The sequence below is a fragment of the Lysinibacillus sp. NPDC093692 genome (genome assembly GCF_050280125.1).
Classification (GTDB): Bacteria; Bacillota; Bacilli; order Bacillales_A; family Planococcaceae; genus Lysinibacillus.
This window is the reverse complement of the sequence record NZ_JBNNUW010000011.1, coordinates 57,672-113,787: the sequence shown is the minus strand read 5'-3', so window position 1 is coordinate 113,787 and position 56,116 is coordinate 57,672. Positions and strand designations below refer to the sequence as shown.

Annotated in this window: 72 protein-coding genes and 1 pseudogene (2 of these 73 only partly in view); 20 read left to right on the top strand and 53 right to left on the bottom strand. The window is 34.2% G+C overall.

Going from position 1 to position 56,116, the window contains the following annotated elements:
* A protein-coding gene (locus ACQKN4_RS13910) for an undecaprenyl-diphosphatase (protein WP_427483960.1) crosses the window boundary here: on the bottom strand, positions 1-531 show its 5' portion. 60 nt of this gene lie to the left of the window's left edge; 531 of the gene's 591 nt are visible here — the first part of the coding sequence; the start codon lies at positions 529-531; the stop codon falls past the left edge of the window.
* A 310-nt stretch (positions 532-841) separates the two neighbouring features.
* Here ACQKN4_RS13910 and ACQKN4_RS13905 point away from each other — a divergent pair, with 310 nt between their 5' ends.
* Complete coding sequence (locus ACQKN4_RS13905; protein WP_079560333.1) at positions 842-1,240, top strand: glucosamine 6-phosphate synthetase; 399 nt, start codon at positions 842-844, stop codon at positions 1,238-1,240.
* Between the two features lie 119 nt (positions 1,241-1,359).
* Here ACQKN4_RS13905 and ACQKN4_RS13900 read toward each other — a convergent pair whose 3' ends face one another.
* On the bottom strand, positions 1,360-2,136 hold the full coding sequence (locus tag ACQKN4_RS13900) for a class I SAM-dependent methyltransferase (protein ID WP_427483959.1): 777 nt from the start codon (positions 2,134-2,136) through the stop codon (positions 1,360-1,362).
* Positions 2,137-2,706: 570 nt separating this feature from the next.
* Between ACQKN4_RS13900 and ACQKN4_RS13895 the strand changes: the two genes are divergently transcribed.
* On the top strand, positions 2,707-3,054 hold the full coding sequence (locus ACQKN4_RS13895) for a hypothetical protein (protein ID WP_079560331.1): 348 nt from the start codon (positions 2,707-2,709) through the stop codon (positions 3,052-3,054).
* A gap of 79 nt (positions 3,055-3,133) precedes the next feature.
* On the opposite strand, the gene ACQKN4_RS13890 is transcribed toward ACQKN4_RS13895, so the two are convergent.
* The 3 genes from ACQKN4_RS13890 to ACQKN4_RS13880 all read right to left on the bottom strand — a co-directional run bounded on the left by ACQKN4_RS13890 (position 3,134) and on the right by ACQKN4_RS13880 (position 5,145).
* Positions 3,134-3,343, bottom strand: a complete 210-nt coding sequence (locus ACQKN4_RS13890) for a hypothetical protein (protein WP_427483958.1) — start codon at positions 3,341-3,343, stop codon at positions 3,134-3,136.
* A gap of 258 nt (positions 3,344-3,601) precedes the next feature.
* Positions 3,602-4,168, bottom strand: coding sequence for a GNAT family N-acetyltransferase (locus tag ACQKN4_RS13885; protein ID WP_427483957.1), 567 nt, complete (start codon positions 4,166-4,168; stop codon positions 3,602-3,604).
* 113 nt (positions 4,169-4,281) lie between these two features.
* Positions 4,282-5,145: a GNAT family N-acetyltransferase gene (locus ACQKN4_RS13880; RefSeq protein WP_427483956.1), complete on the bottom strand. Its 864-nt coding sequence runs from the start codon at positions 5,143-5,145 to the stop codon at positions 4,282-4,284.
* 427 nt (positions 5,146-5,572) lie between these two features.
* On the opposite strand from ACQKN4_RS13880, the gene ACQKN4_RS13875 reads away from it, so the two are divergent.
* A complete protein-coding gene (locus ACQKN4_RS13875) occupies positions 5,573-6,745 on the top strand; it encodes a multidrug effflux MFS transporter (RefSeq protein ID WP_170938898.1) in 1,173 nt (390 codons plus the stop codon).
* 79 nt (positions 6,746-6,824) lie between these two features.
* Here ACQKN4_RS13875 and ACQKN4_RS13870 read toward each other — a convergent pair whose 3' ends face one another.
* The 8 genes from ACQKN4_RS13870 to ACQKN4_RS13835 form a co-directional block, all read right to left on the bottom strand.
* A complete protein-coding gene (locus ACQKN4_RS13870) occupies positions 6,825-7,331 on the bottom strand; it encodes a hypothetical protein (RefSeq protein ID WP_079560327.1) in 507 nt (168 codons plus the stop codon).
* Positions 7,332-7,530: 199 nt separating this feature from the next.
* Positions 7,531-7,980: a WapI family immunity protein gene (locus tag ACQKN4_RS13865; RefSeq protein WP_427483955.1), complete on the bottom strand. Its 450-nt coding sequence runs from the start codon at positions 7,978-7,980 to the stop codon at positions 7,531-7,533.
* A 254-nt stretch (positions 7,981-8,234) separates the two neighbouring features.
* Positions 8,235-8,471: a hypothetical protein gene (locus ACQKN4_RS13860; protein ID WP_427483954.1), complete on the bottom strand. Its 237-nt coding sequence runs from the start codon at positions 8,469-8,471 to the stop codon at positions 8,235-8,237.
* 234 nt (positions 8,472-8,705) lie between these two features.
* Positions 8,706-9,056, bottom strand: coding sequence for a hypothetical protein (locus ACQKN4_RS13855; RefSeq protein WP_427483953.1), 351 nt, complete (start codon positions 9,054-9,056; stop codon positions 8,706-8,708).
* A 274-nt stretch (positions 9,057-9,330) separates the two neighbouring features.
* Positions 9,331-9,510: a hypothetical protein gene (locus ACQKN4_RS13850; RefSeq protein ID WP_427483952.1), complete on the bottom strand. Its 180-nt coding sequence runs from the start codon at positions 9,508-9,510 to the stop codon at positions 9,331-9,333.
* A 491-nt stretch (positions 9,511-10,001) separates the two neighbouring features.
* Positions 10,002-10,895, bottom strand: coding sequence for an aminoglycoside phosphotransferase family protein (locus tag ACQKN4_RS13845; RefSeq protein WP_427483951.1), 894 nt, complete (start codon positions 10,893-10,895; stop codon positions 10,002-10,004).
* A gap of 482 nt (positions 10,896-11,377) precedes the next feature.
* A complete protein-coding gene (locus ACQKN4_RS13840; RefSeq protein ID WP_427483950.1) occupies positions 11,378-11,821 on the bottom strand; it encodes a GNAT family N-acetyltransferase in 444 nt (147 codons plus the stop codon).
* Between the two features lie 25 nt (positions 11,822-11,846).
* Positions 11,847-12,164: a MazG nucleotide pyrophosphohydrolase domain-containing protein gene (locus tag ACQKN4_RS13835; RefSeq protein ID WP_079560382.1), complete on the bottom strand. Its 318-nt coding sequence runs from the start codon at positions 12,162-12,164 to the stop codon at positions 11,847-11,849.
* Positions 12,165-12,306: 142 nt separating this feature from the next.
* Here ACQKN4_RS13835 and ACQKN4_RS13830 point away from each other — a divergent pair, with 142 nt between their 5' ends.
* On the top strand, positions 12,307-12,882 hold the full coding sequence (locus ACQKN4_RS13830; RefSeq protein ID WP_427483949.1) for a TIGR00730 family Rossman fold protein: 576 nt from the start codon (positions 12,307-12,309) through the stop codon (positions 12,880-12,882).
* A gap of 172 nt (positions 12,883-13,054) precedes the next feature.
* Here ACQKN4_RS13830 and ACQKN4_RS13825 read toward each other — a convergent pair whose 3' ends face one another.
* Positions 13,055-13,339, bottom strand: a complete 285-nt coding sequence (locus ACQKN4_RS13825; RefSeq protein WP_427483948.1) for a hypothetical protein — start codon at positions 13,337-13,339, stop codon at positions 13,055-13,057.
* Between the two features lie 43 nt (positions 13,340-13,382).
* On the bottom strand, positions 13,383-13,577 hold the full coding sequence (locus ACQKN4_RS13820; RefSeq protein ID WP_427483947.1) for a transmembrane Fragile-X-F protein: 195 nt from the start codon (positions 13,575-13,577) through the stop codon (positions 13,383-13,385).
* Between the two features lie 193 nt (positions 13,578-13,770).
* On the opposite strand from ACQKN4_RS13820, the gene ACQKN4_RS13815 reads away from it, so the two are divergent.
* The 4 genes from ACQKN4_RS13815 to ACQKN4_RS13800 all read left to right on the top strand — a co-directional run bounded on the left by ACQKN4_RS13815 (position 13,771) and on the right by ACQKN4_RS13800 (position 18,662).
* Positions 13,771-14,937, top strand: coding sequence for a hypothetical protein (locus ACQKN4_RS13815; protein ID WP_427483946.1), 1,167 nt, complete (start codon positions 13,771-13,773; stop codon positions 14,935-14,937).
* A 286-nt stretch (positions 14,938-15,223) separates the two neighbouring features.
* Complete coding sequence (locus ACQKN4_RS13810; RefSeq protein ID WP_079560316.1) at positions 15,224-16,372, top strand: hypothetical protein; 1,149 nt, start codon at positions 15,224-15,226, stop codon at positions 16,370-16,372.
* 351 nt (positions 16,373-16,723) lie between these two features.
* A complete protein-coding gene (locus ACQKN4_RS13805; protein ID WP_079560315.1) occupies positions 16,724-17,881 on the top strand; it encodes a hypothetical protein in 1,158 nt (385 codons plus the stop codon).
* A 469-nt stretch (positions 17,882-18,350) separates the two neighbouring features.
* Positions 18,351-18,662, top strand: a complete 312-nt coding sequence (locus ACQKN4_RS13800; RefSeq protein WP_427483945.1) for an RNHCP domain-containing protein — start codon at positions 18,351-18,353, stop codon at positions 18,660-18,662.
* Between the two features lie 79 nt (positions 18,663-18,741).
* Here the strand turns inward: ACQKN4_RS13800 and ACQKN4_RS13795 are convergent, their stop codons facing one another.
* The gene (locus tag ACQKN4_RS13795) at positions 18,742-19,182 is read right to left on the bottom strand and encodes a hypothetical protein (RefSeq protein WP_427483944.1); all 441 of its coding nucleotides are present in this window, start codon (positions 19,180-19,182) and stop codon (positions 18,742-18,744) included.
* A gap of 150 nt (positions 19,183-19,332) precedes the next feature.
* Between ACQKN4_RS13795 and ACQKN4_RS13790 the strand changes: the two genes are divergently transcribed.
* Positions 19,333-19,578, top strand: coding sequence for a YkuS family protein (locus ACQKN4_RS13790; RefSeq protein ID WP_079560313.1), 246 nt, complete (start codon positions 19,333-19,335; stop codon positions 19,576-19,578).
* Between the two features lie 82 nt (positions 19,579-19,660).
* Here the strand turns inward: ACQKN4_RS13790 and ACQKN4_RS13785 are convergent, their stop codons facing one another.
* Entirely contained in the window at positions 19,661-19,792 is a 132-nt protein-coding gene (locus ACQKN4_RS13785) for a CPCC family cysteine-rich protein (protein WP_079560312.1), read from the bottom strand.
* 32 nt (positions 19,793-19,824) lie between these two features.
* Positions 19,825-20,127, bottom strand: a complete 303-nt coding sequence (locus ACQKN4_RS13780) for a YfzA family protein (protein WP_079560311.1) — start codon at positions 20,125-20,127, stop codon at positions 19,825-19,827.
* A gap of 504 nt (positions 20,128-20,631) precedes the next feature.
* On the opposite strand from ACQKN4_RS13780, the gene ACQKN4_RS13775 reads away from it, so the two are divergent.
* Positions 20,632-21,555, top strand: a complete 924-nt coding sequence (locus ACQKN4_RS13775) for a VanZ family protein (RefSeq protein WP_079560310.1) — start codon at positions 20,632-20,634, stop codon at positions 21,553-21,555.
* Positions 21,556-21,916: 361 nt separating this feature from the next.
* On the opposite strand, the gene ACQKN4_RS13770 is transcribed toward ACQKN4_RS13775, so the two are convergent.
* Positions 21,917-22,306 carry a RidA family protein gene (locus ACQKN4_RS13770; protein WP_079560309.1) on the bottom strand — a complete coding sequence of 130 codons (390 nt, stop codon included), beginning with the start codon at positions 22,304-22,306 and terminating at the stop codon, positions 21,917-21,919.
* A gap of 162 nt (positions 22,307-22,468) precedes the next feature.
* Here ACQKN4_RS13770 and ACQKN4_RS13765 point away from each other — a divergent pair, with 162 nt between their 5' ends.
* A complete protein-coding gene (locus ACQKN4_RS13765; RefSeq protein WP_427483943.1) occupies positions 22,469-22,978 on the top strand; it encodes a tubby C-terminal domain-like protein in 510 nt (169 codons plus the stop codon).
* A gap of 164 nt (positions 22,979-23,142) precedes the next feature.
* Here the strand turns inward: ACQKN4_RS13765 and ACQKN4_RS13760 are convergent, their stop codons facing one another.
* Entirely contained in the window at positions 23,143-23,370 is a 228-nt protein-coding gene (locus tag ACQKN4_RS13760; protein WP_079560307.1) for a hypothetical protein, read from the bottom strand.
* Between the two features lie 1,151 nt (positions 23,371-24,521).
* Here ACQKN4_RS13760 and ACQKN4_RS13755 point away from each other — a divergent pair.
* Together ACQKN4_RS13755 and ACQKN4_RS13750 are read left to right on the top strand one after the other, a co-directional pair.
* Entirely contained in the window at positions 24,522-25,514 is a 993-nt protein-coding gene (locus tag ACQKN4_RS13755) for an Ig-like domain-containing protein (protein ID WP_427483942.1), read from the top strand.
* Positions 25,515-25,734: 220 nt separating this feature from the next.
* The gene (locus tag ACQKN4_RS13750; RefSeq protein WP_079560304.1) at positions 25,735-25,977 is read left to right on the top strand and encodes a hypothetical protein; all 243 of its coding nucleotides are present in this window, start codon (positions 25,735-25,737) and stop codon (positions 25,975-25,977) included.
* Between the two features lie 58 nt (positions 25,978-26,035).
* On the opposite strand, the pseudogene ACQKN4_RS13745 reads toward ACQKN4_RS13750, so the two are convergent.
* From ACQKN4_RS13745 to ACQKN4_RS13725, 5 genes and pseudogenes are all read right to left on the bottom strand, one after another.
* Positions 26,036-26,725 (bottom strand): annotated as a pseudogene (locus ACQKN4_RS13745) (peptidoglycan recognition protein family protein).
* Positions 26,726-27,076, bottom strand: coding sequence for a phage holin family protein (locus tag ACQKN4_RS13740; protein ID WP_427483941.1), 351 nt, complete (start codon positions 27,074-27,076; stop codon positions 26,726-26,728).
* A gap of 50 nt (positions 27,077-27,126) precedes the next feature.
* Positions 27,127-27,387 (bottom strand): hypothetical protein, encoded by a 261-nt coding sequence (locus tag ACQKN4_RS13735; protein WP_427483940.1) that lies wholly within the window; start codon positions 27,385-27,387, stop codon positions 27,127-27,129.
* A 303-nt stretch (positions 27,388-27,690) separates the two neighbouring features.
* Positions 27,691-28,626 carry a PD-(D/E)XK nuclease family protein gene (locus tag ACQKN4_RS13730; RefSeq protein ID WP_427483939.1) on the bottom strand — a complete coding sequence of 312 codons (936 nt, stop codon included), beginning with the start codon at positions 28,624-28,626 and terminating at the stop codon, positions 27,691-27,693.
* Between the two features lie 12 nt (positions 28,627-28,638).
* Positions 28,639-29,379: a sulfite exporter TauE/SafE family protein gene (locus tag ACQKN4_RS13725; RefSeq protein ID WP_427483938.1), complete on the bottom strand. Its 741-nt coding sequence runs from the start codon at positions 29,377-29,379 to the stop codon at positions 28,639-28,641.
* Positions 29,380-29,469: 90 nt separating this feature from the next.
* On the opposite strand from ACQKN4_RS13725, the gene ACQKN4_RS13720 reads away from it, so the two are divergent.
* Positions 29,470-29,967 carry a hypothetical protein gene (locus ACQKN4_RS13720; protein ID WP_079560298.1) on the top strand — a complete coding sequence of 166 codons (498 nt, stop codon included), beginning with the start codon at positions 29,470-29,472 and terminating at the stop codon, positions 29,965-29,967.
* A gap of 99 nt (positions 29,968-30,066) precedes the next feature.
* Here the strand turns inward: ACQKN4_RS13720 and ACQKN4_RS13715 are convergent, their stop codons facing one another.
* The 8 genes from ACQKN4_RS13715 to ACQKN4_RS13680 form a co-directional block, all read right to left on the bottom strand.
* Positions 30,067-30,927: a hypothetical protein gene (locus ACQKN4_RS13715; RefSeq protein ID WP_079560297.1), complete on the bottom strand. Its 861-nt coding sequence runs from the start codon at positions 30,925-30,927 to the stop codon at positions 30,067-30,069.
* Positions 30,893-31,411, bottom strand: coding sequence for an RNA polymerase sigma factor (locus ACQKN4_RS13710; protein ID WP_079560296.1), 519 nt, complete (start codon positions 31,409-31,411; stop codon positions 30,893-30,895). Before ACQKN4_RS13710 ends, ACQKN4_RS13715 begins: the two co-directional genes overlap by 35 nt.
* A 121-nt stretch (positions 31,412-31,532) precedes the next feature.
* A complete protein-coding gene (locus ACQKN4_RS13705) occupies positions 31,533-32,114 on the bottom strand; it encodes a hypothetical protein (RefSeq protein ID WP_427483937.1) in 582 nt (193 codons plus the stop codon).
* Positions 32,115-32,324: 210 nt separating this feature from the next.
* Positions 32,325-32,510: a hypothetical protein gene (locus tag ACQKN4_RS13700; protein WP_079560295.1), complete on the bottom strand. Its 186-nt coding sequence runs from the start codon at positions 32,508-32,510 to the stop codon at positions 32,325-32,327.
* 272 nt (positions 32,511-32,782) lie between these two features.
* Positions 32,783-33,391: a CPBP family intramembrane glutamic endopeptidase gene (locus ACQKN4_RS13695; RefSeq protein ID WP_427483936.1), complete on the bottom strand. Its 609-nt coding sequence runs from the start codon at positions 33,389-33,391 to the stop codon at positions 32,783-32,785.
* A 247-nt stretch (positions 33,392-33,638) separates the two neighbouring features.
* Positions 33,639-34,040, bottom strand: coding sequence for a hypothetical protein (locus ACQKN4_RS13690; RefSeq protein WP_079560292.1), 402 nt, complete (start codon positions 34,038-34,040; stop codon positions 33,639-33,641).
* Between the two features lie 60 nt (positions 34,041-34,100).
* Positions 34,101-34,529, bottom strand: a complete 429-nt coding sequence (locus ACQKN4_RS13685) for a GNAT family N-acetyltransferase (protein WP_427483935.1) — start codon at positions 34,527-34,529, stop codon at positions 34,101-34,103.
* A gap of 15 nt (positions 34,530-34,544) precedes the next feature.
* Positions 34,545-34,985: a GNAT family N-acetyltransferase gene (locus ACQKN4_RS13680; RefSeq protein WP_427483934.1), complete on the bottom strand. Its 441-nt coding sequence runs from the start codon at positions 34,983-34,985 to the stop codon at positions 34,545-34,547.
* A 113-nt stretch (positions 34,986-35,098) separates the two neighbouring features.
* Between ACQKN4_RS13680 and ACQKN4_RS13675 the strand changes: the two genes are divergently transcribed.
* Positions 35,099-36,484, top strand: a complete 1,386-nt coding sequence (locus ACQKN4_RS13675) for a PLP-dependent aminotransferase family protein (protein WP_427483933.1) — start codon at positions 35,099-35,101, stop codon at positions 36,482-36,484.
* A gap of 25 nt (positions 36,485-36,509) precedes the next feature.
* On the opposite strand, the gene ACQKN4_RS13670 is transcribed toward ACQKN4_RS13675, so the two are convergent.
* The 6 genes from ACQKN4_RS13670 to ACQKN4_RS13645 all read right to left on the bottom strand — a co-directional run bounded on the left by ACQKN4_RS13670 (position 36,510) and on the right by ACQKN4_RS13645 (position 41,316).
* Positions 36,510-36,662, bottom strand: a complete 153-nt coding sequence (locus tag ACQKN4_RS13670; protein WP_170938896.1) for a DUF5412 family protein — start codon at positions 36,660-36,662, stop codon at positions 36,510-36,512.
* Between the two features lie 151 nt (positions 36,663-36,813).
* Entirely contained in the window at positions 36,814-36,954 is a 141-nt protein-coding gene (locus ACQKN4_RS13665; protein ID WP_205756629.1) for a DUF5412 family protein, read from the bottom strand.
* A 317-nt stretch (positions 36,955-37,271) separates the two neighbouring features.
* Positions 37,272-38,495 (bottom strand): GNAT family N-acetyltransferase, encoded by a 1,224-nt coding sequence (locus ACQKN4_RS13660; RefSeq protein ID WP_079560288.1) that lies wholly within the window; start codon positions 38,493-38,495, stop codon positions 37,272-37,274.
* The gene (locus ACQKN4_RS13655) at positions 38,492-39,220 is read right to left on the bottom strand and encodes an AAA family ATPase (protein WP_427483932.1); all 729 of its coding nucleotides are present in this window, start codon (positions 39,218-39,220) and stop codon (positions 38,492-38,494) included. Before ACQKN4_RS13655 ends, ACQKN4_RS13660 begins: the two co-directional genes overlap by 4 nt.
* A gap of 686 nt (positions 39,221-39,906) precedes the next feature.
* Positions 39,907-40,929, bottom strand: a complete 1,023-nt coding sequence (locus ACQKN4_RS13650; protein WP_079560286.1) for a trypsin-like serine peptidase — start codon at positions 40,927-40,929, stop codon at positions 39,907-39,909.
* A gap of 249 nt (positions 40,930-41,178) precedes the next feature.
* Complete coding sequence (locus tag ACQKN4_RS13645) at positions 41,179-41,316, bottom strand: hypothetical protein (RefSeq protein ID WP_427483931.1); 138 nt, start codon at positions 41,314-41,316, stop codon at positions 41,179-41,181.
* 186 nt (positions 41,317-41,502) lie between these two features.
* Here ACQKN4_RS13645 and ACQKN4_RS13640 point away from each other — a divergent pair, with 186 nt between their 5' ends.
* The 3 genes from ACQKN4_RS13640 to ACQKN4_RS13630 all read left to right on the top strand — a co-directional run bounded on the left by ACQKN4_RS13640 (position 41,503) and on the right by ACQKN4_RS13630 (position 44,437).
* Entirely contained in the window at positions 41,503-41,718 is a 216-nt protein-coding gene (locus ACQKN4_RS13640) for a hypothetical protein (RefSeq protein WP_079560285.1), read from the top strand.
* A 380-nt stretch (positions 41,719-42,098) separates the two neighbouring features.
* On the top strand, positions 42,099-43,490 hold the full coding sequence (gene fumC, locus ACQKN4_RS13635; protein WP_427483930.1) for a class II fumarate hydratase: 1,392 nt from the start codon (positions 42,099-42,101) through the stop codon (positions 43,488-43,490).
* Between the two features lie 353 nt (positions 43,491-43,843).
* Complete coding sequence (locus ACQKN4_RS13630; RefSeq protein ID WP_427483929.1) at positions 43,844-44,437, top strand: YdeI/OmpD-associated family protein; 594 nt, start codon at positions 43,844-43,846, stop codon at positions 44,435-44,437.
* A 127-nt stretch (positions 44,438-44,564) separates the two neighbouring features.
* Here ACQKN4_RS13630 and ACQKN4_RS13625 read toward each other — a convergent pair whose 3' ends face one another.
* The 4 genes from ACQKN4_RS13625 to ACQKN4_RS13610 all read right to left on the bottom strand — a co-directional run bounded on the left by ACQKN4_RS13625 (position 44,565) and on the right by ACQKN4_RS13610 (position 46,851).
* Positions 44,565-45,182, bottom strand: coding sequence for an NUDIX hydrolase (locus ACQKN4_RS13625; RefSeq protein WP_427483928.1), 618 nt, complete (start codon positions 45,180-45,182; stop codon positions 44,565-44,567).
* A 79-nt stretch (positions 45,183-45,261) separates the two neighbouring features.
* Positions 45,262-45,918, bottom strand: coding sequence for a GAP family protein (locus ACQKN4_RS13620; RefSeq protein ID WP_427483927.1), 657 nt, complete (start codon positions 45,916-45,918; stop codon positions 45,262-45,264).
* A 24-nt stretch (positions 45,919-45,942) separates the two neighbouring features.
* The gene (locus tag ACQKN4_RS13615; protein WP_427483926.1) at positions 45,943-46,683 is read right to left on the bottom strand and encodes a MerR family transcriptional regulator; all 741 of its coding nucleotides are present in this window, start codon (positions 46,681-46,683) and stop codon (positions 45,943-45,945) included.
* Positions 46,684-46,701: 18 nt separating this feature from the next.
* The gene (locus tag ACQKN4_RS13610; protein WP_170938893.1) at positions 46,702-46,851 is read right to left on the bottom strand and encodes a hypothetical protein; all 150 of its coding nucleotides are present in this window, start codon (positions 46,849-46,851) and stop codon (positions 46,702-46,704) included.
* Between the two features lie 154 nt (positions 46,852-47,005).
* On the opposite strand from ACQKN4_RS13610, the gene ACQKN4_RS13605 reads away from it, so the two are divergent.
* On the top strand, positions 47,006-47,668 hold the full coding sequence (locus ACQKN4_RS13605; protein ID WP_427483975.1) for a DUF4097 family beta strand repeat-containing protein: 663 nt from the start codon (positions 47,006-47,008) through the stop codon (positions 47,666-47,668).
* A 188-nt stretch (positions 47,669-47,856) separates the two neighbouring features.
* Here the strand turns inward: ACQKN4_RS13605 and lepB are convergent, their stop codons facing one another.
* The 4 genes from lepB to ACQKN4_RS13585 all read right to left on the bottom strand — a co-directional run bounded on the left by lepB (position 47,857) and on the right by ACQKN4_RS13585 (position 49,819).
* Positions 47,857-48,450, bottom strand: coding sequence for a signal peptidase I (lepB, locus tag ACQKN4_RS13600; RefSeq protein WP_079560267.1), 594 nt, complete (start codon positions 48,448-48,450; stop codon positions 47,857-47,859).
* Positions 48,451-48,714: 264 nt separating this feature from the next.
* Complete coding sequence (locus ACQKN4_RS13595; RefSeq protein ID WP_079560266.1) at positions 48,715-48,948, bottom strand: hypothetical protein; 234 nt, start codon at positions 48,946-48,948, stop codon at positions 48,715-48,717.
* Positions 48,949-48,969: 21 nt separating this feature from the next.
* Complete coding sequence (locus tag ACQKN4_RS13590; protein WP_170938892.1) at positions 48,970-49,131, bottom strand: hypothetical protein; 162 nt, start codon at positions 49,129-49,131, stop codon at positions 48,970-48,972.
* A gap of 31 nt (positions 49,132-49,162) precedes the next feature.
* On the bottom strand, positions 49,163-49,819 hold the full coding sequence (locus ACQKN4_RS13585; RefSeq protein WP_427483925.1) for a TetR/AcrR family transcriptional regulator: 657 nt from the start codon (positions 49,817-49,819) through the stop codon (positions 49,163-49,165).
* A gap of 109 nt (positions 49,820-49,928) precedes the next feature.
* Here ACQKN4_RS13585 and ACQKN4_RS13580 point away from each other — a divergent pair, with 109 nt between their 5' ends.
* Positions 49,929-50,078, top strand: a complete 150-nt coding sequence (locus tag ACQKN4_RS13580; RefSeq protein WP_427483924.1) for a hypothetical protein — start codon at positions 49,929-49,931, stop codon at positions 50,076-50,078.
* A 10-nt stretch (positions 50,079-50,088) separates the two neighbouring features.
* Here the strand turns inward: ACQKN4_RS13580 and ACQKN4_RS13575 are convergent, their stop codons facing one another.
* The 6 genes from ACQKN4_RS13575 to ACQKN4_RS13550 all read right to left on the bottom strand — a co-directional run.
* Positions 50,089-50,514, bottom strand: a complete 426-nt coding sequence (locus ACQKN4_RS13575; RefSeq protein ID WP_427483923.1) for a hypothetical protein — start codon at positions 50,512-50,514, stop codon at positions 50,089-50,091.
* A 258-nt stretch (positions 50,515-50,772) separates the two neighbouring features.
* Positions 50,773-51,585 (bottom strand): DUF6597 domain-containing transcriptional factor, encoded by an 813-nt coding sequence (locus ACQKN4_RS13570; protein WP_427483922.1) that lies wholly within the window; start codon positions 51,583-51,585, stop codon positions 50,773-50,775.
* 34 nt (positions 51,586-51,619) lie between these two features.
* Positions 51,620-53,140, bottom strand: coding sequence for an aldehyde dehydrogenase family protein (locus tag ACQKN4_RS13565; RefSeq protein ID WP_427483921.1), 1,521 nt, complete (start codon positions 53,138-53,140; stop codon positions 51,620-51,622).
* Positions 53,141-53,154: 14 nt separating this feature from the next.
* Positions 53,155-53,700, bottom strand: coding sequence for a hypothetical protein (locus tag ACQKN4_RS13560; RefSeq protein WP_427483920.1), 546 nt, complete (start codon positions 53,698-53,700; stop codon positions 53,155-53,157).
* Between the two features lie 21 nt (positions 53,701-53,721).
* Positions 53,722-55,668, bottom strand: coding sequence for a primary-amine oxidase (locus ACQKN4_RS13555; RefSeq protein ID WP_427483919.1), 1,947 nt, complete (start codon positions 55,666-55,668; stop codon positions 53,722-53,724).
* 270 nt (positions 55,669-55,938) lie between these two features.
* A protein-coding gene (locus ACQKN4_RS13550; RefSeq protein WP_427483974.1) for an N-acetyltransferase family protein crosses the window boundary here: on the bottom strand, positions 55,939-56,116 show its final stretch. 368 nt of this gene lie beyond the right edge of the window; only the last 178 of its 546 coding nucleotides appear in the window; its start codon lies beyond the right edge, outside the window; it ends in the stop codon at positions 55,939-55,941.

Below are 56,116 nucleotides of genomic sequence, written 5' to 3'. Positions count from 1 at the left end.
TAGGATTTGTACGACCGGCTCCATTTTTTTAGAAGACTTAATAATGACTAAACTTGCCCCAAATGACAGAAGGGCTCCGCCAATCACGTCCGCTGGATAATGAACGCCGACATAGATACGGGAAATACCTACTAGGATAGCCCATACCAAAACAGGAAGCTTCCACGAGTCTTTTCGTAAAAGCAACGTACATGCTACAGCGAATACTAATACGGAATGATCACTTACAAACGAAGAATCATTAGCATGCGGTACTAATTGATGAACACTATATGTGATGAATGGTCGTGGATGGTAGTAGACCAAGTGCATGAGTGCGTTTAAACCCAATCCTAGTAAACATGTAAAGACAATGTATATAGCAGTATATTGTTTTTCTACCCTTTTTTCTTTGTTTGCAGTAAACCATAAAAATAACATAAATACGATTACGACATAAGGAACACTATCGGTGATGAAGATCATCCCTTTATCCAGAAAAGGATAGCGCCCCGCTATATCATTAATCCATTGAAACAATCCATAATTCATTTTGTAAATCTCCTTGCATTTAATTTCTAGGTGTTCATTTTGTAATGTAACAAGTACTGGCTTTTCAGGTGCTTAAAGCCCACATTGTGACATAGCCCAAGTTGAATACCTACATACGCTCATAAATGACGTCATTATAAGCCTCATAGTTTCCCATAAATATTTTGAAATAAAAAAACCATTAATCAACAAACAACAGACAAAATGACGTAATCTACAATAATAATTCTTAGGCTAGAAAATATTATTGTAAGCTAGCAAAAATCAGTGTAAAGATGATAAAATATTCTCATAAAGGGGGCTTTCAATTATGGGGAAATTAAGCAAAAGGAACATTCTGTGGATTGTGCCAATCGGGATTTTAGGGGTATTCTGGTATTTTTACGGTCCACAAAAGGACATTACAGATAATGAATATATTACATATGTTAAAAGCTATTCATTAGAAAATAGTAATAAGACGTTAGAATCTGGCTTTGCCAACACTTGTAAAAATCCATATTGGGTATATTTTAAAACTCAAAAAGGACAGGACGTTGTAGAATTTAAAGGAGATTGCCCTATCAATAAAAAAGCTGCAAAAGTGAATGTTCAATTTCTAGTTGATCGGGATATGACAAATGTGAGATACGGTGCAATGCTCGTCGAGAATAAAATGCAGGAGGAAGCAGATCGAGACAAATTCATGCTCGCATTAGTTGGCGAATAAAAGATACAAGCTCTCGTTTGAAAAACGAACGAGAGCTTGTATCTTTTTATCGAATCGATGAATAATTGATTGAGCTACTTTACCGTCGGATAGTTCATCAGAAAGAATCCTTTTTATAATCATTTCACGGCTTTCCAAATGGTCCATCTATCCTTTTCCACTATAGAACTCTCAGTTGTAATAGCCTGATCAATATAATTCACTAAATCATTTAATTCTTCATCGTCTATTTCGTGTAAAATACTTCTACCTGTTCTTGCCCGTAAATCGTTTAACAATTGCTCTTGCAGTTCATACACATTTCTTGTTTCCCATAAATTTACTTCTGTAATCTCGTTAAAACCTATTTCCTTAAGGGTCTCAACGACTAGCTCACTACTATGTCTCCGTTTAATTTCTTGTTCCTTTAATTTTGGAAAACATTCAAAGAAATAGCCTCTAATATGGCAGTCATCTCCCTTAAGAAGACAGTCTTCAGGTGTCCGATCTTGGATAATGTAGACCCCTTCATCCTCCAAAATTCTATATGCCTCTTGAAAACAAGCCTTTACATCTTGGATATGATGTATTAAAGCTCGTTCTAGTACTAACTGACAGCTGTCATCATCTAAGCCTGTTGCCAAAGCATTTCCTTGCTTGAAAGTTATTTGATGATATTGTTTACAATTTTCTGTTGCCCCAACGAGCATAGCCTCTGAAAAATCCACACCGATCACAGAAGTTACGCCCATATCGGCTAATGCTTTAGCGTAAATCCCTCCGCCACAGCCAATATCTGCAGCCTTATTAATACTCGTGATAGGGACTAATTCTTTCATTGTTTCAATCCATGAATGGTCAGCATGCCGAGTTGTATAAGTAGTTTGATTGTCCTTATTGTGAAAATCAATGCCCATCTTCATCACTCTTTTCTGTTTTTAATACCAATCTTTCTGGATATTCTTGCTAACACAATTTTACATCTCTTAGATCCATAAGTAAAATCAATGTTAATTATAAATTTCTATAAGTTACCGTTATCAACATAAACATTGACTAAAATTTTTATGATGTGATTTCTTACTTTCTTCAATTACACCCCTCAGTGCAAAGCCCCCTCTAGATATAAACAAATATTATAACGTGTTAATATTTACCACAATCATTTTATTTACAAACGGTTACTAATAGTGTAATATTACACTATTAGTGAATGTTATTCGTAAAATGAAGTCGTTTAAATTAAGAAGTTGTAATTGATTTCTATAGAAAATCCATTGAACGGACCAACGTAGCACTAGCTCAAAGGTATGAATACTTCAAAAAACATTAGGGGGAAAACTAGTTTGGATTAAGTTTGCGAGAAATATGAGTATATCAAAATATGATGAGCCAGCATTGTGTATAAACGATGATGATGATCATTGGTATTAATATGTAAGAGGAAAATTCATGAATAATTTTTTATTTTTAAAGGAGTAATCAAAATGAAGAAAAACAAGAAAATCATTATAATAAACAGCCTATTAATAGGAACTATCATTCTAAATCTTTTTATTTTCACTTCACGTATGCGCATCTTCCCTTGGTTTATTGAAGATGCATGGGGATATTTAGGCGTATTGCTTACAGCACCAATCTTAATAGGTATTTATTTCATATTTAGACATTATCACAAGCTACAACTAGTCTCAAAGATCACTAAAATAATCCCATTATTTGTTGCTGTATCATCATTGATTATTGTAATCATGCCAACAACTGATTTTTTAAATATTGTTGCCCTTGTAATAAACGTTGCTATGGTATTTTTAGCAGCATTTACACTAGATTGAGAAAAAAGTTTAAGATTAAAACAATCATCTAAAATGAAGCCCAACAAAAAACTCATGCAAGTCTTTTTGCATGAGTTTTTTATTTTACGGACTGGATAATGTTTAGCTCAAGTATTCGAATTTCCTTATTTAGCTTAGCAAAGGCTGCTTCTATTTGGTCAAAGCGTTCCAAATGACTTTTACTGACAATGTGTGTGGGTAGCGCTTCTTTTAGCAGTGCCTGCCCTGCATATAGAATTTCAAGTAAATCCAACTTTTCAAAATAAGCTGCGCTATATTGTATCTCCATTCTATCAAAGCCCCTTACTGTTACTTTTTCACTACTAATAACACGATGCCTTTATTAGCACTATAACCGAAAAAAGCAAGCACAAAACCACATCTTAGTCATCATTTATTAGCCAATAAAATGCATATCAATAAAGAGAATATATTTCCATAGGTTAAAAGTTTTTTTATTAATAAAGCGGCACTTTAATCAGTAGGGTTCTCCTCATTCCAACTTATTATTAATTGAACGAATCAGGCTTTACGGGACGTTTATCCCCTAACTAACTTCTTCACTTTTGCCGAATTTCAAGGTAGAAGAATTGTTTAAAATGGAATAGACAAATGTATCGTGTGCCAGCCCATTTTGGTACATATAATCTCTAAGAATTCCTTCTTTATGAAAGCCTATTTTAGTTAGCAGCTTATTCGAGGCTTCGTTTTCAATAAATACAACAGCACCTATACGAGTTAGCCCCATATTTTGAAAGCCATACGACATAATTTCGGTAACCGCTTCTTGCGTATACCCTTTTCGCCAATAATCAGGATGAATTTCATAACCGATTTCTGCTCGTCTATGTATAGGCGACCAGGCATGAAAACCAATTGTCCCGATTATACCCTTTTCTCCTTTCCTTTCAATGCCCCATCGTATTCCTCTTTTTGCAGCAAAGTTTTTTGAAAATAAGTCCACTAAATCTTCTGCTTGTTGTAACTCTATAAATGGTTCTTGTCCGTAATAGCGAGTAACTTCTTCATTAGAAAAGCAATTGAAGAGGCTTTGCACATCATCTTGCGTCAGCTCTCTTAAAATAAGTCTTTCGGTCTCTAAATTTGGAAACACAAACTTCTCCCCCTTTAAATACATTTATTCTCTATTCTCCACACTTCCTTTAAAATCCTTTAATACAAAAAAAGCACACCCAATAAAACGTGTGCTCCCTTTGTATAAATGTTTTATCCAAAAATTTGTGCAGCTATAGCATATAGTGTATCATTTCTAGTCGGCATTTTTTCACCATGCAGAATCATCACTGGAGGTTTATTTGCTTCTATAAAACCACTTTGCTCTAACCATTTAATAAATTCAGTATGACCGGATGGTACATCAATTCTTAATTTTCCATTATGATCCTTCGCTAAAGTATGAATGATGAGACTAGCTGTTAGAGAATCAGGCGCAATAATAGGGCCTAAAATTAGATTGAGTGGTCCTAAAATGGATAAGCCAAAGCCTATCATTTTCCCATGAGAATCTTTCATAACGATACATTGCTTCGATTGTTTTATTCTATTCTGTAGAAAATTACTTCTTTTAACTCCAAAGGCTACTGCATCTAAGTTGATAATATCGGCAAAATTTTGCTCATAAAAATCTTCAATTGTATACTCGTTACAAGCTAGGTTTTTGTCACTGAAATAGTTGTTATTCAAATATTTATGTACATAATCAACAGTGGCAAAGCCCATTTTCTTATATAACGGTTCACCCTCTTCCGTTGCGACGAGCATAATTGCCGTTTGTTCTGAAACACTTTCAATACATTTTTGAGTAGCTAATTTCCCAAGGCCAAGCCCTCTGTAATTTTCATGCACAATAACCATGCCTATAGAAGCTACCTTTGAATCATATGTGATAATGGCCGCACTTGAAACAATTGCCCCCTCGGCATTTTTATGCCCAAATATTTCACCAGACTTCATCACTGTTCTAATTTCAAATTCATCGTAATCCCACCCGACAGAGTCAGAAAGTGCAATTAATGCTGGAATATCATTTTCTTCGAATACTACTAACTGTAATTGATTAAATGTAGTCATTTTCCCACCCCCACCAAGAACGTTTGTTCCTATTTTATATGTGTACCCTTTTATGCACAAGTTAAAATTTTTCAAAAATTTAGATTTATCATTGAAGGTTAGTAATGACATTTTTAAACGTTGTAATTTGAAAAGTCGATTTTCGTTCCGGTTGGCGACTCCTTGGGGATCAGCAATAGAGAAACGGAAATCAACCCACGTTTCGTTATGGTGACGAACCTAAATATTGAAAATATTTCTATAAATGCCTTTTAAAAATAACAAAAATCTATATAATAGAGGCTAGACTATGCACTCCTACTTTTAGCATATATAGGTGATTGAAAATGACATCTTATGAACGAATACTTATAATGGTCCCGCCGTTTCCCTAGCTACGTCTACTCTTTTCTAAAGAAGTAGATTTTGCTTGTAGGAGGGCAATAAGTTGAAAAAACATGTAGCACCATCTTTATTATTAATGATTGTTCTTGTAGCTTTTCCACAGATTAGCGAGACAATCTATACACCATCTCTACCTGATATTTCAGATGCATTAAATGCCTCAAATCGATCTGTACAGTTAACTTTAAGTATTTATTTTATAGGGTTTGCTATAGGTGTCTTTTGTTGGGGATGGCTTTCTGATTTTATTGGACGAAGACCGGCCATGCTAGGCGGTTTAATTTTTTATGGTATTGGAAGTTTTATGTGTTTTTACGCAGAAACGATCACTTTTCTATTAGTAAGTAGATTTATTCAAGCTTTTGGGGCAGCGACAGGCTCCATTATTACGCAAACTATTTTGCGTGAAAGTGTTTCCGGAAGTAAAAGACATGCGATGTTTGCGCAAATTTCTGCAGTCATTGCATTTACTCCTGCTGTAGGGCCGCTGATTGGCGGTTGGGTCGATCAAGCACTTGGTTTTAGAGCTGTTTTCTTTGTGCTCGTTGCGATGAGTATTTTGTTGTTTATCTATGCTTATTTCAGACTTCCTGAAACTACAGATAAATCAACGAGAAAAAGGACGGCTATTTTTCCAGTTGTAAAAAGAATGATTTCATCTCCAAGGGTTCTTGTCTTTGGGTTGCTAATTGGTGGGATAAATGGCGTGTTATTTAGTTACTACGCTGAAGCTCCTTTTATCTTTATTGACCATTTCAATTTATCCCCTGGACTTTATGGATTTCTTGGAATAATCGTGGCTCTTGCCTCTATTATCGGTGCCATGATTTCTAAACGACTAGTCAATAAATATCAGCCAGAAAAAGTTATTCATCTCGGTTGTTTAGTTATGACTGTCGGGGCTTTATTACTACTAATCGTTAGTACATTACCATTGCCTACTATTGTCTTACTAATTGGCATGTTAGTGACCATTTTTATTACGTTATTAGGATCAGGAATTGCTCTACCTAATTGCTTAAGCCTTGCGCTTGTCAACTTTCAGGACGTTATCGGGACAGCTGGCGCGATTTTCAGCTTAGGCTATTACTTACTCGTAAGCTTTATAACGTCAGGTATGAGTTTCCTGCATACTGGTTCTTTGATAATTATGCCACTATATTTCTTCATCTTAACGATGATCCTGTTCATATTCGGAAGAAAATTTATTGATTAAACTATTGTAGCGGGAATATATAAATCAATAGCGCTTCCTTTACTGGCCACCCTATATATCTATTAGGGTGGCCTTTTATTTACTGAAAATAATAATTGATGACTTCTTCAGCCGAATGAAAAATAATATTGCTTTGCGTTTTATAAATCAACTTTGGTGAAGTACAAGCTTTTTCAAGACTTTTTGCGTACTTTAATGTATCGGTCATTTGCTCGATAATCTCAGAATAGCCATCAAGGTTATTAGAGATCTTTGGCATCATTGTATCGGAAATGTCTAAAACAATGGAAACTTGATCCTCCGCATAACTATTCAGATTAATAAAAAAGCATTCTTCCAAATCTTTCGAATGCTTGTCAACATTAATTACTGCTTCGTTATAATTTGCAATTAGTCCAGTAGATGTCACCGTAATTGTAAAGCCTTGTTCAGTTAATTTTTTATTAACGGCATCTAAAAATGTATTAATTTCCGCATCCATTTTAGGTGTTACAGTTGTCTGTATTAAATTATCACAGTTTTGATGTATAGTATCAATTTCTGCCTGCTTATCAACAAGTAATTTAAAGTTTGATATCGAATACACACTAAATCTCCCCTTTATTATAAGGTTGACATTAGCGCGTTTTTTTAGTCATCTTTCAACCATATATTTTTAGAACCATGAACTGATTCAGGAGAGATTACAAATACCCTTAAACTTTTTAATAATGGCTGTTTTCTCAAATTATTGCTTCTGATTGTCTATCATATTCAAATAATGCTCCCAGTTAGTTGAATATGATTTATATAATTAATCCTTCATTTCCACCATAGTAATCAACAATTTCTTTTAATTCGGCTAACGTAGAAATCAAATAACTTTGTTCACTTTCAAATTCAAATTCTAAAAAATTCTCTACAGATAAATACTCTTGGAAACTACCTTGGATTTTAAATTTACCTAACCCAGTAAATTCAAGCACTAATTTAAGTTCTGATGAATCAGGATTTGGAAATTTAATAATGCCTTCTAACCCTTTGTAGCATTTAAGTAGTTGTTTATAGAATTCATATATTTGACCTGTTGAAAACCAAAGTTCGGCATCTTTTACGTAATAGTTCCCACTATTAATTTGAATTTTCCCTTTAACATCATAGCCACCCAAATAACTTGTTTCTTTTGGAAAACCTAAGACTTCATTTAACTCAATTCTTATAAATCCTTGTTTGCCTTTAAGTTCAAATGCATACACCCAAATCAGCTCTCTTCATTTAATTGCTTTGTTTCAACCATATCAAAATATATGTTATTTTAACAGATTCATATTCCACTAAACTGCCAGTTAGCTTAATAAGAAAAGCTACCTTTGACTTCGGTAGCTTGATCTTAAACTCTTGCATAAGTAACAATAAGTACATTCCTTAATCTAGAATATATAATTGCATAACCTGAGTAGAGATAATAAAACCGTTTAATTTCTAAAGATGAATAGTTATAATTTACCCTTTAAATTACCTTAGAATAAGCAATCATTATCAAAGGGATTGTGGTAATCATAATACAAAATAAAACAGTCAAAACCTGTGTAGCTGTTAATACAAATTGTCCAAGTGAACCTGTCAACAAAAATAAAATCGTTATTGTACCGAATAGCACGATATAATTTGCACTCATACTTCTACCAATAATTTCTTTTGAACGCTCATCTTTCGGAAATAAATGTGGAGACAGATAAGCCATCATTAAAGAACTTGTTCCTAAAAAAAGGTCATAATCCCTTCAGGAAATTCATCTCTCAATATATAAGGATAGTTGATATATACTTAATGGAACCATTACTATACCTAAAAAGAAGTAAGTAATTTGGTTTTTACGTGCTTTTTTCAATCTGAATCCCCCTCATATACAAACAGTAAAAAGAGCTGTCTAAAACAGCTCAATGATCTTCAAGTAAAGCACCCCGTTAGCATAATAACATTAGTTACTTTCATTAAAATATCTTAAGCCCATTTCATATTCAAAGTCCTGACAAATAATAAAGTAATATGTTTCTAATACATCAACGTCAAACACAATCATAATATCCTCTTTATCGAGTTGACACTGTATACTATTCTTTTGTTTTTCTTCTTCTGTTGCAAGTCTAATTCTGTCTATATCAAAGAAGGAAGGGCAGTTAATATAATCAACTTTTTTAAAGGTTAACTTTATTTCATAATAATAAGTCAAATCAAAGCTACCCAATAAAACCAATGTATCTCCATCAAAATTATCTATTTGATAATCAAAAATATTTGTTTCATATAGTGCTTTTTGTAATTCTTCCATACGCTTTTGATACATATTTTCACCACCTATTTTCAAAGTCCTTGTTGAATTATCCTGCCCGTTCGTTGAATAAGAAAAAGATGAGATCTCTTTGGGATCCCATCTTGAAAAAAACACCTGTTAGTCAAAAACACTTCTCAATGGTGTGACCTTACATAAAAGGTAACGAATAAATCAAAGTTACTAATAAATTCTTCGTATAGATTATGAAATTGAATTTCCAGCTCTCGTCTGGACAAGTAATTTTCATTTTTTAATTGAGTAATACTATCTTCTAATGTTTTATATTATTAACTAAATATCCTCTTTCTTCACTTGTATAATCCGCTTGAACAACAAGTTCTAGCAAAACCTCTCTAACTTGTTTTACATCTAGAAGCATCCTGTCTAATTTCAATTCATCAAATGGGATAGATTCTTTACTAATTAACCAATCTTGTTCAAAAATAGGCAATACATATTGTGTTCGGTTTAGCGTAAGATTTGGATATTCGTTATTTAAATCTGCATTTAAATCTTTTTTATAGGATTCTTTAAACTCACTCAGGATTGCTTCATAGCTTTTACCACTATATAAAACCTTATCTGGATGATAGACATAACTCTTTTTTACACTGAAAGGAGAGAATGGATAAAACCAAGTGATTATAGAAATAAAACCAATAGTTAATACAACGAATCCCCCTAATATCCAACTGATTCTTTTACCTTTTATACTAATATAAATCCGCTCCTATTCCCTATAATTCCCATGCTTCGTTAGCTTATAACAAAACTTGCAATCTTTATATGTATTCAAGGGGCACTTTTTTATTTGACACCCCCATATTTTCCCCCATTCCTATTCGCAATGAACAATAATAAATCCTACTTTTACTAACTTGCACCGTTAGTTGAAAAAGAAATAGTTGAGATCTCTGTGAAATCTCATCTTGCAATAAATTTCTATTTTAACGCCTTTTCAGTTTCGTAATCATTAATGATTATGTTGATAATATTACATTGTTCATCTGCAACTGCTTTGTTAGAATGTTTATTATAGTCGTAGGTTATTAAAGCCTTCCATAAAGCCCAACCTCTTGCTCTATTCCAAGTTTCTTCATCAAAATTCAATGCATTCTTAAATGTCTTTCTGCTTGTATCATCAAAAAATGTCCAAGCCATTGCAGCATCGCAAGAAGGGTCTCCTACTCCCAATATCCCAAAATCAATAACCGCACGTAATTTACCATTTTTAATTAATATATTTCCCGGGGCTATGTCACCGTGAACCCAAACTGGTTCACTAGCCCACTTTGAAGATAATGCCAATCCCAAAATTTCTTCCAATAGGTGTTTATTAAATGTAGTTTCATTATTATTAATGGCATCTCTACACTCATCATCGTATACAACAATATCACCGCCTCTATAAAAATTATGTTCCCCAGCTAAGGGACCTCCATTGGCGTCAATAGATTGTAATTCAACTAAAAATCCCCCCAATTCATTCGCAAAATGATTTGGATCATCAATATTTTCTATAGTTAATATCTCACCATCTAGCCATTTGTTGACTGACCAAGGATGTGGGTAATCCCCACTTGGTTCTCCTTTAGCTAATGGTTCAGATATTGGTGTAGAAATATGCCTAGCTAAAATGGGTAACCATTTCTGTTCCTTTTCAACTTGGGGTACATAAGCTTCATCACTTGGTAATCTAACACTCATACTGTTGCCTAAGTGAAAAGTTCTATTATCATTTCCACCTTTTTTAACAGGTTTAATCACCAAATTAGACCACTCTGGAAATTGGCTATTTATTAACTTCGAAACTAAATCTACGTCGATTTTTATCATTTAATTTCTCCCTTTAATGTGATTACATTTAATATACCATAATTTTACTAATATAGAGATTTCTTATTCCGCCTTCCTGCCCCGATAGTTGAATAAAGAAAAAAAGAGCTGCATACGCAACACAATGTTCTTTAATTAACGCTCCCCTTTAATTGAGCAAGAAGAAAGAGTTGCCTAAGCAACTCAACAATCTTGATTTTATCTTGACCACTTCAGCAAATAATGCCCTTTATCTGCATATCTCTCGGCTTCTGGGTTGATGTATAGAGCTGAGACTTTATTGTCTAAATAGTCTTGACATGCTTTTAGTGTTACAAATGATAAACCTTTTTCAAAAACAGCCTTAATAATTGAGAATGGCAAGCCTGAAGTAGTTGCAGGAACTCGAAGAAGTTATTGAATTTATTGTATGAGGGTTCGGGGATATCCAAGGATATAACAGAAGGCTGTCGTAAAGAGCTAATCAGACAGCCTCTCTATTCTTAAACCAATGTTTTTACCATTGTAAAATAGCTACGGCCAGGGGGATAATCTTTTACTTCTCCTACTACTTGATAACCCCTCGCTTCATAAAACGTACGTGCTTGAAAAGCATAGGTAGTTAACAAAGCCTTCGTAGCCCCCATTTGCTTGGCTGTTTCTTCAGCTTTCGCTAGTAGCTGTCCCCCGATACCTTTTCCACGGAATTCTTGACTGAACCAAAACTTATTGATTTCTACCCACCCCCAATAAACCTCAGCAGTGATACCGCCAATCCATTGCTGTTGAAGATCCGTTACGATTATGTTTAACGGACGAACAGAACCTTTTTTTCTACTTTCTTTATGATACGGTGAATGTTCATCGTTGTACTCTCTAATCTTTGTATTTAAAAACGTAGTAAAGTCATCGTGTTTTTCCAATAAAATCTCTACTTGATAATCCATTTGTTTCCCCTTCCCATATGTATCTCTATGCTTTATAACGCTCCATTAGTTTTTCCTGATGAGCTGTGAAAATTTCTTCGAGTGAAATATCATATTTATTAGCTATAACAATAATATTCCCTAAAACATCTCCAAGCTCCTCTACTAGTTCTTGCTTATTTTCTTCATAGGATTGAATCTTTTCATCTGGTCGATCCCTACCAATTTCCAACGCTCGTATAGCTCTTGCTACTTCCCCAGTTTCTTCAGCTAGAAAGCCAATACGCGTAAAAATACTTAAATCAGACCAACCACGTGCATCATAATAATCTTTCACGAATTTTTGAAACTCATTTAATTCCATTTCTATTTCCTCCATTTCTTTCCTCTTAAAATTAAATTATACTATAAAAGTGAAAAGTGAATCGGTGGGGCTTTTTAATCCCCCACTTAGTGTTCACTAACCGTTATTGCGGAAAAAACTTATCAGTTATGGAGGAACCATTATGAATAGTATTGCAGTATTTTGCGGATCAAGCATCGGTGCTTCTAAGGCATATAAAGAAGGAGCAATTCTTCTAGGAAAAGAATTAGCAAGACGTAATATTACGTTAATATATGGTGGAGCAAGTGTCGGTGTGATGGGAACAGTAGCAGACACGGTTCTGCGTGAAGGTGGCAAGGTCATCGGGGTTATTCCGACGTTATTAGAGGAGCGTGAAATTTCTCATAAAAATTTAACAGAGCTAATTGTCGTCAATTCTATGCATGAACGCAAAAGCAAAATGATGGAACTAGCTGACGGCTTTATTGCTTTACCTGGAGGACCTGGTACGTTAGAAGAATTATTTGAAGTATTCACTTGGAATCAAATCGGCCTTCTGCAAAAGCCTTGTGGTATTTTAAATATCAATCATTATTATAATTTACTCATTGGGTTATTTGACCATATGCAAAACGAACAATTTTTACAAGCCCAATCTAGAAATGCACTACTTGTCGATGAAGACGTTGCGGCACTACTAGATAAATGTGAAGCCTATGTTCCTCCTGCAGTCAAAACATATCAAACAAATAAATGAGGTAAAAGGATTTTGTATGGATTCTATTCAAAAGTTCATTACTATCTTACATACTCAAAAAACAGCTGAACATATGCATTCAGCTGTTTTTCATGTTGTTGATAATTTCATAACTTTCTTGTTATTTCACCTGATTTAATAATAATTGAGACATACTTTGATTCACCACCGTCTATGTGCTTTTCCATCTGCGAGTTCCCTCGTTAGCTATAACATTAAAGTCTGCAAAGCCATTTACAACATAATTTAACATCTCTTGCGGAGACAACATTATAGAATACTCTTCGATTAATTGCTGATAGACTTTATCTTTCCATACATATCCATGATTATCGAGCTCAATAAAGCGATGAACATAATTCTCTTTTAAAATATGTGGTAGATGTGGTTTTAATCGCTCGTATTGCTGATCTATAAATGAGCGAACAAAACTATCCCGATTTAACAATGTCCCCATCTAAATCAAAAATCACAGCTTTAATCATTAGTATTCATCTTCTTTATTTATTTCCTCGACTACGTTTTTTCACTGCCACTACGGCTATTAACACCATTACTAACTTCATCACTAAAATTAGTGCGTATATGCTAAAAGATATTATCGCTGGCAAAAGAACTAACCACCAAGACCATGCAATCACATCCGAAAGCTTTAATACTACAAAGACAATTGTTAATACTTCAGCAATTCCCAAGTTCGCACCACCTATCCAAAATAATACTATCTAAATTCCGCCATTCAATTTAATTGTTATACAAACATTTAAGCACTTATATGGAACATTTTAAACTTTTAAACTTCTTTCAATACATGACGGAACTTTTTATTTGGTAATTCGTCTAAATATTGGAAATCGTGATTTCCAAATTAAAAAGGGAGATATAATCATGAAAAAACCAATTAAAAAATCTTGGATGATTGCTTCAGCATTAACAATAGGGATGGCCGTTCTGACGCCACTTCAAGCAGGAGCTACTTCAGTAGAACCAATAAATGGTGTTACAGTTCAGATTGAACAACAAATTACAGGAACGATTACAGGCTTTAACATTGACGGATCCGGGGTTTACTTAAAAGGTAGAGACGGTAAAAACTACTATATCAGTTTCTATAAATTTTCTAAAGAACAACAGGAAAAAATGAACTTAGTAGAAGGACAGGAAATTACAGCTGAAGGCGGTGTAGTAGAGAGTCATTCAGACTTTATCACTTTCGAAGTGTATAAAAAGGAGAACTTGCCTAAAGAAGTACCAAATGAAGAGCTAACAAAATTAGAGAAAATGTTTAATGAACTGGTGAAGTTGGAAAAAGAATTGAAGGCTGAAATGGGTGAAATGACACAAGAAGAGTTTGACGAGAAATATGAAGAAATCACAAAAATTTATGAAGCTATATATAAAATCGAAAGGCCATATACGATAGCTAGTTGGCAGCCTCAACCATTTGAAGAGTATCTAGAAATTTACGGACTTAGTAAAAAAAATATAATTATTGCAGAAAATGATAAAAAAGAGCTCAAAGCCCTTTATGAAGAGTGGGTAAAGCTTGAAAAAGATGTTCAAATAGATGAGGCTAATTTAAAAATGGAAGAAATAGACAAAATCCTCAAACCATATTATCTCCAACTTCGTCATCCACTTCCAACATTTGAAGAATACATTGAAGGCATTAATTTAGATATCTCTGCTGATGATTTAGCGAAACTAAAAACTATTTATGAAGGTTACCGAAAAGCAGTAGGAGATGACAATTCCAAATTAATGAGAAAACTTATGGGGGAATTCTATAACATCATTGATCAGTTTAGAGTACTTCCAACGTTTGAAAAATACATGGCTGTCTATCAATTCAAAATTAATAAAGCGGATAGAAAGCAATTAAAACAGCTTTATGAGGAAATCTCAAAGCTAGATAAAAAAGAAGAACAAGCGAAAATTAAAGAGAAATGGGAAGCATTCAATACTATTTTAGAGCCGTATATTACAGCAAATAAAGATGTTCTAATCTCAGCTTCTAAACTAACAATTAACGGCCAAGTTTACCTACCTCAATAAATAAAAGAATCGGGGTGTCTCAACAATCATTAAAATGATTGTTGGGATCCCTTTTTTGTTGATTCCACAATAAAAGAACTTCTTTTAAAACTACCTTCCATAAATATGATAGATTTAACCCCTTCTCCTTCGATACATTCATAGGCAGGTAGTGAAAATTATTAACAAACTCACTATTTTATGAAATGTTTAAAAATTTTTCAAAAAACAACGAACCTTTTCATTTGGTAATTCGTCTAAATATTGGAAACATCGAGTTCCAAAGTAAAAAAAGGGAGATATGATCATGAAAAAACCGATTAAAAAATCTTGGATGATTGCTTCAGCACTAACAATAGGAATGGCTGTTTTAACACCACTACAAGCAGGAGCTACTTCAGTAGAACCAGCAAATGGTGTTACTGTTCAAATTGAACAACAAATTACAGGAACGATTAAAAGCATTGGCGAATCCGGGGTTGACTTAAAAGGTAGAGACGGTAAAAACTACTATATTAGTTTCTATAAATTTTCTGAAGAACAACTAGGACAAATGAAATTAGTAGAAGGACAGGAAATCACAGTTGAAGGCGGTGTAGTAGAGAGTTATACAGACTTCTACACGTTCGAGATTTATAAAAGGTCATTACCTAAAGAAGTAACAAATGAAGAGCTAACAAAATTAGAAAAAATGTTTAATGAAGTGAAGAAGTTGCAAAAAGAAATTTCAGATGACATGACAGAAGAAGAGTTTGACAAGAAATTTGAGGAAATTGGAAAAGTATATGAGGAGATGCATAAAATTACAAAACCTTATATATTAGCTAATTGGCAGCCTCAAACGTTTGAAGAATATATGGAGGAATTTGGATTCGGAGATAAAAATGTAATTATTGCAGAAAATGATAAAAAACAGCTTAAAGCTATTTATGAAGAATGGGTAAAACTTCAAAAAGATGATCAAGAGGATAAGGCTACAGAAAAAATGAATGAATTTTACGAAATTCTCGATCCATATTTTGAAGAACTTAACCCACCTCAAATATTTGAAGAATATATGAAAGAATTCAATTTAGTAGATATCCCTGCTGAAACTTTAGCAAAACTAAAAGCGATTTATGAGGATATCCAAAAAGCAGATAAAGGTGACAATTATGACTTACAAGAAAAACTTTACGGGGAATTCTATGACATCATTGATCAGTTCATAAAGCCTCAAACATTTGATGAATACATGGCTGACTATGAATTCAAAGTTAGTGAAGCGGATAGCAAGCAATTAAAACAGCTTTATGAAGAAATCTTAAAGCTAGATAAAAAAGCAGAAGAAGCAAAAATTGAAGAGAAATGGGAAGCATTTTACACTATTTTAGACCCGTATTTTGAAGCATCTAAAGAAATCCTAATCTCTGCTTCTAAACTAATAATTAACGGCCAAGAATACCTACCGCAATAAGAAAAAAATCGGGGTGTCTCAACAATCATTAATATGACTGTTGGGATTCCCTTTTTTTTGGTTCTACAATAATTTAGTCCCCCTTCCTGAAATACGATAAATATACCTCCCCTTCTACTTCGATTTCACCCATATGCTGGTGGTGGAATTGATTAACACATTCATTTCCAACAATATGTACCTTGTACTATTGGTACTGCTCAAGCTTTATTGTTATACCCTATTTAAACATTTAAAATGGAATCTTGGAAAATTGTATCTTTCCAAAAAAATAACGAACCTTTTTATTTGGTAATTCGTCTAAATATTGGAAACAATGTGTTCCAGAGTAAAAAAAAGGGAGATATGATCATGAAAAAACCAATTAAAAAATCTTGGATGATTGCATCAGCACTAACAATAGGAATGGCTGTCCTAACGCCTCTACAAGCAGGAGCTACTTCAGTAGAACCAACAAATGGTGTCACTGTTCAAATGGAACAACAAATTACAGGAACGATTAAAAGCGTCCACGGAGACGGGATTAACTTAAAAGGTAGAGATGGTAAAAATTACTTTATTAGTTTCTTTAAATTTTCTGAGGAACAACTAGAACAAATGAAATTAGTAGCAGGACAGGAAATCACAGTTGAAGGCGGAGTAGTCGAGAATTATGCAGACTTCTACACTTTCGAAGTGTATAAAAAAGACTTGCCTAAAAATGTACCAAATGAAGAGTTAACAAAATTAGAAAAAATGTTTAGTGAAGTGAAGAAGCTAGAAAAAGAAGCTTCAAATGCGATAACAAATAAAAAGATGGACGAAGCTGAAAAGAAATATGAAGAAATGAATAAAATTTATGAAGAAATGCATAAAATCACGAAGCCATATTATTTAGCTAATTGGCAGCCCCAACCTTTTGAAGAGTTTCTAAAAGACTACGGATTTAGTGAGAACAATATAGTTATTGCAGAAAATGATAAAAAAGAGCTTAAAGCTATTTATGAAGAATGGGTAAAGCTTGAAAAAGATGGCCAAGAGGAAAAGGCTAAGGAAAAAATGAAAGGATTTAATAAAATACTCCAACCATATCTTGATGAGCTTTATCCAACTCCAACATTTGAAGAATATATCGGACGCTTAGACTTATTAGAAATCCCTACTGAAACTATAGCAAAACTTAAAATTATTTATGCGGATGTACGAAAAGCAGAAAGAGAAGAAAATTATGATTTATTTAGTGAAATCTGGCTTGAATTCCATGACATCCTTGGTCAATTCATAATACCTCAAACGTTTGAAGAATATATGTCTAGCTTTGAATTCAAAGTTAATAAAGCGGATAGCAAACAATTAAAACAACTTTATGAAGAAATCTTAAAGCTAGATGGCAAAGAAGATTCAGCAAAGATTGAAGAAAAATGGGAAGCATTTTACACTATTTTAGAGCCATATTTTGAAGCAAATAAAGCTAATCTAATCTCTGCTTCAAAAATAACAATTAACGGCCAAGATTTCATTTCACAATAAGTAAACGAATCGGGGCGTCTCAACAATTATTTAGAAAAGATCGTTGGGAGCCCCCTTTTTAGATCAAAAGTTTGCTTCACCACCATGTACAGACTATTTAAATATTTCAATATATTTGTTATCCTTTAAATAAATGCCATATTATAAGGGGTGATAGATTGACGTTTGATCTATTCAAAACAATTGCTCGTTAGGGGACGAATGCCGAAGTCAGTGATTATAGGAGAACACCTACTAGTGGAAGATGGAGCAGTCCGTCTTACAGTGGTTGACACAAAAACATAAAATCAATCGTGGTCCGGATCAAAGGATGAAATAAGTCTTTGTGAAGCAGGAACTAGAAGTAATCGTTTTGAAGAGCAAGACGGTGAATTCGTACATTCCCTATAAAAGCCTGATACTGCTATTGCAGAAAAAGAAAACGGAACCCTTCCTTCAATGTTGAAATAACATTTTGGAGGAAGAGCAATTGAGTAGAAAAAATGAGAATACAGCATTTCAATGTGAAAATTGTAGTACGATGGTTGAACCATTAAGCAACGGCAGCTTCAGAAATCATTGTCCAAATTGTTTGTTTTCGAAACATATGGATAATATTCCTGGTGACAGAGCGAGTACTTGTAAAGGTTTGATGAGACCAATTGGAGTCGATTATACTGGAAAAAAAGGCTTTCAACTTATCCATCAATGTACAAAATGTCAAAAAAAGAGTCGAAATAAAGTTGCTGTTGATTCCATTCAAGAGGATCAAATTATTCACTTTATGCAATCGATCATTTAGTTAAGTATTTATAAAAGACGCATTGGAAATAAACTTCAATGTGTCTTTTTTTCATAATAAGCCATTTTTAACGTATTCATTATACTTCTATAGCAAAAATATAAGAAGAACTACCCTTATCCCAACTACCGAAAACACTATAAATATAAGTCCCCTTTTCTTTCGGTACAGAGAAAACATCACCTTGTACTTTTATTACCTCTATTTCATCGTTGCCTAACCATTTATCAACTTCTATTCCCTCAATAGGTGCTTTTTTAAAATTAATATTAATTTCACTTTGCGGTGAAACAGGAAACGGAACAATATTATTATTAGCAATAATTTCAGGTGGTGGAATTTTATCAACACATCTATTATTTATAAAGCCTTGCCAACAATAGGAACCTTGTACTATTGATACTTCCTTACCTTCTGACAAAACAACAGGCTTGGGTGGTCCGGCAATAATTAGCATCATAATCCATACAAAGGCGACAATAAATAAAAGACTAAATATTGTTTTCTGTAGTCTTCCCATTTAATAGATCTCTCCTAACATTAAATTTTATTTTTTGATTTAGATTCAATTCAATTTTGAGGTGTTTTTTATTATGTATAACAAAAAGATGAATATAGTGAATAATTAGCAATCCTATATGACACATTACATATAGGAGGTGGAAGAATAATGACTAGAATAATTGGTGTAGAGCAATCATTAACAAACGTTGAAGACGCTTTAAAAGCAAAAGGTTATGAAGTTATTCAGCTTCGTACTGAAGAGGATGCAAAAAAATGTGATGCTTGTGTAATCACTGGGCAAGATAGAGATATCATGGGAATTAGCGATCCTGTCATGGCAGGGCCTGTTATTGACGCTGATGGTCTTTCTGCTGACGAAGTCATTCAACGTGTCGACAAATATTTCCACTAATAAATAACTAGGTGCTGTCGCTATAGCTTTGTTGACTATAGCACAGCACCTTTTAATGTATATGTCGATTATAGAATGGACATTAATAAATTCGCCAATTCGAATCATATATGCCTCTGCATATTGCGTCCGGAATTGGCTTTGTGAATTGAAGCCCATCATCTTCCCAGAAGCAAATCCTACAAATTCCATATGTATACGGTCGTTCCTCCATCTAATGTTAGATGCCCACAACATGAACAAGTATTACTTTTGTAGACTTGGTGAAAAGACGTTTTTGAACGCACCGATTACTCCGGGCACTAAAAAGACAATGCCAAAAAAGATAGTAAGTAAATTGAAATTTTTTGTTTCATAAAAGGTAAACCACTCTTTGAAAATTGGAGATTCAGTAATTCGTCCAAATAGCGTTCCACTAATATCTCGATAATTAGGAATCCATCCTGTTGCTTCTAATGTAACAAAGATTATTTGCGACAATACAAATACACCAATAGAAGATACCCAAGGTTTTTTCAAAAATGGAGTATGATGTTGTTTATTAGCCAAGTAATTCCCTCCCTCTATTTAATTCTATTTACAAATACAAGTAAAATCAAGGGTTAAATACCAATATTAAACAAACACCCTTAACACCTTCCGCCTTTTACATTCCATTCAACAATGACTTAGATACATACAACATATTTACCATTAATCAGTTAGCCTTTCATCACCCCACATCTGATTTAGCAAGAAAATTTATTGAATAAAGACTAGCTTCCTCACCCTCATTTCACTTATATTCTTTTTGAATAATAATACTTCCCCCTACTACACAATCCATTTCATTGCTCCACAGCATTTATAGAAAGTTTAGTATTGCAATTTCTTAAGAAATCTTCATAAATACCCTCAATAATTATTAATTATTTCCATTTATAATAATGATACTGCCACTTGATTTTATAAGAATACTACATGAAATATAAGCACTCCATACTGGGGAAAAGTTAAGTACATAAGGTAGTTCGTACAATGACAAGAGGTATCGTGTGAAAAGGAGTTAAAAAAATGAAAAAACGAAATTTAATTATGGTGATTACTATTCTTTACACAGGTCTGATCTTATACTTCATGTTCTTAGGCTTTAATCGTCTAGACGGTTATGAAGAATACAAAAGCGCCGGCTACGAATTTCTGCTCGTCCCATCAGACGTTCCTTTGAATTTTCCTAGATTTACGTTTTCTTGGTTATACGATTTCGGAAATATAGCAGCATTTATCCCCTTTGGTATCTTATTTCCTTTACTCAATCAAATTGATTATAAAAAATTTATAGGATGGTTCATTATCGTGATTCTTGGATTGGAAACGATTCAATCTTTAATGTATCTCGGGACTTTTGATGTAAATGATGTTATTTCAAATAGTATAGGTGCAACAATTGGATATGTTGTATACAAAGTTGGTTTCACTTCAAACCTGACTTTTAAAAAACTCCTTGCTTCTTCCTTAACTGCCATTATACTGTTAGTTGGCGTAATGATTGTCTCTGAAGTTTTAGATAAACGAGTAAGTCCGGTACAACCCTTGGATACTATTAAAGAAGTCACAGGAGATAAACCACTAACGAACGATTTACCGACTTTCTCTGTAGCTGGTAATAAAATAGTACCCCAATACAATTTATATAGTAATAAAGAAAACACTACCAAAACCTATACATATACTATTGAAAATAAAGAGGAGTTAATATTTTATCTAAACATCGGCATTCCCGATCAAGAGGAATTCAAAGGTGAAGTGACTATAATTACGGATGGAAATGTAATATTTCAAAAAAATGAAGTGAATTTGAAAGAAGAATCCGAAACAATTGAAATGCCATTAGAAATTCCGTTATATTATGAAGCCAAAAAAATGACTATTATGATCACAGGTAATATAATGCTATGGGATGTAGGCTTCACAGAACTGAAACATTGGTGGGAATAGAGTGATTCATTTCGCATCGGAAAAATTGCATCTTTCTAAACGAGAAGAAGGCTTTATTCTTTTTCTTCTTTATACCATACTGGATGTTCTCTTACGTCCATAAACAAAGTGAAGCTTGGGCTCAAAATTAATTGAGTATTTGGCTTCACTTCGTTTATTGTATATTTTTTATTTCAACGTTGTTGAATCGTAAAAACTTCGTGACAACTAATTTTGAAAGGTACTGAATTTCACATAGCAATCGAGAATCCCGTCAAATTGCAACTGTAGCTTTAAAATAATAGTTAAACATAAAAACCTTCTTTGCTCCTAGTTTCATCTTATATAGAAAAGCCCCCCTAGCATAATGCGCTCAATAAATTTAAATATCTTTACACGCCCAAGCATCAACCTCTACTTTAAAGACTGGTGCTGCCAGAGCTACTACATAAATCATTGTCGTACAAAGGAGATGTTCACCTAAAAAATCGCCAATAATTTTTCTTCGTTGCTCTGCTTCAAAGTCACCAACTAAGTAAAAAACCAATTTTGTTAAATCACTAACATCCATCTCAGCAGATTCAAGGTTTCTTTTTATATTCTCCAATGCTAACTGTAATTGTTCTAATGGATTCTCAGGTACTGTCCCATCTACTTCTAATCCTAACTGACCCGACATATTAAGCCACTTCTGAGGCCCAGTGACCTCTATTTGGTGTACGTACGGTGCTACGGGTTTATGTACCGTTTCTGGGTTTCTTGAAATTTTCAAAATGCACCATTCCTTTATTTTTTTGTTTTTGTCGTAAAATTCTGCATTTTATTATAACAGAAAATCAATTCGTAACTAATTACGGTACAACATATTTGAAAAGGGATATCAATGCATATTAAAATGTAATTATTTAAGAGAGATCATAGAGGAGAGACATCTTTGCAGATTTATTCATATAGCATCCCAGAATTAGATTCCTATTACACAAGTATTCCCATTTATAACAAGGACAACAAAATTATTAGTATTCTCAAAAAAAATCGCCATCGTATCCTAACACAACTGTTTCATATGTTTCTCCGATATGGAATGCCCTACTGCTATAATGCTTTTTCAATCGATAATCATCCAATATACAAAATTGATTGCGTATTTACAGGTGTTCGTTATACGCTTTATAGTAGCACAACATCGAAAAAAATTGCAATTAAACAAAATCGTGTGCAATTAATTGAAAAGATGCAATCTTTTAAGCTTAACGGAGACGTGTACCAATTTGAGAAAGACTATACTTATGCAGGAACATTAAAGTTAAATGGTGAAAAAATCGCTACTATTAGAAATTTAGATAGTACAAATACAAATTTAACGAATCGCATCCACATTGAAGCTATCAATGATGACATCGCCTCTCTAATTGCTATCATGTATCAAACATTTGTATATTAAAAATGAAATAGTTATTTTTCGTGCGCTTTAATGGCAAAATTGATACTACACAAATTTGGAAATTAATCCTGCCTTAATAACAGCACAATATTTATTTCATCCTTTCAAAGAAAAAAGCCACACCTTTTTAGAGGGTGTGACTACATGTGACTACATACATTTGATTAATCAAATTCTAAAGTGTTTTTTTCTACTACCACTTTGTAAACATCTATTGTACTAATTAAAATCGTTTTATAATGCTCTGTTTCAGTAAATGAATACCAAGGCTTCTCATTGAACCCATTAGAAATTTCTTCTGTAAATGTTTCTTGTTCAATATTATTCTTGATTTTATACTCTTCTTCATGACCTTCGTTATAGTAAAACTTCACTTTATATTCATACTCCATAAGTCAACACCTCCCATCTATCTATATAATGGATTGGAATGACAAGAAATATGAGCATAATAAAAAGCCACATCTATTTTTGCATGACAAATAATATAACTTTGCCTCTGCTTTGTTAAATTGTTTTTACTGCACAGTATGGTACTCATATTTATAGAACCTTAAATGTTGATAAAGTTAGGATTATTGGCTCAATATAAAAACATATTAATAAAATAAATAATTAAACTGACAGCAACAACGGTATTGAACACCAACGCAATCTTATAGTGAAACTTAATTTTAAATAAAGACACCAGTATATTATGTAGAAGTAAATATATTGTTAATACAACAAAATGCATGATAGAAAACACGAAGCTCATTATGGCTAAAGAAGAGCGACTCAAATCTCCTGGAAAACTATCTGCAGCTGTAAAACGTATACTGCCCACAAAAAGTACAGTTATCCATTGCATATAGTAGGTTAAGATAGACACAATTAAAAAATAAACTACATAAGATACATATTGAAGAAATGACTTAATATCCATTTCACACTCCTTAACAAAACGAGAGTATTGAACTCTGATTTCTCAGTATGATTAAATATAATAACGATACAACTATTAGATTTGTTGCATATTTCTCCAAAAATGAAACTATAACCCGTTATACATAATAAAAAAGCACCGATAATTAAAGGCGCTTTCATTTTGAGTTTGATGACTTTTTTTAGTTGATTACTCGCTCCATTTTCAAAATCAATTTTGCACACATAATTCTTTAAAATTACACCCTTTACAGTGCCATTTTTCAGTGGTTTGCTCGAATTCCTCAAAGTCCACGAGTTCATTCGAGAAAATATCCGCCTGATATTTAAATTGGACTTTCGCTATGTTTCAAGTTAAATCAAAAGCTTGATTTAACAATGTTTTTTTATCATTGTATTGTCATTAATAATCACCAACTATAGCTGAATGTAACGTTTAGTCAATTGTTGGTCACTTTTTAGTCACTTATTTTCACACGAAAGACCATTAAGGTCACTCAATTGAGTGGCTTTTTATTATTAAAAATAAACGATTTTTATTATGGTAAATACATTTAGATATGGTTAAAGTTGTTATTGTAGGTTATTAAAAGAATTTTTTTGATTAGGAGGATAAATCATGAAGAAATATTTTTCAATTTTAATTTTAGCTATTTCTATGTTTAGTTTGTCTTTATTTACGGATAATTCAATTGAAGTTAATGCAGCTTCTATTGGAGAATATTTACCACAACCCGAAGAAGGATGGAAAAGGTACGATAACACGAACCCTGCCATTAAATATGAGGGATCATGGAGACATGTTACCTCTACAAGTCCTAGATACAATAATACAGAATCTCATTCAAATGTGGTTAATTCATCTATAGAGTTTTATTTTGTCGGCACAGATTTAAGAATCATTAATACAATGGCAAATAATAGAGATTCTATAAATTATATTACTATAGACGGAAAAAAAGAAAATTACTCAGACTATAGTAATAACCCATTAGGAGACAACCATATAGTTACATACGAAAAATTGAATTTAGAAAACAAATTGCATCATGTTAAAATTGAGAAAAAAGAAAACTCGAATACGACTTATTTAGTACTAGACGCCATTGATGTTGACGGAACTTTATTATCAGAAAACGAGATTCCTAGTGGAGAATCTATTTCATTAAATAAAAATAATCTAGAATTATTTGAAGGTAGCTCAGAAAAGCTAACTGCCACAGTCACTCCAGATACAGCAAAAGTAATCTGGTCATCTAGTGATAAGTCAATTGCTACTGTAGATCAAGATGGAAATGTAACTGCAGTTCGCGAAGGTGAAGCAATTATTACTGCAAAAATAGAAAATACTGATATTGCGGCCACTAGTACAGTAATTGTTAAGAAACTAAGCAATGAATCTTCAAATGCTATTTTAAGCATTACATTAGTAAACGGTATTACAAAAGAATATGACGTTACTAATAATGTATTAAATGACTATTTGAAATGGTTTGATAGTGCTCAAGGCACATCAACATTTAAATTTTCAAAAACAATTTCACCTTATAAAAAAGTAACGGAATATATTGTTCATGATAAAATAGCTTCATTTGAAATAAGAGAATATTAAACAAAAAATGACCAGGTACTCACTTTCAATCGAGCGCCTGGTCTTTATTTTGGTGACTGATGTCGCGTTGTAATGACGTTTGTAATTTAGCAAGGGGTAATTACAGAAATAATTTTTAAGTAACGTGATTTCAGTTACTATTTCCTAATTTTATATATACAATTCACGCTAAATTTCCTAAAATGGTAATTAGTAGATGAGGTTAGTGAGGAGAATATAATTGAGTAATTGCCCTAATTGTTTAGCCATAAATCCATTTAAGAAAGTACATAGAGATGGGGCTGTGATTGAAATATGTGAGTATTGTAATACGATTAACGAAGAAGAGTACGAGGAATATACAAAAAAACAAATCCAAAATAAAGAGGGTGCAGATCCGATTGTTACATTCGGATTAATTGTGGCGGTAGTGATTTTGGTTATTTGGGTTCTTGGTATGCTTGATACTTTTCACTACATGTAGTGATATTATAAATGAACATTGACCAAGACGGCAATTAAGCTATCTTGGTCTTTACATTTTAGTTACTACGCTGTGCAATGATAAGTTTTAAACCTTCATAATCACCATTTGTCATAGTTCCATTATCAAATTTATCTAACCACTACTTTTCAATTAAACCTTTATCTGCTGCTTTTGTTGTCTTATTCGTAAATTGCATTGTATCATCATCCTTTTCAGTTGGTTTATCTAAGCCGTTTTTAATGTCTAATTTGAATTGTTCCTCTGAAATCCCCATACTCTGCAGATACGAAAATGGATCTCTATGGGTTGTACCTTTTAAATTGTCCGTAATCCAACGGTGTGATTTTATACCGTTGCCACTGCCATCGAGTACAACAGGTATTCCAGCCTCTTTAGCAAGTTCACGTTACAACCAAACATAAGCTGCATAATCCTTTTTAAATTGATCCTTATCATTTGTACGAGCCAACTCTATTTGTGCATAGCTAAGTGGATTACCTTTCGGGTCACAACCATATTGCACACGATTAACTGGCGCAACTTGTACAATTTTACCGCCACAGCCTCCCCAGTGAGATGTAAATGCATTGGCTTTATTGCGGTTCATGTATGCTATCTCATTTTCCAAAGCGTTTGGACCACAATTGTTTGGATTCCCTGATTCATGGGCAATAACATATTTAACAGCTTTCAAAGCCTGATTTGGCAATCCTGACATCAAACGTTGTTCAATGGTATAAGTCATTTACGCCCACCTTCTTCCAGGCATATCTACACCTAATGTTTGAAGGTTTTCAGCGATTGAACCACCTTCTTTGTATAAAAATAATGCTAATGTGAAGCCTGTTAAATAGAAATCTAAGCCAAAGATTAAATCAAATAGGATAACAAATGTAATTGCAACCAGCTCTCCAATCCATCGAATGATACCATCTCGCATAATCCGTGTTTGATAAGGTGATACCTTCTTCCATGTTTTCAATAAGCCTGTTGCAAAATCCAATACTTTAAATGCAAAATAAGCAAGTAACATATATAAAATCGTTGCTGGTACTAATGATAAAAACGGATATTGAATTAATTGTGCAATGTCCATATAATAAAAGCCCTTCACAATTATCTGTGGAAGGCATAATGATTAAAATTTCACTCAGTTACATATCCCCGTACAACGTCCCAAAACACGCCGTAAAAAACTAAGCTTTCAAGATTAAATTGCTCTACTATATTCCATATTTGTTTACCTAATTCATGACTATATTCCATTGTAAATCTCACATAGCAATCATCTTTAATTTGCTCTATTTCGATATTATCTACACCTTTAGTAAGGAATAGGTAATATGCAAATTCATAAGCTTCTTTTAGATTAGCAGTAAATACTTTTTCATTTCTTATTGCATTCAACTGAAATACACCACCTCTTACAAACTAATTTCGACAAAAGGAATGAATCCCTGCTGGTAGATACGGCTTGGAGAAGAATTATTGAGAAATATAATCTTCCTAAATTTAAATTTTCATGCTTTACGACATGCTTCTTATAATGTCAACTTTAAGATTATTCAAGAACAATTAGGTCACTCTGATATAAAAATGACGATTAACATTTATAGTCATTTAACTAGTAAAGATAATAATAAAGCTAGTGACTATTTTGATGACTTAATTTAATTGGTCACTTTTTGGTCACTCGCTTCGTTTTTCTACTTAATTCTGCTCACATAATTCTTTAAAATTACACCCTTTGCAGTGCCATTTTTCAGTGGTTTGCTCAAACTCCTCAAAGTCCACGGGTTCATTGGAGAAAATATCCGCCTGATATTTTTTCATTTCCAGCACACTTCGCTGAAACGTATGTAAAATATTATCCATATCATATGCTGTAAAGGTGTATTTTTTTCTTTTGCCTGTCAATAAATATTCATTATAGACATCAATCTGGTCTAGAGAAACCCGATATTTCTGCTGAATATAGTAAGCATAGAGCGCTAGCTGTTGGCGATCATCATCGGACTCTCCCCCTGTTTTCCAATCGATAATAATCCACTTGTCTGTCATCTCATCAAAATAATGAAAATCCATTACGACAAAAACTTGTACACCCTCGATTTTCATGGAACGAAATTGTTCAGGCTCACCGATTCGCAGCGAGCCTTTTTGTGCGGTAATTTGCTGGAATGTTTCACTATTAAGAAAGTTGTCAAACACAGCCGTCATGCGCTCTTTATAGTCCTGTACCAGTTCAGGATTTAACTTTCCTTCGTAATAAATTTCTTGCATCATATAAAATTTATTTGGCTTATGTCTCCATAAATCTACATGACGTGTAGAATCGATAAAAGCGGCATTAAGCTGGCCACGTGCACGATTTACGAGTTCAGCAACAGTCGTAGTCTCGCGGGTTTGCAAATAATCATTGATCGATTGCTCTATTAAATGATGGACGATTTGCCCAAATAAAATCGGCATGGATTGAAGCTTTTTTAAGCGATAGACATGTTGATGATATGGCTCCACATTGTAACTGAGCCAGCCATTATGAGAAAAATAATATTCATAGCCATATTTTCGCGCACAGCTTGTTACCGTTTTATGACGGGACAGTGACCACGAAAAAGATGGATAAGGTGTAATTTCAAACATCCTATCGCCTCCTTAAATCTGTTTTATAAAATCATAGACGTGCTGAACTATCAGCACAATGGTTACAATACGCAGCAATAGCTTTACTTGATTTGCCTTAACCTTTCTGGCAAGGATAATGCCTATTTGTGCACCGATTACAGAACCAACCATTAATACGATTGTCAACGGCCAATCAATTTTACCTGTAGCAATATACGTAATCGAAGCTCCTAAGCACATAGCAAAAACACCTACACGCGACAAACCTACTGCTTTCATATAAGAGATTTTCTGATGTGCATATGTATAAAGTGCAAGCGTACTGCTACCAGGGCCGAACATGCCATCATAAAAGCCAACCCCTAAAAGGATTGGACCGTTTTTACGATTCATTGTAAAGCTTTCTTTCTCTCCAAATTCAGCTCCGCCTAAAAAGGACATAACAAGGGAAAAGCCTAATAAAATGATGGCGATAAACGTTAATGTGTGACTGCTCATAAATGATGCAAACAGACCTCCAAGTGTACCACCTATTAAGGAAACAAGTAAAACTGAACGCATTTCTGACCATACTATTTCTTTTCTTTTATAAATTGTGTAAAAGCTTGAAAAGGCACTTACCATATTAGAAACCTTATTCGCACCGATTGCTGAATGGACGGGTACCCCTACTAGCATCATAGTCGGTAATGTTATTAACCCGCCACCTCCAACTAACGTGCCAATGATGTTGCCGATAATTCCAATTAGTAAAAACAACAAGTATTCCATCTAACCCTTCTTTCTATGTCACACATGATGGTATTCTTATGATACAGTATAACAGACTGCACTTTTTTAATTGAACTATGAGGTGAACAAATGCTAGAACAACAAAAAACACCTACACCACGCTTTTGTAAATCGCTAACGCTTATTGTTGCGACTATTTTTTTAGCTGGCATTACGGCAACACTAATCCAATACAATAAGCTCCCCGCTTCTATACCGGTTTTGCAAAGCTTTAAGAGTGAACATGCGCAATTTGGCCCGAAAATCACCATTTTTTATTTACCATTCATTGCCTTAATGCTATTTTTACTTTTACAATACTTAGAGATGAAAGCAGCTTATCCTATCCTACGTAAAAATAAGCCAACCTTATCTCATATCCAGCGACAAAATGGAATCATTACCTTTTGTCTCATCAAAAATAGTATACTCTTATACTTTACATACTCACTATTCAATGATTTAACAGTTGCTTTAGGACATGAACGTATTTTACAGCAGTGGCATGCTTATGTATTTTTATTTGTACTAGGTACAATATTTATAATGGGGATTGTGCGTGGGATTTTATTGAATAAAAAGGAATAAGGTACAACTCGCCTCCATAATGCGTTGAAAAATAATTAAACCACCGAATACCTTCGCAATAGTCTTTTGTGAAAGTAAAGGTGGTTTTATTTAAATTCGTTAATAAAGGATAATAATTAAAACAAGTGTTGCACTAATAATGCTTATTTTAATTGTTTCTACTTTATATATGGCATAAGTCCGTACCTCTCGTATTATGAAATACCAAAAAATGAAACCATATAAAAGCGCAAACGTAATCATTAAAGGCTTATACAATGGACCGACCCAGGTTGCCCAAGCAAATATGCTAGAAAGCATCGCAAGCACAAGTACTAACAGCCACCATACATGTTTAGATGGTTTAGATCCTTGTAGATTATGACGTTTATAATAGTTCATAGAGATTATATTTACAGCTATCACGATAAGTGGAAGGATAAAAATCCAAGGTTTTGTTGTTACAGAGTATAATCTATGAAATACTATATCATACGTTACAGAATTCCCAGCAAAAAACTGGCCAGAATCTACATTTAGCATACCTGTATCTGAAATCTGATAGTGCTCTTCTTCGCGATCTCTAACAACGATTACATCTGCAATATGGTTACCCAACTTTCCATCAGCCTCTTCAACATACTTTGTTAAGTCTTCAAAAAAGTTATACACAATTGTATCTTCAACCTTTTCCGTAGATATATATAAACTCGAACTTCTCGCAAAAAATTTCGCTTCTTTTCCTCCGAAATGCTTATATATTGCTTGGATGGAATGGTCAGCAGTTTGAGGAGGTGAAGGATTTTGTGGTGTCATAATAAAAAATAGAGCAATCATTGCAATCGTTAATAGTAGAACACTCTCTTTCCATAGCGGTAAGTCTTTTTTCCTCTTATGATGAATACGTTCATAAATACGGGTTTTTACAGCACGATCCTCCGGTAATTTATTGAGTTCCTTCAGTCGATTGTTTAAATCCAAATTCATCACCTCCAAGTATTTTCTCTAAAGCCTTTATAGCATTTCGCTGTGTATTCGCTATTTTTACTGTAGACCATCCTAAAATTTCACTAGTTTCGGCTAAATTCAGCTCCTCTATTTTTCTATAAATAAGAACCTCTCGATATTCAGGCTTCAATAATTGAATTGCTTCATATAATAGTCGCCGCTCCTCAGATTGCATGATCCAATCATGTGGTACATATTGTGTCTCCCGTTTTTCATGTTCTTTTTGAAATGGTAGCCATTTAATAAGTGCTTTTTTTCTATAGGTGTCGTAGACAAGGTTTCGTGCAATTCTCCTTATGTAAGTGCCCATAGCAGCCTCGTTTCTAAACTGTCCTTTATAAACCCGAATAAATGTTTCCTGCGTTAAATCCTCCGCTAAACTTGGATCTGAGACCATATAGTAAATAAATTGATAAATGCGTTGAAAATATTGTTCATAAAGCTCATCAAACTCCATCTTCTCACCTCTCTTACTTTATTAGACGAATGAGTAAACAAGATTTGTATGTTTAATATGAATTTTCTATACTAAAAAATAAGCTACTTGACACCAATTAGCATCAAGTAGCCTATATTTTTTACAGATCCATTTTCATCTGTTCGTAGGTATGTATTAACACATATTTTTGTACGCCGCGCGCAAAGGCAATACTTTCTTTCTGATACTGATCAAACGCGGCTTCATTCTTCATCTTGTGCGCATAAACTGCTTCAATTGCTGGCTGCATCCACGGCTTTGTAAGTTGATCGCTTCGCATGTCTGTTGTTCGTCCTTCAAGTGCAGCGATATAACATTTTGCATAGCTAGTTAAAGGCTCTTTATTTATTTTATTTGCCGCATCCTTTGCTTCCTCTAAATTCTCTTCCAAGATCCCCTTAATAAATTTACAGTTATACTTCATTGCTGGCTGCTTATACTTTCCAATTGCTGTTTCTAATGAGTGTAACTGGTCATGCTTTGTACCATAAGCAACTGCATATAGGTAGGCAAAAAAAGGATGCTTCTTACGATCTTTTACTAACTTATCTACCAATTTCATATTATTAGTCCAGAATACAATATGTATATGTCTATAAATCATTGCAATCGCGATAAGGATAATGATGCCAAGTGAAATGGATTGGCTAACTCCAGCTAGTGATAGTAATAGTGCCAACATAAATATGACTAAATAAAATATGGCTAGTTTTGTAATTTTTATAATTCCACCTATTGTAATTTCCTTCGCATCTTTCGAGAAAAAATAAAGCCTGCTCCAAGGAAGAATATAAGCGCCATAAATTTCATGAGAGGAATAATAAACAACTTGCTGATTACGAGAACAACAAGAATATAATAAACCACCATTGCCAGTAATAATAATGTTAGTTTATTCACTGTTTTCCCTACTTTCATTCAGTGCTGCTTCAATGGCCGCTAACGCTTTAGGCCCCATCCCGTGTAATTTTTTTAACGTCGATAAATCAACCTTTTCCAATTGCTCTAATCGTGTAAATCCTGCCGCATTTAATGCACGTATAGCAGGCTTCGCTACACCCTTTGGCCATTCCGTCATCTATGCTCGTCCCTTCCTTTTTCGTCTATTCAGTATCTCTGTTCCTATAATACCTATTAAGAGTATAGCTAGTGAGGCGACATGATAATCAACGAAAAAAGTCGTAAATGCTATATTATAATAGCGGCATATTGAAGTGATAATACGCCCTCCCATTAATATTAAACCGATAATCAAGCATCCTTTTACTACTTGCTCGATGAATTGCATTTCAATCACCTCTCCGCTTTATTATGCAAGGGAAAATGATGAAATGCAAATGAGCTAGGTCTTTAGAGCATATTAAACATTGCCACGAAGGCGGCCAACAAATTGCCAATGCCATGTATGCCCCAGCTTGTGATAATGGAGCCATTGGATTTTCGTTCATTGATCCACCCCATTAAATATCCTGCAAAACCGGTTGCTAAAACAACCAACACTACAACACCAAAAGGAATAAAAGAAAACATCATCAATCCATGTAATATGCCAAACAGTAAACTTTGCAGGATATTTCCAATTTGAAAACCAAACTTATGCATGAATCTTTTCAGTAAAAAGCCTCTGAAAAACAGCTCCTCTGACAATCCTGTTTGTACAAAAGCATGGAGCAGTGCAGGAATGAATGCTGAAAAATCAAGCCCTGCAAAGCGATTTGACGCTAAGGTTGAGCTATCAAGGAAGAAATAGGTAATTGTAGTAAGTGATACGACTATTAAAACAACAATGAATAAGAACCACACAATATAATTACCTTTATTTTCAATGATAGGCTTTTGGAGGCCTAGCCATGTAAAAAATGATTGTTCCTTTTTTGCTGAGAAAAACCACCAAACAAATGGTATAGCCGACAATAAAAAGACCTGAAAAACTGCATCTATTACACTTTGCAAAACCATTATTTCCCCCTGTTCATAGTGTTTTACATGAAGAATGACAAGCGATGGTAAAAGGTTCCTCTCGGATGGAGAAATCCGCCGTTATTCTATAGCTGTCCTTCTTCATGTTAAGCATATTAAACAGCCGCGTTAAAATCAAGATAAATTCAATGATAATCATTAAATAATTATCTTTTATAACTAAATATTAAATGCTAATCAGTATTTACCCATAAAAAAAACACGACTAGAAAAACACTAGTCGTTTTCATTCTTTATTCGGATTTCTCTCAATAAAATCTGTAATTTCATCTTTTAATTCATAAACTAAATCAAAATAATGATGTTCGTTCATCGCCCCCTTCTTTCGCCACTTTTGCATTTCTTGATAGTGAAATGTCACAAAATAATTTATTATTTCACGTTGGTCAATACCTTCCCTTTTTGCCATATCGACAATCGAAAGTCCTTCTTTCCAATATTGATCATATACTTCTTTCGTAATCCCAAGAACTTTACAAATAGCAGCATAATCGTACTTTACATGGTATACAACCTGTCCCTCCTCACCATTTGCATGTTGTTGAATTACATTATTTGCATAACCAATTGATGTAAAGCTCATCATAAATATGCTTATTAGAAAAAGCTTTTTGAACGTTACTTTCATATAAACCTCCTTCATGTTTCCATTAGTGTGTGAGGTTTAAAAAATCATATTCCTTCTGAGTCACAATGCTTTTCGAAAAGAATAGCACCATTTTTCATACCCTAATCGACCCTCATAAAAGCGATGTGCATTAATCCTTTGAATACCAGACTCTAAAGCAATATAGTGCGCCCCATTTTCTTTGCCCCATTGGTGAAGATAATGCAATAATTTCTCACCATAGCCCCTTGAACGATACTGCTCATCCGTTACTAAATCATAAACAAAAATATGGCGTTCACTGTAAAAGTTGACTCTCCAACTTAATCCGGCGACTGCCACCATGTTCATATTTTCATATAAAGCAAATAACATATAGCCATCTTGCATCATTTCCTTTAATAGTAGGAGATATTTTTCTACTGTTACTTCCGTACGGAGCTGCATCATAACAGCATATGCTTCCATCCACTCTTGCTGAGTTGTTAATTGCTTGATGGTTACGGTCATTATTCAAACCTCCTTTTACCAATATTTAATATAATGAAATACGCCATTATCAATTCTCATCCCGAGCTTCTCATATAATTTTTGAGCACGCACGTTGTCTGTCGCTGTTTCTAAACTTAAATAACGCGCATCGTTTTGTACACAATACGAATAGCACTGTTCAATTAGGGCCTGTGCTACCCCTTGTTTCCTAGCATGCTCAGCCACAAATAGATCATTTAAAATAAATGCCTTTTTCATTGCAACAGATGAAAAAGTAGGATAGAGCTGAACAAAACCAACTGGCTGCGCATTTATATAAGCTAGAAAAATGACCGACTCTTCCTTATTTAAACGCTCTAATAGAAACTGGTTAGCCTGCTCTAAGTCAGATTGTTGACCGTAAAACTCCCGATAGGCATTAAATAATGGCACGACCTCTCCAACCGTTGCTAAAGTTACTGAACAAACCTCCATTCACTTATCTCCCCATTCCTTTTTTATATGTCATTCATGTATTATGATAATTAACAAACTGACATTCAAAAAGAAACAGTTCTAGACATTTCACCATGTCAAGGAGGGGCTTTATGGAGGATTTTATTTTCTTATTCACTGAAGAAGAAGCAAAGTATAAACAAATTTATCAGCAGGTCAAATGGTTAATCGAACAAGGGACATTGAAAACAAATGATTCTCTTCCTTCTATTCGAAGGCTAGCCGAAACTTTACATGTCAGTCGAAATACAACGTTAACTGCCTATGAGCAGCTAATAGCGGAAGGATACATACGTGGTGAAGGTCGAAAGGGCTATTTCGTCAATGAATTTGAACAAGTGTTTCTACAGGAGGAACGACCAAGCCTTACTCAAAATACGAAAAATAAGCGTGAAGATATCATCATTGACTTTCGCGCTGGCGCTGTCGATCAACAGCATTTCCCTTTAAAAATATGGCGTCAAATGGCTAATCAAGTGTTACCTTTAAACGAGTGCTATCAATATGGCGACCCTTTCGGCGAGCCCCTTTTAAAGGAACAGCTTGTACATTATTTACTTCAAGCTCGTGGGGTTCATGTAAACGAAGAAGACATTATTATCGGAAGTAGCACGCAACAAATGTTAATTTATCTAGGCTTTCTATTTAAGCAAGATTTCCAAAGTGTTATTTTAGAAGATCCTGGCTACAACGGCGCACGAGAAGCGTTCAAGCTACATGACTTTCATATTGAGACATTACCTGTGTTGGAAAGCGGTGCGCAGCTTGAGCATTTAGCGCATTTACATTCGCGTTTACTCTATGTCACCCCTTCTCACCATTTCCCATATGGGGTTTCCATGAGCATTCAGCAGCGACAAGCTTTAATTCAGTGGGCCAAAAACGTCGATGGCTATATACTTGAGGATGATTATGATGGTGAATTCCGTTACACGCAACAGCCGTTTCCTGCTCTCGCCTCCATCGACAAGTCACGAGTTATTTACATGGGGACATTTTCAAAATCATTTTTACCAGCTATTCGTTTAAGTTATATGGTGCTACCAAAAGCACTCGTTCAGCCATATAAAAAACGATTTGCTCATTTTGAACAAAACGCCTCGTCCTTACATCAATTAACAATGGCGAAATTCATGGAACAAGGTGAATGGACACGACATATTAAAAGAATGCGTATCACCTATAAACATAAAATAAATACACTTGTAGAGGAACTTACCAAGCAATTTGGAGAAAAAATTACGATTCTTGGAGAGCAATCTGGACTTTATATTTTGGTCAAGGTGCATACCCAATTTTCAGAAGAACAGCTCATCCAAAACGCTCAACAATACGGAGTAAAGGTCTACCCTACGAGCCCCTATTTTCTACAACAGATAAGTTCAGCGCCAATTATTCAATTAGGCTTTAGTAAGTTAAAAATGGAAGAACTTATCCTCGGTGTGCAACAACTAAAAAAAGCTTGGATTACAAAATAATAAGCCATAACTGCAATCGTTATGGCTACTCATTTTCTCGATAATCATATGTTTCATCTGGCACATTCAATGTCACTCCGTTAATACTGACCGTATCATCGTCGCTCCATTGAATGTAAGCTTCATTTTTTCGATATTGCCAATATATCTTCTTAGATTTTCTTTTCTCATGATTCAATTATGCCTTGGCATAATTGCGTCCGGAATCGGCTTTGTGCATGCATAAAGAACTCCTTTTCTGATTCCGTGACATCCGCCAGAGGCCTTAACTTCTTTCAGCGGATGTATGTCCCCCTGAAAAGTGACTTAATACTGTATTCATCTCACCATCACGATAAAGGTAGTTGACTTCTGCTGAAAGAAGTTAAGCTTAATTCTCCCAATACCGCATAAGAAGTCGTCGCCCCAGCATCTGAAACATAAGCTTTCACCGTATAGGTTCCTTGTGGTGATGTAGATTCAGCAATCAAATCTTATTTAAATCTAGACCAATCAAAAAATAACCAATAAATACCGTACCCTATAATACTAACAAAAAATAAAATCCAAATAAGTAGCACTAGAAAAGTTTGTTTGTATACTTTCTTGCGTTGCATCTTCTCGGATTCGTTCATCGATATCCCCCAATCTGTTTATATAAGAAACGATTTTAGCGAATTAGATGTTTCCTTAATAAGGCAATAAAGTTCTCCAAAGCAGTTCTTTCGCTTACCCGATCAATTCCCTCCTGAATCCTTAAAAAAAAGGATCTGCACAGTCTGTCTCTGCACAAATCCCAATAAATAAGTTAAAAATAATCAATAAACGTTGGAATGCCAATTGGTAGTATGGTCTCTAGTAATGCAATTTCAATGGCATTGCCTTGTAAACGCTCAATTTTTTCTAAATAGCTCGGTCGTTTATAACCTAGTAACATCGTGGCAAGAGTTTGGACCGTTAGCTGAACAGCATTTTCAGACTGTACCTCACTCACCATTTCGACCGAGACTTTTCCATCTTGCTTTGTGATGACAAATGTGCCATTATTCCAAGCCACAATGCGATCAGTTACAGCGAGTCGAAGCTGAAAATCATTTCCCGTGAATGGATAGCGTAACAGAAATTCTTTTACATCGACAATTCGTGCCATAAAATAAGGGGACACCTTTTGAATAATTTCACTATCTTCTAGTAAAAAGGCAACGGCTTCATTGCCAGTTGTTTTACCATAGACATTATAAATCATCGAGCTATGAGCTGAGACAAAATTCCATAAGCCTTTACGCGCCTCTTCCTGCAAATAGACAATCTCATCGATGTAGTAATTTTCCTCCATAATGCGGTAAAACATATACCCCTGTGGCAGATCATCCTCATCATAATATACGGCTGCCTGAAGGTTCACATCACTATCTATAAATTTTTCTTCCCAGAAATCTTCTTGAAACTTTTCATTCCAAGCAATGCTATTTCGTACCATGACACCGTGTGTTTTCTTGGCATAGCGTGCATAAATGTTCACAACATCTTCATGTTTCGGATCTACACGGCGGATTTTACCGTTTAAGCCTTTATGGTGAGGAAGCTGCGTATCCTTAATCTGAAATTCCACAATATCACTCATAATTTCCCAACCCTTTTTCCGATAATACGGGATCGAATATGGAAATAAATAGGATATACTTTGCCCTTCATTGCGCATCCGCTCCAGGCTCTCAATAATAAGGCTCTCCATCAAACCATGCCCAGAATATTCCGGGTACGTTCCGACCGCAGTAATGCCTCCCATTTCATAGATCCTACCATGAACATTTACCTCAAAAGGTAGGCTTAAAATTTGAGATACAAGATGCGAACCATCGAACCAACCAATGGCATGCCCCTCATTAAATTGCTTACTTTTGGCATTTACAAAGCGACGATCCTTGTGAATGGACATGGACATTTGAAAAACATAATTAAGCAAATCGATAGACTGTGCCATTTCATCTAATCTTATTTCGCGCATGACTAAGCCTTTACGTTGATTCATGATTCTCTCTCCTCATCAAATAACTCTGAAAAAATGGATTCCGGTGCATTTAAAAAGCGCTTCGTGACGATGTAATGGATGGTATCCTCATAGCGAATAGACTCAATATCCCCATTATCAAAACTATAGATTGTCGCATTTGGATAGCCAAGCAAAATAGGTGAATGAGTGGCGATAATAAATTGGGCCTCATGCTCCAAATCCTTCATAATTTTAAGGAGACTAAGCTGTCTAGTAGGTGATAACGCCGCTTCAGGCTCATCCAATAAATAAATAGCTTTCCCCTTAAAGCGATGCATAAATAGCGATAAAAAGGACTCACCATGTGATTGATGATGTAACGACTTACCACCAAAAGCGGTATATTTTCTTGGATCTTCTAACAAATCAATATGACTTGCAAATTGATAAAATGTTTCCGATCGTAGGAAAAAACCATTCGTCACTTTCGGCATCCATGACAAACGGATATATTCCCCTAGTGAAGATTCCGCCTTATGTACTTCATATAAATTTTGACGACCACCACCCGCTGTATTAAAATCACAGCGATCCGCAATTGCCTCCAGCAGTGTTGATTTCCCAGAGCCATTTTCCCCAACAAAGAAGGTCACATTCGTAGGAAACTCTAGCTCTTGTAAATCCTGCAAACTTGGTATATTAAAGGGATACTGGTCTTTATCTTCAATATCACCCTGTAATACCTTACATGATTTTAAATACATTTTGTTTCCTCCCTTACTACTATTATAACCCGCTTATGCTTTTTTCCAAATATAAGCTACGATATCAATGACTATAAAAAAGGCGATAGGTCGCGAAAAATCAATCCATTAGAACAAATCATAAAATCATCATTTTTCTTACCCTATAACCAAACCTAATCCCTAACTATAAAAACTATATAAAAAATCATAAAACAAACTGCTACAACCTACAATTTCCTATGAAATATTTCCTGAGAAATAAATAAAAAATATGTCGAAAGTTACAACGTAAAATGATAAAATTATGCCATAAAATAGCGATTAACAAAAATCGTTGTAGTAGCATAAACTGTCTATTTCATCTTAAAACATTCAAAGAACAGCCCACTTTGAACTGCTATTTCCCGCTAATATTAATGTACTTACAATAAATGTACCTATAACAATCACTAGTTAATCTCGGAAAAAGCTCCCTATTGATTCGTTTTTATTGTTTACGAATCTTTATTACAATTTCCCATCCGTCGGTGTAAAACATTGGATTTATACAAGACCATTTAATTGAATGCTTTCTATTTCAATTTCCCAAATAAATAGTACATTCTTATTGTTAGTTTAGGATGGCTATTACCATCTACTCTTATTTTTCAATTCAAAAAAATAGACAAACTGAAATTCTCAGTTTGTCTACAATATTAGTAATTTTACTCTAAAGCTTTGGAAACAAATTTAAACATATAAGAGTTCATCTTAGGTCCTCCATTCATAGGGTTCCCATTAATAACGAACGAACCTCTATGAACACCTACAATTTGATTGTCAGTATTTAATAATGCTGAACCTGATTGTCCTGGTGCTGTATCAATTGTATAAAAGGCTACAGATGCATCCTCTCTTGTAATATTTCCTCTCGTACCAAATTGAGAAATCTCACCACTTGCCTCCATTAAGTCTCCTGGATAACCATAAATACCGATATTTTGATTAAGAAGATTATTCACCTGTTTGATTCCAAAAGTACCTGCAACATCTCCCGCCTGTTTATTGTCTTTTGATACATCTAAAACTAGAATAGCGAAGTCTTCAGTGCTCGAACCAGTTGAAGCCCAATTTGCAGCTACATAATAATCATTAACATTATAAGAACCAAATAATCCAACACTATTACTTACACCAGGGTAAACCTTTGCACTAGTTATAGTTTCTTTTGTTTCTGGATTTATAACACAATGCCCATTTGTTAGTACTTTATTTTTCCCAATTAAAGAGCCTGTACAAGAACCACCTTTTCCATCAGGCCAATTTATTTCAATGTACGTAATTGCACTATATGGCATTTCTTTAGTATTCTCTACTTTTTTTCTACTATCGTCACCGATGACAATCCGTGGTGATATTTGTAATGGTCCTCTAGCAGTAGAATCATTAATAACGACTGGAGGTGGTGTGATGTCGATAAACGAGTGTCCTTCCATTATGGAATCAATCTGAACGGGTGAAATTTCTCCCGTTCCTTGAACGCTTGGTATTTCGTTAATTAATTGCGAATTACTGTCATTAAACTCTTCATACTTAATGACTTCACCTTTCGAGTTTACCATGTCATAAGGATGAGATACCTTACTTGGGTCAAATGAAAATTCACCTAAAGACTCCGCAGCAAAAACATTCATAGGAACTAACAAAAACATAAGCATAAAGAATAACTTAAAAGTAATTTTTTTCATTTTATTCCTCCTTTTGATTTAATCTATTTGTAGTTTAATAGAAATATCAGGAAAAATAAAGGTAAAATATTGAAAATATAAAATATTATTAAAATGACGATAATTCAGAATATATCAAAAGCTATTGTAAATAGCTTTAATTCGCCATTTACGATTGAAGCAGAATCAAATTTTTTCGAGTAAAAATGTTTTCGCTAATTATCTATTTTAGATTGTTTAATCTTCTCACCTTTAACGAAATAGTTTGTTTTAGTTTGTTTCCTTTTCAATAACTAAATTGCCAATTTCACTAGTAACATTCTTACTTGCTACTAGTTCACTCATGTCCTCAACAATCCATAAAAACGAGCAAAAAAAACTGTAGTATCTTAGGAGTTCTAAAAGCATTACTACCCTTTTGAAATGTTCTATATTTCAAACTCTTCTCATACATTGTGTAAAACCTTCTACCTGCAAATACCCCCTAAAAAAATCTGTCTCTCTTCATTCCATAAGTACAATGTGGTGTTTAAAAGGAAGGTACAAATAAGTTTTTTCTGCGTAAAATAAAAAAAGTTATAAGGAGAAGAGATTATGTTTGTAACTCATTTTTACGAAAACAAGATGTCCGTTTTAAGCCAGCTACTAGTAAATCTTCCTACTGTCGAAGAAAACATTAAAATTAAAGGACGTAAAGCAAAAATTGTTCAGATTACTCAAATAGACGACCACAACTATCACGTGAGTATCATTTTTGAAAAAGTAGCTAAAAAACAACCACTAAAAGAAATTGGGAAGAAAAAGAGATAGCTCTTCCCTTTTATTGTGCTGACGCTATCGTTTCATGGTAGCGTTTTAACTTTTTAAAAGCAGGAATCGAACTCTACAAAACTTCCATTGCAAATTGTTCTCAATGAGTATAATTATTTCAAAATTAAATATTTGACTTTTTAATTGATAACGATTATCATTATCGGTAGATTATTTCTTTTCTCCGACATGCTTAATTCAGAATCCCCCCTATTTTTTTGAAATAAGCATGTATCAAACGGATATTCTTACATCAGACTAAGAATATCCGTTTTTTAACTTCTTTGTGCATGCACAAAGCCGAATCGGAAACAATTATGCCAATGCATAATTAATGATTATTAATGGACAGATTTACATAAATAAAGGAGCTGTTTTACATGGATTATCGTATTGAAAAAGACACTATGGGTGAAATTAAAGTACCTGCAGATAAAATTTGGGGTGCTCAAACGCAACGCAGTAAAGAAAATTTCCAAATCGGTACAGAAAAAATGCCAATTGAGCTAATTCAAGCAATGGCCATTTTAAAGAAAAGTGCTGCGATCGCTAATAATAAACTAGGTAAGCTTTCAGATATTAAAGCAAATGCGATTGTGCAAGCAGCTGACGAAATTTTAAATGGTCAATGGGACGATCAATTCCCTCTTGTAGTTTGGCAGACTGGTAGTGGTACTCAGTCTAATATGAACGTTAACGAAGTAATTGCGCACCGAGCAAACCAAATTTTACAAAATGCTGGTGAAGCTGATCGTATTCATCCTAATGATGATGTCAACAAATCTCAAAGCTCAAATGATACTTTCCCAACAGCTTTGCATATTGCAGCAGTGCTAAAGGTAGAAGATTATTTACTACCTCGCCTACGCTTACTAAAAGCAACATTGGTTGAAAAAGCAGAGAAATTCAAAGATATTATTAAAATTGGTCGTACGCATTTACAAGACGCAACTCCGCTTACTTTAGGACAAGAAATTAGTGGCTGGGCCGCAATGCTTGCTAAATCTGAGCATATGATCGTCCAAAATATTGAATATATGAAAGAACTAGCGATTGGTGGAACAGCAGTTGGTACTGGTATTAACGCACATCCTGAATTTGGTGAGCGTGTAGCAGCTGAAATTAGTGACATCACTGACAAACATTTCACTTCAGCCGCAAACAAATTCCATGCACTAACAAGTCATGATGAAGCCGTTGTCGCACATGGCGCATTAAAGGCTCTTGCAGCTGACTTAATGAAAATTGCCAATGATGTTCGCTGGTTAGCAAGTGGTCCTCGTTCAGGTATCGGTGAAATTACGATTCCAGAAAACGAGCCGGGCTCATCGATTATGCCTGGTAAAGTAAACCCAACACAAAGTGAAGCGATGACGATGGTTGTCACACAAGTCGTTGGCAATGATGCAACAATTGCCTTTGCCGCTTCCCAAGGTAATTTCGAGCTAAACGTCTTCAAGCCAGTCATTATTTATAACTTCTTACAATCGACTCGCCTACTAGCAGATACAATGAAATCATTTAATGATCATTGTGCTGTAGGAATTGAGCCAAACAAAGAAGTGCTTGACCATAACTTACAAAACTCATTAATGCTTGTAACTGCCTTAAACCCTTACATCGGTTATGAAAATGCGGCTAAAATCGCGAAGAAAGCCCATAAAGAAGGCACAACATTAAAAGAAGCAGCGGTTGCATCAGGTTTATTAACGGACGAACAGTTCGATGAATATGTGGACCCTGCGACAATGATTTATCCGAATGTAAAGTAATAGGCAAGTCAAACGCGAAACGTTGGTACATCAACGTTTTTAGATAACAAGTTCCATTTTATAACTTGTATTTTACGGTTATTGCTCCGCTACATTAGAGCAAATAATATTCGGTGAGCGTGTTGTACAAAAAATATATGTGAATGAGCAGGATTGGGGATAATGCCTCAATCCTTTTTTTCCATCCGTATGTCCTCATGATTCTAAACGTGCAACTATTTTATCTATTTAGTGCATTATTTTAGTAGCCCCCTATTCGTAGCTCCCTATTTTTAGCTAGACATGACACTAAATATTGTTTTATGATAAATCGATTAAATAATTAATTACTAATAGTAGAGGGGCGTTCTTGGATGACAAATAACAAAATGAATCCGAAAGTTGATGAATTTTTAAATAAATCTAAAAAGTGGCAGGAAGAATATTCGGTATTGAGAAATATCGTTCTTGACTGTGAGCTGACAGAAGAATTTAAATGGATGCATCCTTGTTACACACTTGAGAACAAAAATGTCGTGTTAATCCATGGATTTAAAGATTATTGTGCGCTTCTTTTTCATAAAGGTGCCTTGTTAAAGGATACCCATGGGATATTAATTCAACAAACGGAAAATGTACAGGCCGCGCGCCAAATTCGTTTCACTAGCGCTCAAGAAATAGTTGGAATGGAAACCATTATAAAAGATTATATACTTGAAGCCATTGAAGTTGAACAAGCAGGTTTAGAAGTGCCGATGAAAGAGCATAAGGAATACATCATTCCTGAAGAACTTGACAATAAATTTAATGAAATGCCTACCTTGAAAACGGCTTTTGAAGGATTAACGCCAGGGCGACAAAGAGCATATATTTTACATTTTTCTCAACCTAAACAATCCAAAACTCGCGTATCAAGAATCGAAAAATACACGCAGCACATTCTGGAAGGTAAAGGATTAAATGATTAAATTTTTATAAACTTAAAAGCCCAATTTCTTATACATTATAATTAAGAAATTGGACTTTTATCATTATATAGAAATATTGCCGATTGTTTATCATAGTAAATTCAACGCTTCCATTAACTTTTTACTATTAATCAAATATTGTATCTTTAGAAGGATCCCTTAAAAATTCAAAAAGCATATTAATTTGAGTATTTGTATTTCTCCCTAAAGAAAGCTTCGGTAAATGATCTTCATTATAAAATTTTACTCCTTTAGTTTCCAAACCATTTCTTGCTTGCCCGCCAGTAATCTCACATTGAACAAACAATTTATAATAATGATATGCTTGAGGTGGATGCGAGTGCTTATTCATATCCAATAAAGCAAGCAATTTCGTAGGGACCACATCGTAACCCGCTTCTTCTTTAATTTCTTTGACAATGTTTTCACTAGGCGACAAACCTATATCACAGAAACCGCCTGGCAAAGACCATCTATCATCAATTTTTTCTCTGACCATTAATATTTTATTGTTCTGAAAAACTACACCTCGAACATCTATTTTAGGTGTTTGATAACCCGTTTCATTCGTAAATAAATCCTTGATTTTTTTCATTTCTAACCCGGTGTATTCACTCATAATCTCGGCACTTAAATTTCTTAATTGTTCATAACGTTCAATATCGTAAACATCTTTTGAAAAAGTTAATCCTGCTTGGGAAATTGATTGGATCTTTTTTGCCCATTCTAACCATTTATCACTCATGAAGAATACCTCCCTACCATTATAAGTTCAACAAAGTAATTAACGGTGTTAAAACCCGTTTCATTCATATAAAGAATCATTATAGATAATCTATTGTGTAAAATATTAATATTACCCCTACTATACACATCATCCAGGATAAGGCAGAACTTGAACCGCTTGATATTTTATTCCGAAGATTTACTAAGGTAGGATTTATCCACTTTCCAAACAATTTATATCCTAAAAATATAAGCAGTGCTGGTAGAACCATTATTATATTGTATGCTGCTAATATTGGAAGCCACTGATAAAAAGGCATATCGGTTGTCGTTAATAAGCCAATAGCGGCAAAATACGGTAAAGCCATGCCTGCCTCAATGATAAAAGTCGTAATACCAATAATAATAATGGAGAATATGCTTCGAGTTTTAGGCTTTGGAAAATTACTTTTTTTATTAGCAGGGATAAAAAAGCTAGCAATAAATAATACAACCCCTACTATAAAGATGACCCAGCTAACTAGTTTATTTTGAAAAATGTTAGAAAATGCTTCTATAATAAAATTTAAGCCTAACATCATGATGATCCCTAATGAAAAATAGAGTAGCCCAATTGTAAGAAGATATGCTAATAATCTTGATGTTACATTTCTATTGTCTGTTAAAACGAGAAATAACGTAACACCCATAATCGTAGGGCTTAATGTATCTAAAAGAGCTAAGCCACCCAAATAAATTAATATATCTGTTCCCATCTTTCCCCTCCACATTTCTAATAGCTATGATTTATGTTCGAGATAATATATATAAGCCTTTTCCATAAAGTTAAGGATTTCCTGATCCATTGGATATAAATTATATTTTTCGGATTCCTCAGGTGACATTCTAATGTCCCAAAGCTTATCTAAAAAAGCATCTTCGTCATTAAAGTCTTCACCTTTTTTTACATCCATTCTCTTAATAATATTTTGTATTCGTGTATTACTATAACCAAGGTGTATATGTTTTTTTAATTGCCCTACTAAAGCAATCCACTCTAAAGAGTCTGGATCGCTACTACCCATTTTCGGAAGTTTTTCTAGCGCTTCCATGTTTTTAAAATTTAATGTATCTCGATTATTTTTTAATACTTCTTTAGAATCCTGATTATTATATAAATCCATAATTTTTTTAATCCTAAATTCTTCCCCATCAATCGTTATACCGTTTATTAGTCCCCTTAAACTAATTTCTATCTTTGAAAGACGGTCCTGTTCACTAATAACATAAGATAGTTGTTTCATTAAACTATTCGACCAATCCCATTCTTCGGACTCTAACATCATTTTGATCTCACTTAATTGAAATCCTATAGTTTTTAAAAATTGTATTTGCTGAAGTTTTTTTAACTCAGAGTATGAGTATAATCGATGACCTCCTTCCGTTTTTGAGACAGGTTTCAGAAGGCCAATTTTGTCATAATATCTAAAGGTTCTAACAGATACACCACTCAGTTTTTTAAATTCGTTAATATGAAACAAGTTAATATCCCTACTTTCTTATTCATTTGTTTTATTAAAAAACATAGTTTTTAATAGGTAACCAATTCCTAAGCCGATTAATACCCCCGGAATAGCATTATCAATCAATAAACCGACTCCTGCTCCAATAATAACGCAAGCATAAATAATAATATCGTCTTTCTTCATAACAGGATTCTCCTTTAAGTTAATTTAAAGTAAGAGCTCTACTAACAGTATAAAAGATGACGTAACGTCACTTTCAAGTCACATTCTGTTGTATAAAATTTGAAAATGACCTTACGTCATCTAATAAAATCAATTTTAAGGGGGGTGGAAAGTGATGAAACAAACAACCATTCGTTTATTTTTAGTACTAATTATGCTTGCAGGATGTTCGTCAAGGGAGGAAGAAGTCGTCGTCAATAAAGAATCTGTAGAAAATATTGAGGAGATTTTGATAAATTTTGCAAGTACTGATGTTGTCTTTTCTCCAAGTGAAACAAATGAAATAGAAGCAAATTTAACGGTTAATGATGACGGACCGGGTGCAATAGTAGAGAAATCTTCAAAACAGATATCAATTAAATTGGATACTGATATTACACGATTATTTAATCTTAGTAAAAAACCGACTTTAGAAGTTAAAGTACCTATGCAATTCAAAGGTAAATTAATTCTTGATGGATCTTCTGGTAATATCATCGGAAAGGAATTAATTCAAAATGACATCGAAATACGCTCAAGTAGCGGTAATGTTAAACTTCATTTTATAGAATTGAACAATGATGTAAAGATAACAACGACAAGTGGTAAAGTATCAGTGGATTTTGATGAGGAGCAGCCTAATTTACAATTAGATATCAAGACAAACAGTGGTAGACAATCAATTGACTTAACTTTAAACGGCAATTCAAAGACAAAAAAGGAGTTGCAAGGTATTTCAGGTAGTGGTGATCATAAGATGCAAATTGTAACGAAGTCTGGAAATATAGATTTGAAATAATAAAGGATAGATAAATTTAAATGGCATAGCATATTTAAAGTTCAATTTGCTATGCTATTTCTTTTCAATGAAGGTTTTATTTAACGTTTTACATTTTGTGTGTCTGTTTTCTGCAGAGGTTGATTTAGCAAAGACAATACAAATAACCACTCATTGGAGTGGTTATGTTTGATAAGTCTTGTTCAATTCTAGTTAAAGTTAAGGTCAATATGCTTAAGCGGCCAACAGACGATACTTGTTGTACCCATTATTTTATCTTTAGGGATGAATCCTACCTCAGGATTTCTACTATCATTACTTACAGGACGATTATCACCTAATACAAAGTAATGTCCTTCAGGTACTGTAGTTTCACCTAAAAGTTGGTCTAGCGTAAAATCATAAGTGAGTGATCCAGAACCTTTTAATTCCTTCTTGAATTGGTCTAAATAAGGTTCACTGACCTTCTCTCCGTTTATGTATAATTGATCATCCTTATACTCGATTTTATCTCCTGGTAGGCCTATAATGCGTTTAATAATATTTTTTTCTTCGTTTTTGTTTAGAAGAACATGTTCAACAACAACAACGTCAAATCGATCAAGCGACTTAAATTTCGGACCGATTTTGTTAATAATAACACGGTCTTTGTCTTCCAGTGTCGGCATCATTGAAGCACCTTTTACGAGTACTGGCGTAAATAAAAACTGTTTGATAACAAACGCCACCAATATAGCGAAACCAATCGCCTTTATCCATTCGATTAACTCATTTTTTAGCTTTCCCTGTACTTTTTCTTCCAAAATTTCACCTCCTACTATTTCTCTTAATAAATACGACAAAAAAGGAAAAAAGTTTCAATTTTTCGTTCAAAGAATTATGCTTTTATTGAAATCCCTTTACAAACAAAGCTCAAGAAGCCATTTTATGCGATTAATGACTATATCCATTCCTCTAATCACTATCGCTACCAGAAATGAGTAAACGACCTGAGTCCTATAGAATTCAGGTCTCAAGCCGCTTCATACATGTTTATTATTCCTCTTGATCTGGCGCAGTTCAGCATTCTAAATTTTTCTAATTTCAATAGATGTTGCAATAGCACTTAAAATACCTATTGTTCCTAGAACTATTAACGACTTCGAAGAACTCATAATCCCCCATGTTAATCCTCCTACTCCTATAACCGTTGTTAAATACCTACTATATTTCAGTCTAGATTTTGTTACTTTTGGCGTCTTCACATTTACCCCAACCATCTTATTCACCTTATTCAAAGCAGCATCTAATTGTTTAATCATTTTAATTTACCTCCGTTAGATTTATTTTAATAAAATATTAATAGCTGGATTAACTAACAGCAAAAAGCTAGAAGCTAATACATATATGCCATATTTTCTCTTTTTTAAAATATAATACCATCCAATAATAAATACAACAAGTGCAAGTCCAATTGATAGGTAGCTGAATATTAAATTTTCCATAGTATCTCCTCCAATCTTAACCTTTGTTTTGCTAATTGATACCATGATTCTTCATTGCATTTTTGCTTGCTAAAGAAGATGAACTTGCAAAAATTTGATATAGAGAGTTCTCAAGTAGAAAGTTGAATATTTCGCATTTGTTATAAATTGAATCTTTTTTCATCGCTGCAGTATATAATAATGTACTAAAAATTCCGTATGCTTTTTCTTTTGGGATTCTCATTTTTAAATTTAAATGCTCTAAAACTTCATCAAAAAAATGCTTATCATTTTCTATTAGATCTTCAATTTCCCCTTTAGATAGCCCTTTAATAAACAATTGATAATCTGGATTATTGAAATTATATAATGTAGGATGCTTTACATACTCTTCAAAAAGCCAGTTCATAGCTTTTTTAAACCCTTCAATACCGGAGTTACTTTGTACCATAGAGTACCATTGTTTTTTCAATTGATTTTGAATCATTGATAGCACCTCAAGGAATAGCTCTTCTTTTGATTTATATAGCCTAAAAAAAGTTTCCGTTGATATGCCAACTTCTTTAGTAAGAGTAGCAATGTTAGTTAATTTGTACCCTTTCGCTTTCCAACTCTGTGCACAGATTTCACGTAACTTTTGTTTAAGTAATGGAATATCTTCTTCAGTAAAATTTTTAGCTATAAGATCGGTTCCTCTATTTTTTATCATTTAGATCAGTCCCTTTCAGTTCGTACTTTAATTGTACGCATCGTTTGTCTCTTTTTTCTTACTCAATCCTTACAAGTTTATTAATTTTGTAAAACTGAAGGTAAACCAAATGAAAAAGCAGAGAAATGAATTAGGCTTAATCATGCTGAAAAAAGCCCCACACATAAGATTGTGGCAGGCAATAAAAATATTTTTAGAAACTTGTCCTTCTAAATATTTAATGGGAGACAAGCTTGCCTCCCACTTCATCAACATTTAATATAGGGCACTTATCCAAACCCCCGCCTCGTGCCAATACTTCTACCACCGTCATTTTCCCAACGATCAATGTCCCAAACAACATCTTCCAAGCCGTCTTGTATTCCTCCGCTAGGAAGGGTACCGGTTTTTACTTTTACTATAGAAATAATACATCCTCCTTTTTTATCATTTCGCCTTGGCGTAATTGTTGCTGTCGCTTCGCTTTCGCACAGAAAACATTTGTTGCTGTCGCTTCGCTTTCGCACGGAAAACATTTGTTGCTGTCGCTCCGCTTTCGCACAGAAAACATTTGTTGCTGTCGCTTCGCTTTCGCACAGAAAACATTTGTTGCTGTCGCTTCGCTTTCGCACAGAAAACATTTGTTGCTGTCGCTCCGCTTTCGCACAGAAAACATTTGTTGCTGTCGCTCCGCTTTCGCACAGATAAATTGCCACAGGACGTGGTGTTCTTAGACTGAGTTCCTCTATTCAGTAGGTGTTTATTTGAATAAAGATAAATAGTTCTTATTTTTATATTATGTAAGGTCATTTGTTTTGTTCATCTCCAAATATGGGGTTGTATTTTCACTATTACATTCACAAACAAAAACTAAAAAAAGACCTACGCTCGGTGGAGTACCGAACTCAGGTCTTAGAAGTTACTTAACTAAATATGTTTTGGGTCAAATCACAAAGTTGTTTTTTATGGAGGGGCTAATAAGATAGTAACTTTCGTTTTAGATTTTTCCAACCTAAAAATTCTTTTATATATTCAGCAGGTGTTATGACAAGTAAGCTTTTAAATTCTTTGTAATAATGTGAAGGATCATAGTAACCATATTGGTCAATGTTTACAGGTGTCTCTTCAAAAGAAAAATGTTGAAGTAAGAGTTGGATACGTATGAATTTGCTTAATTTTTTTGGTCCAAAACCTGTTTTTTTGTAGAAAAGGTCTCGGATATATCGCTCAGAATAACCTGTTTTATGCTGAATTACATCTGGTAAGAACAGTCCATAATTCTCAATAATAGAATCAAAACAAGTAGCGAATATTTCATCACCCAAGCTTTTTTCCTTTTTCCGAGAGCCAAAATACTCATTACAAATCTGCACTCTTTGTTCGAAATCTCCTGCTTCAAAAACAGCATTTATAAATTTAGAGTCTAGTGTGCAGCCTAATTCAACATTAACAAACGGTTGTTGAATAATTTGTTTTAATGCGCAATTGTATTGAATAACTGTTTGTTTTGGATTTAGACGAACACCAAAATATTTACCTTTTGGGGTAAATGAATAAATTTCACGTGTAGTCGGGGTATTCCCTAAGACAACCTTTTGATCTTTTCCCATGTAAAACATTAAATCTTGGCAAGCATCAGGAATGACATGAATATCACTATTACTGTCTATTGGTTCAAACTCATAATAAAATAGTATATCCTGGTTTAACTCACTGTTTGGAGTCAGTTCTCTATAAGAATACGTTTTTTGGACCAATTCAGGTTGTATTGGATAATAGCTACTCAATAAGCCGCCCCCCTCACTTCACTCTTAGGTAAAATTAAAAGAATCCTTGCGCCTGTTCATTGTAACTAGCTAAAACACATTTAGTCGATTGATACGATTCTAAAGCTTTTGAATGATTTTCTCGACCGAAGCCTGACTTTTTGTAGCCTCCAAATGCTGCACCAGCAGGGTATTGATGATACGTATTTATAAAAACACGTCCCGCTTGGATCTCTCGACTTGCTTTATAGGTAATGTTTGTATTACGTGACCATACAGCTGCCCCTAACCCATACATAGTATCATTTGCAATTTCAATTGCTTCCTCGAAGGTTTTAAACGTAGTCACTGCCAATACAGGACCGAAAATTTCTTCTTGGAAAATACGCATTTTGTTATTGCCTTTAAAAATAGTTGGTTTAATAAAATACCCATCTAAATTATCAAGGCGATTTTCGGCGCCACCGATTAAACATTCTGCGCCATCTTGTTTGGCAATTTCAAAATAAGAAAGAATTTTTTTATGTTGTTCTTCTGAAGCCTGTGCACCCATCATTGTTTCAAGATCGAATGGATCACCAACTTTAATTTGCTTTACTCGTTCAATAGCTTTTTCCATGAAACGATCATAAATAGACTCATGGATCAAGGCTCTAGATGGACAAGTGCAAACTTCACCTTGATTTAAAGCAAACATAACTAATCCTTCAATCGCCTTATCTAGATATCCGTCATCAGCATCCATGACATCTTCAAAGAAGATATTAGGAGATTTTCCACCTAACTCTAGTGTAACAGGGATTAGATTCTCAGATGCATATTTCATAATTAGTTTGCCGACAGCTGTAGAACCCGTAAAGGCCACTTTCGCAATACGTGGACTTGAAGCTAACTCTTTCCCAGCCTCTACACCAAAACCATTAATGATATTTAGTACACCTTTTGGTAATAGGTCTTGAATAAGCTCAACTACGTATAAGAATGATACCGGCGTTTGTTCTGCTAATTTTAATACAACACTATTTCCAGCAGCAAGTGCTGGCGCCAATTTCCAAGCCGCCATTAGAATAGGAAAGTTCCATGGGATGATTTGGCCTACTACACCAATAGGTTCTTGGTAATGATAAGCTACCGTATCCTCATCAAAAGGTGTCATTTGCCCTTGTTGGGCGCGAATGGCACTTGCAAAATAGCGGAAATTATCAATTGCCAATGGAATATCAGCATACATAGTTTCACGAATCGCTTTCCCATTATCCCAAGTTTCTACCTTTGCAATTTTTTCAAGGTTTTCTTCCATACGATCAGCAATGGCTAGTAAAATACGTGCCCGTTCTGCTACGGGTGTTTTCCCCCAAGTTTTTTGGGCTTCATGAGCGGCATCTAATGCTAACTCTACATCTTCTTTTGATGATCGAGCTACACGTGTAAATACTTCTTTCGTGATAGGCGTACTATTATCGAAATACTCTCCATTTACAGGCGCTACCCATTCACCACCGATAAAATTGTCATATTTCTTTTTGAATTGAATACCAGATTCTTCAATATTCGGTTTAACATTTACCTTTACCATAATTATCGACCCCTTTAATGATGATTATGATGCTGCTGTTCTTCTTTTACAGGTACCTCTTTTTGAATATCAAAACTACTTACTACTAATACACAAATCATTAAACCAGCCACAATGTAAATATGCTTTGGAATGGCTTTTATAAAGATAGGAAACATCTCACGATTCCATACACCGATAGAAATGATTGCACTTACAATAAACATCATTGTAAAGAAAATAATGCTTAACGTTAAATATTGGGTAGTCATTAATGTTAGCATCGCGCCCATCATTGCTCCCATAAAACTAGATCCTACACTTTCCATGAATAGATGCATTGGTAAGCCTATTGACAGCAAATAGCCTAAAGCAATAGAAATAATAATAGATGCTATTGCACCTAGTACCATATCGGGAAGCCAGGTAGCCATATTCATCCCAACAGCAGTACTCATTGTCATAGAAATCAGCATTATACAGCACTTGGCCATGCCTTGATCAGCAAAACGCTGCTTTAGTAAACGGTTCGTGATTACCGTAAAAGTAACAATCACCAACATGCTTAGGAATGGTAGCATATAAACACTCCTTTAAGAGTTTTATTGTATATGACAAGACGAAGTTGTGTGACACTTCTTGTCCGGTCTAGGAACGTCTATTGCCGGGTTTCGATCAAAGAATCCAACCGGTTTTAATTGGAAGTTGATATATGCAGTTGGCATTACAGGCCAATCTTCAGGGCGCGGAATATGATGATGGCCCATTGTGTACCAAACGACGATATCTTCATCATCAATTGAACGGTTTTTCTCAACGTATTTTGGAAGTCCATCTCCTCCAGCATGTTGATTTGGATACATACCTGTTGCATATTTTTCATTTTCATCAAATTGCGTAACGTGTAAATGGTGTTTAAGGAAACCAGCACGTTTCATAACACTTGATTCTTCATGAGCAAATGGGAAGCAATTTTCACCAGGCAAAATTTTATATCCAACAGGTTGATTCACTCGGTTAAGTGAGTTTTTATTAATAATTTTCCAAGTACGCTGTGTTTTTAAATCTAAATTACGTAACGCTTCCTTCTCCGTTTTAAAGATACGTGAAAGAGGATAGAAACCATTACTATTCGGATTGTGTTCCCCCAATGTTTCTGATACTGTTTCTGTTTCAACTACTGAATTATTTTCACCGTCTAACATCGTATCAAGTCGGAAATTAAAGAAGTGTTGATGATGTGATGCGTTTAATCCTGGAGAAATCTCAGATCCATATTTCGTTTGGATGCCATTTTCACATGTACCAGTGCTTAAAATACCCGTTAGCTTGACTTCAGCTTCAATCGTACCGTCTTGGTAGAAACTCCAATAGAAGCCGTAATCATAATTTCCAACTGTACAGAAGAATGAAATCACTAGTCGACGTGAACGCCTTACCTCTACATGGCCTGTACGCCAATCTGTATGTTTCCAACCAATCCCGTAATCTTCTTCGTGTAAGCAAATCGCATTTTTGATCGTGCGCGCATTTCCTTTAACATCAGCTACAACGCCATCAAAGTATTGAATTTCGCCTAAGCAGTCGCAACCAAGCTCTAACGAATTGGCTAATTGACCCATTCCATATTCACCAGCATCAAAGGCATTTTGTGTGTTATGCGAAAATGTTGGTTCACCATAAGGGACAACCATTTCTGATAAAGCTGCACGATAAAGAACCGGACGATCCTTGCCTTTGTCATGGTAATTAATTGTGTATAATACAAGGCCTTCACGTGGTGTAAATCCATAGCGGAAACTCCACTTTTGCCATTTGATCAAATTACCTTCAATTGTAAAGCTTGGACCTTCAGGTTGAATGATTTCCAATGGTTTTAAGTCATTTCTAAACACTATTGATTCATCAACTTCAGGATGGTAATTACCTGATGTCGTTGGAATTGGACGTACCCCGTGATCTTCTACTTTGTAAACTTCCATTTTGTTTAGGTCTACATACGTTACAATACCTGTTAAAGGGTAAGCATATCCGTTATCTTCTAGTGATTGTTTTTGCCAACAAATCGCACGAAGTAAACGTTTACCTTCAAGTTCCTGAACACCAAAATTCCCTGCTGACCACGGATCCACCATAATTAAATCAGGATTGTCAATGCCACGTTTCTGTAAAGCTGCTACAAAATCAGGGTGGCTCTTTACTAATTCCTCACATTGCTCAAACTCCTCTAAGGCTACATTTGGTTGTACGCCAGGAATATATTCGTAGGAATCAACTTTTTCTGAAGTTAAATTTACAACTGTTTCAAATGTTTTCAATTCTTTATCATCTAAAATCACTAAAAATACTCGGCGATCTACAGTATTACCTGGTTTGTAATTTAGTACTTCTGATTTTTTAGGTTCATGTAACATCACCGACATAAATCGTACATGTTCAGACAACTGTTGCTGTTCCTTGACTATTTGAACAGCTTTTTCAATTTCTATTTCAGATAATGGTGATAATGGGTGGCTTAGCTCAACGTTTGGATTAACCTTTACTGACATTGTATCAACCCCTTATAATTTGTTCTCTTTAATTATAATCAGAAAATTCAGTGAAGTGATTGTAAATAACGGCATTTTTATAGATAAGTTATTTTCAGCTAAAAATATATAATGTTTTCTACTCTAAGTATTATTTATGCTAATCAAACTATTTTTAGTTCTCTTCTGAAGACCACCATTTAGACTGCCTTCCATCTTGCCATAGCAAATTGTTTTTGTTGTAAAAAAAACAGCTAAGCACCTATTTGCTTAGCTGAGTTTATAGTATAATTATGCCTTAATTCTTCCCATGACAATCGTATTATAATAGTTGCCATCTGAAAGGAGTTTATCATTTTTTAAAACGCCTTCAACTTCAAAGCCAAGTTTCTTATAGAGCAAAATTGCTTTGTCATTTGTCTCTATAACATGTAAAGACATTTTTTTAATATCATTAGCGTCAGCCCAT

Bases quoted from the DNA above. Each gene is read 5' to 3' on its own strand.
- ACQKN4_RS13905 (WP_079560333.1), top strand. From the start codon at position 842: ATGGGGAAATTAAGCAAAAGGAACATTCTGTGGATTGTGCCAATCGGG.
- ACQKN4_RS13900 (WP_427483959.1), bottom strand. From the start codon at position 2,136: ATGGGCATTGATTTTCACAATAAGGACAATCAAACTACTTATACAACT.
- ACQKN4_RS13895 (WP_079560331.1), top strand. From the start codon at position 2,707: ATGAAGAAAAACAAGAAAATCATTATAATAAACAGCCTATTAATAGGA.
- ACQKN4_RS13890 (WP_427483958.1), bottom strand. From the start codon at position 3,343: ATGGAGATACAATATAGCGCAGCTTATTTTGAAAAGTTGGATTTACTT.
- ACQKN4_RS13880 (WP_427483956.1), bottom strand. From the start codon at position 5,145: ATGACTACATTTAATCAATTACAGTTAGTAGTATTCGAAGAAAATGAT.
- ACQKN4_RS13860 (WP_427483954.1), bottom strand. From the start codon at position 8,471: ATGATGGCTTATCTGTCTCCACATTTATTTCCGAAAGATGAGCGTTCA.
- ACQKN4_RS13855 (WP_427483953.1), bottom strand. From the start codon at position 9,056: ATGGAAGAATTACAAAAAGCACTATATGAAACAAATATTTTTGATTAT.
- ACQKN4_RS13845 (WP_427483951.1), bottom strand. From the start codon at position 10,895: ATGATAAAAATCGACGTAGATTTAGTTTCGAAGTTAATAAATAGCCAA.
- ACQKN4_RS13840 (WP_427483950.1), bottom strand. From the start codon at position 11,821: ATGGATTATCAAGTAGAGATTTTATTGGAAAAACACGATGACTTTACT.
- ACQKN4_RS13835 (WP_079560382.1), bottom strand. From the start codon at position 12,164: ATGGAATTAAATGAGTTTCAAAAATTCGTGAAAGATTATTATGATGCA.
- ACQKN4_RS13830 (WP_427483949.1), top strand. From the start codon at position 12,307: ATGAATAGTATTGCAGTATTTTGCGGATCAAGCATCGGTGCTTCTAAG.
- ACQKN4_RS13825 (WP_427483948.1), bottom strand. From the start codon at position 13,339: ATGGGGACATTGTTAAATCGGGATAGTTTTGTTCGCTCATTTATAGAT.
- ACQKN4_RS13815 (WP_427483946.1), top strand. From the start codon at position 13,771: ATGAAAAAACCAATTAAAAAATCTTGGATGATTGCTTCAGCATTAACA.
- ACQKN4_RS13810 (WP_079560316.1), top strand. From the start codon at position 15,224: ATGAAAAAACCGATTAAAAAATCTTGGATGATTGCTTCAGCACTAACA.
- ACQKN4_RS13805 (WP_079560315.1), top strand. From the start codon at position 16,724: ATGAAAAAACCAATTAAAAAATCTTGGATGATTGCATCAGCACTAACA.
- ACQKN4_RS13795 (WP_427483944.1), bottom strand. From the start codon at position 19,182: ATGGGAAGACTACAGAAAACAATATTTAGTCTTTTATTTATTGTCGCC.
- ACQKN4_RS13790 (WP_079560313.1), top strand. From the start codon at position 19,333: ATGACTAGAATAATTGGTGTAGAGCAATCATTAACAAACGTTGAAGAC.
- ACQKN4_RS13785 (WP_079560312.1), bottom strand. From the start codon at position 19,792: ATGGAGGAACGACCGTATACATATGGAATTTGTAGGATTTGCTTCTGG.
- ACQKN4_RS13775 (WP_079560310.1), top strand. From the start codon at position 20,632: ATGAAAAAACGAAATTTAATTATGGTGATTACTATTCTTTACACAGGT.
- ACQKN4_RS13760 (WP_079560307.1), bottom strand. From the start codon at position 23,370: ATGGAGTATGAATATAAAGTGAAGTTTTACTATAACGAAGGTCATGAA.
- ACQKN4_RS13755 (WP_427483942.1), top strand. From the start codon at position 24,522: ATGAAGAAATATTTTTCAATTTTAATTTTAGCTATTTCTATGTTTAGT.
- ACQKN4_RS13740 (WP_427483941.1), bottom strand. From the start codon at position 27,076: ATGGACATTGCACAATTAATTCAATATCCGTTTTTATCATTAGTACCA.
- ACQKN4_RS13730 (WP_427483939.1), bottom strand. From the start codon at position 28,626: ATGTTTGAAATTACACCTTATCCATCTTTTTCGTGGTCACTGTCCCGT.
- ACQKN4_RS13725 (WP_427483938.1), bottom strand. From the start codon at position 29,379: ATGGAATACTTGTTGTTTTTACTAATTGGAATTATCGGCAACATCATT.
- ACQKN4_RS13720 (WP_079560298.1), top strand. From the start codon at position 29,470: ATGCTAGAACAACAAAAAACACCTACACCACGCTTTTGTAAATCGCTA.
- ACQKN4_RS13710 (WP_079560296.1), bottom strand. From the start codon at position 31,411: ATGGAGTTTGATGAGCTTTATGAACAATATTTTCAACGCATTTATCAA.
- ACQKN4_RS13705 (WP_427483937.1), bottom strand. From the start codon at position 32,114: ATGTTGGCACTATTACTATCACTAGCTGGAGTTAGCCAATCCATTTCA.
- ACQKN4_RS13700 (WP_079560295.1), bottom strand. From the start codon at position 32,510: ATGACGGAATGGCCAAAGGGTGTAGCGAAGCCTGCTATACGTGCATTA.
- ACQKN4_RS13695 (WP_427483936.1), bottom strand. From the start codon at position 33,391: ATGGTTTTGCAAAGTGTAATAGATGCAGTTTTTCAGGTCTTTTTATTG.
- ACQKN4_RS13690 (WP_079560292.1), bottom strand. From the start codon at position 34,040: ATGAAAGTAACGTTCAAAAAGCTTTTTCTAATAAGCATATTTATGATG.
- ACQKN4_RS13685 (WP_427483935.1), bottom strand. From the start codon at position 34,529: ATGACCGTAACCATCAAGCAATTAACAACTCAGCAAGAGTGGATGGAA.
- ACQKN4_RS13680 (WP_427483934.1), bottom strand. From the start codon at position 34,985: ATGGAGGTTTGTTCAGTAACTTTAGCAACGGTTGGAGAGGTCGTGCCA.
- ACQKN4_RS13675 (WP_427483933.1), top strand. From the start codon at position 35,099: ATGGAGGATTTTATTTTCTTATTCACTGAAGAAGAAGCAAAGTATAAA.
- ACQKN4_RS13660 (WP_079560288.1), bottom strand. From the start codon at position 38,495: ATGAATCAACGTAAAGGCTTAGTCATGCGCGAAATAAGATTAGATGAA.
- ACQKN4_RS13655 (WP_427483932.1), bottom strand. From the start codon at position 39,220: ATGTATTTAAAATCATGTAAGGTATTACAGGGTGATATTGAAGATAAA.
- ACQKN4_RS13650 (WP_079560286.1), bottom strand. From the start codon at position 40,929: ATGAAAAAAATTACTTTTAAGTTATTCTTTATGCTTATGTTTTTGTTA.
- ACQKN4_RS13645 (WP_427483931.1), bottom strand. From the start codon at position 41,316: ATGCTTTTAGAACTCCTAAGATACTACAGTTTTTTTTGCTCGTTTTTA.
- ACQKN4_RS13640 (WP_079560285.1), top strand. From the start codon at position 41,503: ATGTTTGTAACTCATTTTTACGAAAACAAGATGTCCGTTTTAAGCCAG.
- fumC (WP_427483930.1), top strand. From the start codon at position 42,099: ATGGATTATCGTATTGAAAAAGACACTATGGGTGAAATTAAAGTACCT.
- ACQKN4_RS13630 (WP_427483929.1), top strand. From the start codon at position 43,844: ATGACAAATAACAAAATGAATCCGAAAGTTGATGAATTTTTAAATAAA.
- ACQKN4_RS13625 (WP_427483928.1), bottom strand. From the start codon at position 45,182: ATGAGTGATAAATGGTTAGAATGGGCAAAAAAGATCCAATCAATTTCC.
- ACQKN4_RS13620 (WP_427483927.1), bottom strand. From the start codon at position 45,918: ATGGGAACAGATATATTAATTTATTTGGGTGGCTTAGCTCTTTTAGAT.
- ACQKN4_RS13610 (WP_170938893.1), bottom strand. From the start codon at position 46,851: ATGAAGAAAGACGATATTATTATTTATGCTTGCGTTATTATTGGAGCA.
- ACQKN4_RS13605 (WP_427483975.1), top strand. From the start codon at position 47,006: ATGAAACAAACAACCATTCGTTTATTTTTAGTACTAATTATGCTTGCA.
- ACQKN4_RS13595 (WP_079560266.1), bottom strand. From the start codon at position 48,948: ATGATTAAACAATTAGATGCTGCTTTGAATAAGGTGAATAAGATGGTT.
- ACQKN4_RS13590 (WP_170938892.1), bottom strand. From the start codon at position 49,131: ATGGAAAATTTAATATTCAGCTACCTATCAATTGGACTTGCACTTGTT.
- ACQKN4_RS13585 (WP_427483925.1), bottom strand. From the start codon at position 49,819: ATGATAAAAAATAGAGGAACCGATCTTATAGCTAAAAATTTTACTGAA.
- ACQKN4_RS13580 (WP_427483924.1), top strand. From the start codon at position 49,929: ATGAAAAAGCAGAGAAATGAATTAGGCTTAATCATGCTGAAAAAAGCC.
- ACQKN4_RS13565 (WP_427483921.1), bottom strand. From the start codon at position 53,140: ATGGTAAAGGTAAATGTTAAACCGAATATTGAAGAATCTGGTATTCAA.
- ACQKN4_RS13560 (WP_427483920.1), bottom strand. From the start codon at position 53,700: ATGCTACCATTCCTAAGCATGTTGGTGATTGTTACTTTTACGGTAATC.
- ACQKN4_RS13555 (WP_427483919.1), bottom strand. From the start codon at position 55,668: ATGTCAGTAAAGGTTAATCCAAACGTTGAGCTAAGCCACCCATTATCA.